Annotated in this window: 51 protein-coding genes (2 of these 51 running past the window's edge); 16 read left to right on the top strand and 35 right to left on the bottom strand. The window is 67.4% G+C overall.

Features of this window, described 5'->3' with window-relative positions:
• Positions 1-306, top strand: partial view of a PolC-type DNA polymerase III gene (locus H0X90_RS07295; protein ID WP_077190681.1) — the end only. It extends 312 nt beyond the left edge of the window; 306 of the gene's 618 nt are visible here — the last part of the coding sequence; the start codon falls outside the window, past its left edge; the stop codon is at positions 304-306.
• A gap of 208 nt (positions 307-514) precedes the next feature.
• Here the strand turns inward: H0X90_RS07295 and guaA are convergent, their stop codons facing one another.
• The 5 genes from guaA to H0X90_RS07270 all read right to left on the bottom strand — a co-directional run bounded on the left by guaA (position 515) and on the right by H0X90_RS07270 (position 6,197).
• Positions 515-2,134, bottom strand: coding sequence for a glutamine-hydrolyzing GMP synthase (guaA, locus tag H0X90_RS07290; RefSeq protein WP_006495569.1), 1,620 nt, complete (start codon positions 2,132-2,134; stop codon positions 515-517).
• 107 nt (positions 2,135-2,241) lie between these two features.
• Entirely contained in the window at positions 2,242-2,850 is a 609-nt protein-coding gene (locus H0X90_RS07285) for a hypothetical protein (protein ID WP_006495568.1), read from the bottom strand.
• 6 nt (positions 2,851-2,856) lie between these two features.
• Complete coding sequence (gene guaB / locus H0X90_RS07280) at positions 2,857-4,317, bottom strand: IMP dehydrogenase (protein ID WP_006488752.1); 1,461 nt, start codon at positions 4,315-4,317, stop codon at positions 2,857-2,859.
• A gap of 280 nt (positions 4,318-4,597) precedes the next feature.
• Entirely contained in the window at positions 4,598-5,404 is an 807-nt protein-coding gene (locus H0X90_RS07275) for a DUF2182 domain-containing protein (protein WP_077190697.1), read from the bottom strand.
• A gap of 28 nt (positions 5,405-5,432) precedes the next feature.
• Complete coding sequence (locus tag H0X90_RS07270) at positions 5,433-6,197, bottom strand: DUF899 domain-containing protein (RefSeq protein ID WP_060263333.1); 765 nt, start codon at positions 6,195-6,197, stop codon at positions 5,433-5,435.
• A gap of 114 nt (positions 6,198-6,311) precedes the next feature.
• On the opposite strand from H0X90_RS07270, the gene H0X90_RS07265 reads away from it, so the two are divergent.
• From H0X90_RS07265 to H0X90_RS07255, 3 genes are all read left to right on the top strand, one after another.
• Positions 6,312-7,532 carry a helix-turn-helix domain-containing protein gene (locus H0X90_RS07265; protein WP_077190682.1) on the top strand — a complete coding sequence of 407 codons (1,221 nt, stop codon included), beginning with the start codon at positions 6,312-6,314 and terminating at the stop codon, positions 7,530-7,532.
• A 31-nt stretch (positions 7,533-7,563) separates the two neighbouring features.
• Positions 7,564-8,250 (top strand): hypothetical protein, encoded by a 687-nt coding sequence (locus H0X90_RS07260; RefSeq protein ID WP_062911487.1) that lies wholly within the window; start codon positions 7,564-7,566, stop codon positions 8,248-8,250.
• A gap of 121 nt (positions 8,251-8,371) precedes the next feature.
• Positions 8,372-9,337 carry a DMT family transporter gene (locus H0X90_RS07255; RefSeq protein ID WP_077190683.1) on the top strand — a complete coding sequence of 322 codons (966 nt, stop codon included), beginning with the start codon at positions 8,372-8,374 and terminating at the stop codon, positions 9,335-9,337.
• A 42-nt stretch (positions 9,338-9,379) separates the two neighbouring features.
• On the opposite strand, the gene H0X90_RS07250 is transcribed toward H0X90_RS07255, so the two are convergent.
• Positions 9,380-9,703 (bottom strand): RnfH family protein, encoded by a 324-nt coding sequence (locus H0X90_RS07250; protein ID WP_006478513.1) that lies wholly within the window; start codon positions 9,701-9,703, stop codon positions 9,380-9,382.
• Between the two features lie 4 nt (positions 9,704-9,707).
• A complete protein-coding gene (locus H0X90_RS07245) occupies positions 9,708-10,145 on the bottom strand; it encodes a type II toxin-antitoxin system RatA family toxin (protein ID WP_006483809.1) in 438 nt (145 codons plus the stop codon).
• Between the two features lie 99 nt (positions 10,146-10,244).
• On the opposite strand from H0X90_RS07245, the gene smpB reads away from it, so the two are divergent.
• On the top strand, positions 10,245-10,691 hold the full coding sequence (gene smpB / locus H0X90_RS07240) for an SsrA-binding protein SmpB (RefSeq protein ID WP_006478511.1): 447 nt from the start codon (positions 10,245-10,247) through the stop codon (positions 10,689-10,691).
• Positions 10,692-10,843: 152 nt separating this feature from the next.
• Here the strand turns inward: smpB and H0X90_RS07235 are convergent, their stop codons facing one another.
• From H0X90_RS07235 to ppsA, 3 genes are all read right to left on the bottom strand, one after another.
• Complete coding sequence (locus H0X90_RS07235) at positions 10,844-11,779, bottom strand: SPFH domain-containing protein (RefSeq protein WP_006483815.1); 936 nt, start codon at positions 11,777-11,779, stop codon at positions 10,844-10,846.
• 33 nt (positions 11,780-11,812) lie between these two features.
• Positions 11,813-12,247, bottom strand: coding sequence for an NfeD family protein (locus tag H0X90_RS07230; RefSeq protein WP_034201587.1), 435 nt, complete (start codon positions 12,245-12,247; stop codon positions 11,813-11,815).
• Between the two features lie 210 nt (positions 12,248-12,457).
• Positions 12,458-14,860 (bottom strand): phosphoenolpyruvate synthase, encoded by a 2,403-nt coding sequence (ppsA, locus tag H0X90_RS07225; protein ID WP_006483823.1) that lies wholly within the window; start codon positions 14,858-14,860, stop codon positions 12,458-12,460.
• Positions 14,861-15,235: 375 nt separating this feature from the next.
• On the opposite strand from ppsA, the gene H0X90_RS07220 reads away from it, so the two are divergent.
• Positions 15,236-16,051: a pyruvate, water dikinase regulatory protein gene (locus tag H0X90_RS07220; protein WP_006483812.1), complete on the top strand. Its 816-nt coding sequence runs from the start codon at positions 15,236-15,238 to the stop codon at positions 16,049-16,051.
• Between the two features lie 99 nt (positions 16,052-16,150).
• Here H0X90_RS07220 and H0X90_RS07215 read toward each other — a convergent pair whose 3' ends face one another.
• The 16 genes from H0X90_RS07215 to rpsB all read right to left on the bottom strand — a co-directional run bounded on the left by H0X90_RS07215 (position 16,151) and on the right by rpsB (position 31,786).
• A complete protein-coding gene (locus H0X90_RS07215) occupies positions 16,151-16,933 on the bottom strand; it encodes an RNA methyltransferase (RefSeq protein ID WP_034201586.1) in 783 nt (260 codons plus the stop codon).
• Positions 16,930-17,574, bottom strand: coding sequence for a ribonuclease HII (gene rnhB / locus H0X90_RS07210; RefSeq protein WP_006483830.1), 645 nt, complete (start codon positions 17,572-17,574; stop codon positions 16,930-16,932). The genes H0X90_RS07215 and rnhB overlap by 4 nt, the downstream gene beginning before the upstream one ends.
• A complete protein-coding gene (lpxB, locus tag H0X90_RS07205) occupies positions 17,571-18,740 on the bottom strand; it encodes a lipid-A-disaccharide synthase (RefSeq protein ID WP_060211371.1) in 1,170 nt (389 codons plus the stop codon). The genes rnhB and lpxB overlap by 4 nt, the downstream gene beginning before the upstream one ends.
• A 3-nt stretch (positions 18,741-18,743) precedes the next feature.
• Positions 18,744-19,532: an acyl-ACP--UDP-N-acetylglucosamine O-acyltransferase gene (gene lpxA / locus H0X90_RS07200; protein WP_006483825.1), complete on the bottom strand. Its 789-nt coding sequence runs from the start codon at positions 19,530-19,532 to the stop codon at positions 18,744-18,746.
• A gap of 67 nt (positions 19,533-19,599) precedes the next feature.
• Positions 19,600-20,067, bottom strand: coding sequence for a 3-hydroxyacyl-ACP dehydratase FabZ (gene fabZ / locus H0X90_RS07195; RefSeq protein WP_006495559.1), 468 nt, complete (start codon positions 20,065-20,067; stop codon positions 19,600-19,602).
• A gap of 129 nt (positions 20,068-20,196) precedes the next feature.
• Entirely contained in the window at positions 20,197-21,276 is a 1,080-nt protein-coding gene (lpxD, locus tag H0X90_RS07190; RefSeq protein ID WP_060211373.1) for a UDP-3-O-(3-hydroxymyristoyl)glucosamine N-acyltransferase, read from the bottom strand.
• A gap of 16 nt (positions 21,277-21,292) precedes the next feature.
• On the bottom strand, positions 21,293-21,790 hold the full coding sequence (locus H0X90_RS07185; protein WP_006495557.1) for an OmpH family outer membrane protein: 498 nt from the start codon (positions 21,788-21,790) through the stop codon (positions 21,293-21,295).
• 64 nt (positions 21,791-21,854) lie between these two features.
• The gene (gene bamA / locus H0X90_RS07180; RefSeq protein WP_006493237.1) at positions 21,855-24,164 is read right to left on the bottom strand and encodes an outer membrane protein assembly factor BamA; all 2,310 of its coding nucleotides are present in this window, start codon (positions 24,162-24,164) and stop codon (positions 21,855-21,857) included.
• Between the two features lie 61 nt (positions 24,165-24,225).
• A complete protein-coding gene (gene rseP / locus H0X90_RS07175; protein ID WP_006483829.1) occupies positions 24,226-25,596 on the bottom strand; it encodes an RIP metalloprotease RseP in 1,371 nt (456 codons plus the stop codon).
• Between the two features lie 11 nt (positions 25,597-25,607).
• Positions 25,608-26,804, bottom strand: a complete 1,197-nt coding sequence (locus H0X90_RS07170; RefSeq protein WP_006483824.1) for a 1-deoxy-D-xylulose-5-phosphate reductoisomerase — start codon at positions 26,802-26,804, stop codon at positions 25,608-25,610.
• A gap of 15 nt (positions 26,805-26,819) precedes the next feature.
• The gene (locus H0X90_RS07165; protein WP_006483814.1) at positions 26,820-27,641 is read right to left on the bottom strand and encodes a phosphatidate cytidylyltransferase; all 822 of its coding nucleotides are present in this window, start codon (positions 27,639-27,641) and stop codon (positions 26,820-26,822) included.
• Positions 27,635-28,417: a polyprenyl diphosphate synthase gene (gene uppS, locus H0X90_RS07160; RefSeq protein WP_034201584.1), complete on the bottom strand. Its 783-nt coding sequence runs from the start codon at positions 28,415-28,417 to the stop codon at positions 27,635-27,637. The genes H0X90_RS07165 and uppS overlap by 7 nt, the downstream gene beginning before the upstream one ends.
• 49 nt (positions 28,418-28,466) lie before the next feature.
• On the bottom strand, positions 28,467-29,027 hold the full coding sequence (gene frr, locus H0X90_RS07155; protein WP_006483822.1) for a ribosome recycling factor: 561 nt from the start codon (positions 29,025-29,027) through the stop codon (positions 28,467-28,469).
• Positions 29,028-29,131: 104 nt separating this feature from the next.
• Positions 29,132-29,845, bottom strand: coding sequence for a UMP kinase (pyrH, locus tag H0X90_RS07150; protein WP_006402648.1), 714 nt, complete (start codon positions 29,843-29,845; stop codon positions 29,132-29,134).
• Between the two features lie 156 nt (positions 29,846-30,001).
• Positions 30,002-30,883 carry a translation elongation factor Ts gene (tsf, locus tag H0X90_RS07145; RefSeq protein WP_006483826.1) on the bottom strand — a complete coding sequence of 294 codons (882 nt, stop codon included), beginning with the start codon at positions 30,881-30,883 and terminating at the stop codon, positions 30,002-30,004.
• A gap of 162 nt (positions 30,884-31,045) precedes the next feature.
• Positions 31,046-31,786 (bottom strand): 30S ribosomal protein S2, encoded by a 741-nt coding sequence (gene rpsB, locus H0X90_RS07140; protein ID WP_006483818.1) that lies wholly within the window; start codon positions 31,784-31,786, stop codon positions 31,046-31,048.
• Positions 31,787-32,163: 377 nt separating this feature from the next.
• Between rpsB and map the strand changes: the two genes are divergently transcribed.
• The 3 genes from map to H0X90_RS07125 are packed head-to-tail and all read left to right on the top strand — an operon-like array spanning position 32,164 to position 37,501.
• The gene (gene map, locus H0X90_RS07135; RefSeq protein ID WP_006483813.1) at positions 32,164-32,979 is read left to right on the top strand and encodes a type I methionyl aminopeptidase; all 816 of its coding nucleotides are present in this window, start codon (positions 32,164-32,166) and stop codon (positions 32,977-32,979) included.
• A gap of 48 nt (positions 32,980-33,027) precedes the next feature.
• Positions 33,028-35,604, top strand: a complete 2,577-nt coding sequence (locus H0X90_RS07130) for a [protein-PII] uridylyltransferase (RefSeq protein WP_006483828.1) — start codon at positions 33,028-33,030, stop codon at positions 35,602-35,604.
• Positions 35,605-35,620: 16 nt separating this feature from the next.
• A complete protein-coding gene (locus H0X90_RS07125) occupies positions 35,621-37,501 on the top strand; it encodes a pseudouridine synthase (RefSeq protein WP_077190685.1) in 1,881 nt (626 codons plus the stop codon).
• Positions 37,502-37,579: 78 nt separating this feature from the next.
• Here H0X90_RS07125 and def read toward each other — a convergent pair whose 3' ends face one another.
• The 5 genes from def to H0X90_RS07100 all read right to left on the bottom strand — a co-directional run bounded on the left by def (position 37,580) and on the right by H0X90_RS07100 (position 46,295).
• Positions 37,580-38,113: a peptide deformylase gene (gene def / locus H0X90_RS07120; RefSeq protein ID WP_069353284.1), complete on the bottom strand. Its 534-nt coding sequence runs from the start codon at positions 38,111-38,113 to the stop codon at positions 37,580-37,582.
• Positions 38,110-40,185: an NAD-dependent DNA ligase LigA gene (gene ligA, locus H0X90_RS07115; RefSeq protein WP_059720680.1), complete on the bottom strand. Its 2,076-nt coding sequence runs from the start codon at positions 40,183-40,185 to the stop codon at positions 38,110-38,112. Before ligA ends, def begins: the two co-directional genes overlap by 4 nt.
• Positions 40,186-40,351: 166 nt before the next feature.
• The gene (locus tag H0X90_RS07110) at positions 40,352-41,617 is read right to left on the bottom strand and encodes a cell division protein ZipA C-terminal FtsZ-binding domain-containing protein (RefSeq protein ID WP_077190686.1); all 1,266 of its coding nucleotides are present in this window, start codon (positions 41,615-41,617) and stop codon (positions 40,352-40,354) included.
• A gap of 85 nt (positions 41,618-41,702) precedes the next feature.
• The gene (smc, locus tag H0X90_RS07105) at positions 41,703-45,215 is read right to left on the bottom strand and encodes a chromosome segregation protein SMC (RefSeq protein WP_077190687.1); all 3,513 of its coding nucleotides are present in this window, start codon (positions 45,213-45,215) and stop codon (positions 41,703-41,705) included.
• A 138-nt stretch (positions 45,216-45,353) separates the two neighbouring features.
• On the bottom strand, positions 45,354-46,295 hold the full coding sequence (locus H0X90_RS07100; protein WP_006488241.1) for a DMT family transporter: 942 nt from the start codon (positions 46,293-46,295) through the stop codon (positions 45,354-45,356).
• A gap of 159 nt (positions 46,296-46,454) precedes the next feature.
• Here H0X90_RS07100 and dapC point away from each other — a divergent pair, with 159 nt between their 5' ends.
• The 6 genes from dapC to cls all read left to right on the top strand — a co-directional run bounded on the left by dapC (position 46,455) and on the right by cls (position 52,639).
• Entirely contained in the window at positions 46,455-47,687 is a 1,233-nt protein-coding gene (gene dapC, locus H0X90_RS07095) for a succinyldiaminopimelate transaminase (RefSeq protein WP_077190688.1), read from the top strand.
• Between the two features lie 45 nt (positions 47,688-47,732).
• Positions 47,733-48,560, top strand: a complete 828-nt coding sequence (gene dapD / locus H0X90_RS07090) for a 2,3,4,5-tetrahydropyridine-2,6-dicarboxylate N-succinyltransferase (RefSeq protein ID WP_006478479.1) — start codon at positions 47,733-47,735, stop codon at positions 48,558-48,560.
• Complete coding sequence (locus tag H0X90_RS07085; protein ID WP_006478478.1) at positions 48,560-48,928, top strand: ArsC family reductase; 369 nt, start codon at positions 48,560-48,562, stop codon at positions 48,926-48,928. Before dapD ends, H0X90_RS07085 begins: the two co-directional genes overlap by 1 nt.
• Positions 48,929-49,011: 83 nt before the next feature.
• Positions 49,012-50,151: a succinyl-diaminopimelate desuccinylase gene (dapE, locus tag H0X90_RS07080; protein WP_006493370.1), complete on the top strand. Its 1,140-nt coding sequence runs from the start codon at positions 49,012-49,014 to the stop codon at positions 50,149-50,151.
• An 11-nt stretch (positions 50,152-50,162) separates the two neighbouring features.
• Complete coding sequence (gene prmB / locus H0X90_RS07075) at positions 50,163-51,071, top strand: 50S ribosomal protein L3 N(5)-glutamine methyltransferase (protein WP_006488226.1); 909 nt, start codon at positions 50,163-50,165, stop codon at positions 51,069-51,071.
• Positions 51,072-51,199: 128 nt separating this feature from the next.
• The gene (cls, locus tag H0X90_RS07070; protein WP_006498674.1) at positions 51,200-52,639 is read left to right on the top strand and encodes a cardiolipin synthase; all 1,440 of its coding nucleotides are present in this window, start codon (positions 51,200-51,202) and stop codon (positions 52,637-52,639) included.
• 61 nt (positions 52,640-52,700) lie between these two features.
• Here the strand turns inward: cls and H0X90_RS07065 are convergent, their stop codons facing one another.
• Positions 52,701-53,180 (bottom strand): glutathione peroxidase, encoded by a 480-nt coding sequence (locus H0X90_RS07065; protein ID WP_006498673.1) that lies wholly within the window; start codon positions 53,178-53,180, stop codon positions 52,701-52,703.
• Positions 53,181-53,316: 136 nt separating this feature from the next.
• Between H0X90_RS07065 and H0X90_RS07060 the strand changes: the two genes are divergently transcribed.
• A complete protein-coding gene (locus H0X90_RS07060) occupies positions 53,317-55,248 on the top strand; it encodes an ATP-binding cassette domain-containing protein (RefSeq protein ID WP_048989265.1) in 1,932 nt (643 codons plus the stop codon).
• A 190-nt stretch (positions 55,249-55,438) separates the two neighbouring features.
• On the opposite strand, the gene H0X90_RS07055 is transcribed toward H0X90_RS07060, so the two are convergent.
• The 3 genes from H0X90_RS07055 to alr form a co-directional block, all read right to left on the bottom strand.
• A complete protein-coding gene (locus H0X90_RS07055; protein WP_077190689.1) occupies positions 55,439-55,705 on the bottom strand; it encodes a DUF2866 domain-containing protein in 267 nt (88 codons plus the stop codon).
• Positions 55,706-55,854: 149 nt separating this feature from the next.
• Positions 55,855-57,231: a DNA repair protein RadA gene (gene radA / locus H0X90_RS07050; protein ID WP_006488230.1), complete on the bottom strand. Its 1,377-nt coding sequence runs from the start codon at positions 57,229-57,231 to the stop codon at positions 55,855-55,857.
• A gap of 11 nt (positions 57,232-57,242) precedes the next feature.
• Positions 57,243-57,421, bottom strand: partial view of an alanine racemase gene (gene alr / locus H0X90_RS07045; protein ID WP_006488243.1) — the end only. It continues 892 nt past the right edge of the window; 179 of the gene's 1,071 nt are visible here — the last part of the coding sequence; the start codon falls outside the window, past its right edge — the gene reads right to left on this strand; the stop codon is at positions 57,243-57,245.

The following is a 57,421-nucleotide window of genomic DNA, read 5'->3' as shown; positions in this document are numbered from 1 at the left end:
CTCGGCATGGCGGCCGACCATGCGTTTGCGTGCACGATGCTGGTGGCGAGACGGATCTATCCGGACGCCCGGAGTCACCGCCTGTCGAGCCTGGTCGAGATGCTGCGGCTGCCGCAATCGGGCCGTGCGCACCGCGCGATGGTCGATGCGGAGATGGCCGGCCATCTGTGGTGCCGGTTGCAGCAGGATATTTCGCGGACCTATGGGCTGGATCGGATCGATCACGCGTTGATGTCGCGGGTTCAGGTGACGAACAAGGCGAAGGTGCCGATGTATTTGCGGTCGCTCGGGCGGGCGTGTGCGTGATGAATCCGGTCCGGGACTGCGAACACGGCGCTTCTTGACCGACTTCGCGCGTTAACGCAAAACGGCCTGGCAATCGCCAGGCCGCTTCTTGCCCACGCGTGAACCGGGGCAGCACGCCAACCGAACCGGCAGCCCGCTTGCGAATTATCGCGACATCAAACGATGCGCAACAACGCAGGCGAGACCGATGCCGCTTCGGCCGGAAAGCTTATTCCCACTCGATCGTCGCCGGCGGCTTCCCCGAGATGTCGTACACGACCCGATTGATCCCGCGCACTTCGTTGATGATCCGGTTCGACGCGCGGCCGAGCAGCGCGTACGGCAGATGCGCCCAGTGTGCGGTCATGAAGTCGGTCGTCTGCACCGCGCGCAGCGACGTCACATAGTCGTACGTCCGGCCATCGCCCATCACGCCGACCGACTTGACCGGCAGAAACACCGCGAACGCCTGGCTCGTCAGGTCGTACCAGCTCTTACCGACGTCGGCCTCGCCGCACAGGCCGGCAGCCGCATCCTGCGCGGTTGCCGTCGTGCCGCGCAGTTCCTCGATGAAGATCGCGTCCGCGCGGCGCAGCAGGTCCGCGTACTCGCGCTTCACTTCGCCGAGAATCCGCACGCCGAGGCCCGGGCCCGGGAACGGATGGCGGTATACCATCTCCGGCGGCAGGCCGAGCGCGACACCCAGCTCGCGCACTTCGTCCTTGAACAGGTCGCGCAGCGGCTCGAGCAGCTTCAGGCCGAGCGTTTCCGGCAGGCCGCCGACGTTGTGGTGGCTCTTGATCGTCGTCGCCTTCTTCGTCTTGGTGCCGCCCGATTCGACCACGTCCGGGTAGATCGTGCCCTGCGCGAGCCACTTCGCCTTCGACAGCTTCTTCGCCTCGGCCTGGAACACCTCGACGAACTCGCGGCCGATGATCTTGCGCTTCGCTTCCGGATCGGTCACGCCGGCCAGATGGCCGAGGAACTGGTCGGATGCATCGACGTGCACGACCTTCGCATGCAGGCGGCCCTCGAACATGTCGAGCACCATCTTGCCTTCGTTCAGGCGCAGCAGGCCGTGGTCGACGAACACGCAGGTCAGCTGATCGCCGATCGCGCGATGGATCAGCGCGGCCGCGACGCTCGAATCGACGCCGCCCGACAGGCCGAGAATCACTTCCTCGTCACCGACCTGCTCGCGAATCTTCGCGACGGCTTCCTCGATGTGGTTCTTCATGATCCAGTCGGGCTTCGCGCCGGCGATCTGCAGCACGAAGCGTTCGATGATCTGGCGGCCCTTCACGGTGTGCGTGACTTCCGGGTGGAACTGCACCGCGTAGTAGCCGCGCGCCTCGTCGGCCATGCCGGCGATCGGGCAGCTCGGCGTCGACGCCATCAGCGCGAAGCCCGGCGGCAGCTCGGCAACCTTGTCGCCGTGGCTCATCCAGACTTTCAGCATCCCGTGGCCTTCGGCCGTCGTGAAATCCTCGATGCCGTCGAGCAGGCGCGTATGGCCGTGCGCACGCATTTCCGCATAGCCGAATTCGCGATGGTCGCTCCACTCGACCTTGCCGCCGAGCTGCACGGCCATCGTCTGCATGCCGTAGCAGATGCCGAGCACCGGCACGCCGAGATCCCATACGGCCTGCGGCGCGCGCAGTTGGTGGTCTTCGTACGTGCTCGCGTGGCTGCCCGACAGGATCACCGCCTTCGGCGCGAACTCGCGGACGAAGTCGTCGGACACGTCGTTCGGATGGATTTCGCAGTAGACGTGCGCTTCACGCACGCGCCGTGCAATCAGTTGGGTGACTTGCGAACCGAAGTCGAGAATCAGGATTTTGTCGTGCATGGCTGCGGACGGGATGAAGAGAATAAGAAAAGCAGCGCATCGAGCGCTGCGTCAAAAGCATGGACAGCGGCGTCGGGCGGCAGGCGGCACGCGCGACGCATCGCCGGTCAATCCTGCATCGGCGGGCGTTCGTCGAGGGCGACGCCGCCGCCCGACGATGCGCGGGAACCGGACGAGGCCGGCGACGATCCGGCCGGCGCCACGGGGCGGCCGACGACCGGCTCGACACGCTGCGCGGCAGGCGCCGACGCCGGCGCCATCGCCGGTTCGGCCGGCCGCTGCGCCGGTGCGCGCGCCTCGAGCGCCTGCGCTTTCTCGCGCCGGCGCACGGCCGATGCGAGCCGCACGCCGCCGAGGCCCAGCACGATCAGCGCGACCCCGGCCACGGCCGACAGCACCCGGCCGGCGGCCGCGAGCGCGGGCCCGCTGCCGGTGCCGATCGACCACACGACCGTCAGCACGCCGGTCAACCAGTACACATGGCCGACCGAGCGCGCGACGGGTGCCGTGAGGTCACCGTTGAACGCCGCATGAAACGCGAGCCACGCGAGCCCGAGCAGCGCGATGCCGAACGCCTGGCCGAGCATCGCCGGCTGGATGTTCGCCAGTTGCAGCGCATTGAACAGCGCCTGCCAGGGCGTCAGCACGAACAGCACGCCGAACGCCAGCAGCAGCACGGCGTCGACGATCAGCACGGCTCGCAGCAGCGGTTTCATCGGCGCTCAGTCCACGTGGTAGTTCGGCGCTTCCTTCGTGATCTGCACGTCGTGCACGTGCGACTCGCGCATGCCCGCCGCGGTGATCTGGACGAATTCGGCCTTCTCGTGCAGCTCGTCGATCGTCTTGCAACCGCAGTAGCCCATGCTCGCGCGCACGCCGCCGACCAGCTGGAACAGGATCGCGTTGACCGAACCCTTGTACGCGACGCGGCCTTCGATGCCTTCCGGCACGAGCTTGTCGATGTTCGCCGAATTGTCCTGGAAGTAGCGGTCAGCCGCGCCGTCCTTCATCGCACCGACCGAACCCATGCCGCGGTACGACTTGTACTGGCGGCCCTGGTACAGGAACACGTCGCCCGGCGCCTCTTCGGTGCCCGCGAACATGCTGCCCATCATCACCGCATTCGCGCCGGCCGCGAGGGCCTTCGACACGTCGCCCGAGAAGCGCACGCCGCCGTCGGCGATGCACGGCACGCCGGTACCCTTCAGCGCTTCCGCGACGTTCGCGATCGCGCTGATCTGCGGCACGCCGACACCCGCGACGATCCGCGTCGTGCAGATCGAACCCGGGCCGATACCGACCTTGACCGCGTCCGCGCCGTATTCGACCAGCGCCTTCGCGGCGGCGGCCGTCGCGATGTTGCCGCCGATCACCTCGACGTGCGGGAAGTTCTGCTTGACCCAGCGCACGCGCTCGAGCACGCCCTTGCTGTGGCCGTGCGCGGTATCGACGACGATCACGTCGACACCGGCCTGCACCAGCAGCTCGACACGCTCTTCGTTGTCCGGACCGACGCCGACCGCCGCGCCTGCGCGCAGCTTGCCGTGTTCGTCCTTGCACGCGTCCGGGTGTTCGGTCTGCTTCGTGATGTCCTTGACGGTCATCAGGCCGCGCAGTTCGAACGCGTCGTTGACGACCAGCACGCGCTCGAGGCGGTGGCTGTGCATCAGCGCCTTCGCTTCGGCGAGCGGCGTGCCTTCCTTGACCGTGACGAGGCGCTCGCGCGGCGTCATGATCGACTTGACCGGCTCGTCGAGGCGCGTTTCGAAACGCAGGTCGCGGTTCGTGACGATGCCGACCAGTTGCGGGCCTTCGACGACCGGGAAGCCCGAGATGCCATGCTGGCGCGACAGCGCGATCACGTCGCGCACCTTCATTTGCGGCGGCACCGTGATCGGGTCGCGGACGACGCCCGACTCGAAACGCTTGACCTTCGCGACTTCGCGGGCCTGTTCGGCCGGCGTGAGATTCTTGTGGACGATACCGACGCCACCCTGCTGCGCCATCGCGATCGCGAGGCGACCTTCGGTGACCGTGTCCATCGCGGCGGACACGAGCGGCATGTTCAGGGAGATGTTGCGGGTCAGCTTGGTCTTGAGGCTGGTGTCGCGCGGGAGAACGTCGGAGAAGGCGGGAACGAGGAGCACGTCATCGAAAGTGAGTGCTTTTTGGATCAGACGCATGGCAAATCCTATGGGCGCAAAAGCGAATTATACGCGAAGCGCCGCGAATTTTCACAACACGAACAACGGCTTAGCCGGTTTCGGCCGTTCGGGGGCCGAATCGTTCGGATCGCCGTTCGGTTCGTTTTCGATCGCCTTTCGTTTCACCGCCGCATCGCGCCATTCGCGCAACCGGCCGCCGGGCGGCGAGTGTCCGTGTCGCGGCGGGGCCACACGGCCGCGACGGCGGCGGCCGCGCGCACGGCCCGGCGCCCCGCCGAAGCGGCTTGCCCGCCCTGCCTCACGCCAGCCCGGCCGCACGGGCGATCATCGCCATGCCGCCCGCCACCACCCCGCAACCGACGATCCGCGCGACGCGCCCGCCGATCGACGCAGCGCGTTCGGCGGCGATTGCGACCGTCACGACGGCCATCACGCGCAGATCCATCATGCCGGCCGCCAGCGCGACGGCCATCAGGTTCCCGCAACACGCGCCGCACCGGATCGCGGCGCGCACGCCGTACCGCCACGCCGTGACGACCGCCACCCGCGACGGGTGCACGCCATGTGCCGCCGCGTGCCGGCAACCCGCCAGCCGGCGCGCCTTCCACGCGGAGAATTGCAACGCGCCCGCGGCCAGCACGACGACGCCCGCCGCGACCGGCATCGCACGGGCAAGCGCCGGCAGCCGGGCGGCGGCCGTCGTCAGCACCGCGCCGGCCGGAAACACGAGTGCCCCGAGCGCCATCCAGACCGAGAAGTACCCTGCGCCCGCGACGACGACGAGCCAGGCCGACCGCGCCGCCGCCGGACCGATGCGCTGGCGGTAGCACCAGAGCATCGGCGCGAGCACGGGCAGCATCATCGTCACCGTCATCGCGCCCCACATTCCGGCGAACGCCGCGAATGCGCGCCCGGTGCTCTGGCCGCACGGCCGCAGCCAGGCGGCCGAGGCCATCCAGCCGCCGGTCATCGGCTCGCCGCCCATCGCCGCCATCGACGTGTGCTGGGCCAGCGTCGCCAACGCGGCGACCGCGAACACGGCCGCGACCGCCGCGCCGAATGCGCGCGGATCGGCGGCCGCCTCACCGGTGGTCGTTCGTATCATCGCGCGCGCCCGTCCGTGGCCGGCCCGCTCAGCCGCGCGCGTACTCATCGTGACGGCGCCACCACGGGCCGGCCTCGTTGCGTCCGCGCGGCGCGCGGTCGAGCCACTGGTACATCCCCCACAGCCCGTCGAGGCCGCGCGCGTAGGTCGAATACGTGTGATAGATCGCGCCATCCTCGCGCACGAACGCGCTCATCCCCGGCCGGTCGAGCGAATACGTGGCCGCGTCGGTGCCGCACGTGGCCGCGAACTGCACGACGGGCGCCGGCGGCGGATCCATGTCCATCGCGTGACCGGCCCGCGCGTAGTTGTATTCGACGTCGCCCGCGCGCTGCTGCGTTTCGGTGAACGACACGTTGAAGTCGAAGTTGAAATCGCTGCCGACCGACGACGCCCACGGGAACGTCCACCCCATCCGCTGCCGGTACGCGAGCAGTTTCGCGAGCGGCGCGCGCGACACGGCCGCGAGCGTCACGTCGTGGTGCGCCAGATGCACGGCGAAGCCGTCGAAGCCGTCGGCGAGCGCCGAGCACGACGGGCAGCCGGCCTTGTAGTCGGGGCCGAACATGAAGTGATAGACCAGCAGTTGCGAACGGCCGCGAAACAGGTCGTCGAGCGTCGCCTGCCCTGCCTCGGTATCGAACCGGTAAGTCTTGTCGACGCGCACCCACGGCAGCGCCTGGCGCCGCCGCGCGAGTTCGTCGCTTTGCCGCGTCAGCGCCTTTTCCGCGTCGAGCAGCGCGCGGCGTTCGACCAGCCATTCGTCGCGGGTTCCGGTGAGATGGGTCGTCATTGCGGGTTCCTCCTTCCGATGGGTATCCGGGCACGGCGTACGGGGCCGTGTGCGTGGTGCTAGATTAGTGCCGGGCATCGGACCGGAGGGAGTGACAACTGTGTCGGGATTCGGATGGATTCGCTGATCACGGCGGCCGCGCGCGCGCTCGCGGCCGGTGACGCGCTCGGTGCGCTGAACCGCGTCGCGCTGCGCGACGATGCGCCGGCGCTCGCGCTGCGCGGGATCGCGCTCGCGCAGCTCGGCGATTTCGAACGCGCGCGCTCGCTCGTCCGCGGCGCCGCGCGTGCGTTCGGTGCGAAGGAAGCGGTTGCACGGGCGCGCTGCGTCGTCGCGGAAGCCGACATCGCGCTCGCGTCGCGCGACCTGCGCTGGCCGACGCGTGCGCTCGAGGCGGCCTGCGCGACGCTCGACGCACACGGCGACCGCCCGAACGCCGCGCATGCCCGCTATCTCGGGGTACGCCGGTTGCTGCTGATCGGCCATCTGGACGAAGCCGAGCGGCTGCTGGCGCATCTCGATCCCGCACCGCTGCCGCCCGCGTCGCGCGCCGCCCATGAATTGATCGCGGCCGGCATCGCGATGCGCCGCCTCCGCACGCACGCGGCCCGTGCGGCGCTCGCCCGTGCCCGCGCGGCCGCCCGCGCCGCCGGCATTGCCGCGCTGACGGCCGAGGTCGACACCGCGGCGCGCGTGCTCGACGCACCGGCCGCCCGGCTCATCGCACGCGGCACGTCGCGGCTCGTGCCGCTCGACGAAGTGGAGACGCTGTTCGAATCGAATGCGCTCGTCGTCGACGCGTGCCGCCACACGGTGCGCGATGCGCGCACGACCGTGTCGCTCGCGCGCCGCCCGGTGCTGTTCGTGCTCGCCCGTGCGCTCGGCGAGGCGTGGCCGGCCGACGTGTCGAGAAACGCGCTCGTCGCCGCCGCGTTCCGCGCGAAACAGGCGGACGAATCGCATCGCGCGCGGCTGCGCGTCGAGATCGGCCGGCTGCGGGCGGTGCTGCGCCCGCTCGCGAACGTCGTCGCGACGCCGCGCGGCTTCGCGCTCGAACCGCTCGGCGTGCGCGAAACCGTCGTCCTCGCGCGCCCGGTCGACGATCGCCATGCGGCCGTGCTCGCGCTCCTCGCCGACGGCGAAGCGTGGTCGAGTTCCGCGCTGGCGCTTGCGCTCGGCGCCAGCCAGCGCACGGTGCAGCGGGCGCTCGATTCGCTCGCGGAAACCGGCAAGGTCCAGGCGCTCGGCCGCGCACGCGCGCGCCGCTGGCTGACGCCGCCGCTGCCCGGATTCGCGACGACCTTGTTACTCCCGGTTGCGCTGCCGGGAGATTAGGATGGCCGCATCGAACGACGAGGTGACGAACATGAAACGCTCCACTGCAGACATCCTTCACGAGTACGGTCCGTTTCCGGGCGTCGACGGCGTGCACGGCGTCACGTTCGACGGGCAGCACGTGTGGTACGCGTCCGGCGACAAGCTGAACGCGCTCGACCCCGAGCGCGGCACGACGGTCCGTTCGCTCGACGTCGCCGCGCACGCGGGCACCGCGTTCGACGGTCGCCACCTGTTCCAGATCGTCGAGGACCGCATCGAGAAGATCGACCCCGAATCGGGTCGCGTGCTCGCGACGATCCCGGCGCCCGGCGGCGGCGCCGATTCGGGGCTCGCGTGGGCCGAAGGCACGCTGTGGGTCGGTCAGTACCGCGAACGCAAGATTCATCAGGTGGATCCGCAATCGGGCGCCGTGCTGCGCACGATCGAATCGAACCGCTTCGTCACCGGCGTGACGTGGGTCGACGGCGAGCTGTGGCATGGCACGTGGGAAGGCGACCAGAGCGACCTGCGGCGCATCGACCCGCGCACGGGCCAGGTGCTCGAGCAGATCGACATGCCGGCCGGCGTCGGCGTCTCGGGGCTCGAATCCGACGGTCACGACCGCTTCTACTGCGGCGGCGGCAACAGCGGCAAGCTGCGCGCCGTGCGCCGCCCGACGCGCACGCATGCCGACAGCGACGGCACGGCGGCGACACCCGATCCGGCAGACGGCTGATCCACCGCGCGCCCACGCTGCCAGGACGCGCCGCCCCGCGCCGAGTGCAGGAATGAACAAGACGCCGCCGCGACGGCATCGCTAAGATGCGCGCACGTCAATCATTTGTTCGGAGCGGTCGATGCAGCGCGGCGTGGTGTACGGTGTCCTGGCAGGCGCCCTGTGGGGCATGGTGTTTCTCGTGCCGCGGCTGCTGACCGATTTCTCGCCGCTGCTGCTGAGCGCCGGCCGCTATACGATGTACGGACTCGTGTCGCTCGCGGCCGCGTTGCCGGCCGCCCGCTCGCTGCTCGCGCGGCTGACCCGCGAGGATCTCGTCGCACTGGTGAAGCTCGCCGTCGTCGGCAACGTCGCGTATTACATGCTGCTGTCCGGCGCCGTGCACCTGATCGGCATCGCGCCCAGCTCCCTGATCGTCGGCGTACTGCCCGTGACCGTCACGCTCGCGGGCCTCGGCGACCACGGCGCCGTGCCGCTGCGGCGGCTCGCCGCCCCGCTCGCGCTGGTGATCGCGGGCATCGTCTGCATCAACGTCGACCTGTTCACGTCCGAAACCGCGCACGCCACGACGCTCGCCCAGAAGCTCGCGGGCATCGCCTGCGCGGCGGGCGCGCTCGCGAGCTGGACCTGGTATGCGGTGGCGAACGCGCGCTACCTGCAGCGCCATCATCGCTTCGGCGGCAACGAATGGTCGGTGCTGTGGGGTGTCGTGACGGGTTTGATCGGCGGGCTCTGCTGGCTCGCGATCCTCGCAGTGCCCGCCGGCACGGTGCAGGCGGCCGTCCCGGCATCGCGCTGGCAATTGTTCTGGCTGCTGAATCTCGTGCTCGCGATCGGCGCGTCGTGGCTCGGCAACGGGCTGTGGAATGCCGCGTCGAAGCGGCTGCCGCTCACGCTGTCGGGCCAGTTGATCGTGTTCGAAACCGTGTTCGCGATGCTGTACGCGTTCGTGTACGACCAGCGGATGCCGCACGCGCTCGAGATCGCCGCGCTCGTACTGCTGCTCGCCGGCGTGTACGGCTCGGTGCGACGGCACGGCGACACGCCGGGCAGCGCATCGACAAATGCAAACGCCGCGGCGCACTGAGCGCCGCGGCGTTTGATCAGACCAATCCGAGCGAACCGCGCGTCAGCGCGCGTCCTTGTGCATCCACTTGCGGCCCTCGATCGAGCCGGCGCGGCGGGATTTGTCGACGCGCCGCTGGCGCGCGAGCTTCGGATCGACGATCAGCGGGCGGTAGATCTCGACGCGATCGTGATCGACGAGCGGCGCATCGAGCGGCGCGAGCTTGCCGTAGACACCCGTCTTCGCGTGCGCGAGATCGATCTCCGGGTGCAGCGCGAGCACGCCGCTCGCATCGATGGCCGAACGCACGGTCGCGCCTTCGGGCAGCGACAGCGGAATCAGCGTCTGGCGGTCCGGCAGTGCGTAGCAGACTTCGATCGACAGCATCGCGTCACCCCTTCCCGTAGCGCTGATCGGCGCGCTTCACGAACGAATCGACGAACGTGTTCGCGATGTGGCTGAACACCGGCCCGATGATCTTCTCGAGCAGGATGCTCGAAAACTCGTAGTGCAGCGCGAATTCGATCTTGCACGCGTCGGCGCGCAGCGGGATGAAGCGCCATGAGCCCGTGAACTTCTTGAACGGCCCGTCCGCGAACTCCATGTCGATCCGGGTCGGACGCTGCTGCGTGTTGCGCGTCGCGAAATGCTGCTTGATGCCCTTGAAGTTGATGTCGATGCGCGCTTCCATCCCGCTCTCGTCCTGACGGCGAATCTCGACACCGCCGCACCAGGGCAGGAAATTGGGGTAGTCGGCCACGTCGGTGACGAGGTCGAACATCTGTTCCGCCGAGTGGCGGATCAATACGGTTTTCTGGACATCTGCCATAAATCGCGCGGCATCGCTTAAAGTGGGAACGCCAAGCCGGGCGATTCCCGCCCTGCTTTGCTAAAATCGTGATTTTAAACGAGTTGGCCCGATCCTTTCATGAGCATCATCGACAACAGGAAAGCGCACTTCGATTATCACATCGAGGAACGCTACGAGGCGGGGCTCGTGCTGGAGGGCTGGGAAGTCAAGGCGCTGCGCGCCGGGCGCGGCCAGATCAAGGAAGGCTACGTCGTGGTGAAGAACGCCGAGATCTTCCTGATCGGTACCCATATCAGCCCGCTGCCCGAAGCCTCCACGCACATCAAGCCCGACCCGGTGCGCACGCGCAAGCTGCTGCTGCACCGCGAGGAAATCAAGAAGCTGATCGGCAAGGTCGAGCAGCGCGGCTACACGCTCGTGCCGCTGAACTTCCACTACAAGGGCGGCCGCGTGAAGTGCGACATCGCGCTCGCGAAGGGCAAGAAGCTGCACGACAAGCGTGAAACCGAGAAGAAACGCGACTGGGAACGCGAGAAGGCACGCATCATGCGCGCCGGCACCTGACGCACCCTGCGCGCATCGCAAACGACACGGCCCGCTCGAAGCGGGCCGTGTTGCTTTGAACTGCCTGAATCGCGCGGCGGGTCGCCCGGCTGCGCGACGATTCGCCGCACGACGATGCGTGCGCGGCAACCGCGCGCGCATCGATTTCGGGCTCAGCCCTTCGCGACCGACGCCGCGCCCGCGCTCTTGACGATCGTCAGCGCCGACGAAATTGCGGTGCCGAGATCCGACAGGTTCGACGGCACGATCAGCGTGTTGCCCTGCTTCGCGAGATTCGAGAACGCGCCGACATACTGCTCGGCGACCTTCAGGTTCACCGCGTCCATCCCGCCTTGCGACTGGATCGCGCTCGCGATCTTCTGGATCGCCTGCGCGTTCGCCTCGGCCACCGCCAGAATCGCGGCGGCTTCGCCCTGCGCCTGATTGATCGCGGCCTGCCGCTCGCCTTCCGACTTCTGGATCGCGGCTTCGCGCGCACCCGACGCGAGGTTGATCTGCTCCTGCTTGCGACCTTCGGATGCGGCGATCAGCGCACGCTTTTCGCGCTCCGCGGTGATCTGCGCCTGCATCGCGTGCAGGATCTCCTTCGGCGGCGTCAGGTCCTTGATCTCGTAGCGCAGCACTTTCACGCCCCAGTTCGCCGCGGCCTGGTCGAGCGCCGACACGATGTTGTGGTTGATGAAATCGCGTTCCTCGAACGTCTTGTCGAGTTCGAGCTTGCCGACCACCGAGCGCAACGTCGTTTGCGCGAGCTGCGTGATCGCCAGCACGAAGTTGCTCGATCCATACGATGCCTTCATCGGATCGGTCACCTGGAAGTACAGCACGCCGTCCACCTGCAACTGCGTGTTGTCGCGCGTGATGCAGACCTGGCTCGGCACGTCGAGCGGAATTTCCTTCAGCACGTGCCGGTACGCGATGCGATCGACGAACGGCAGCACGATATTGAGGCCGGGCGACAACGTCGCGTGGTAGCGCCCGAAGCGCTCGAGCACCCATGCATGCTGCTGCGGCACGATCTTCACCGTCTTCGACACGATCACGATCGCGATGACGAGCAGGACAACCCAGATGATCAGCGAATCCATGAAATATTCCCTCCTTGTTGTATCAGCGGACGATCAGCCCGCGGGTTTCGCCACGACCACGAGGCAATTGCCGCGCACGGCGCTCACCTGGTACACGTGCGCATCGTCGCGCTCGCCGGCCGCGAGTTCGACGTCCCAGTCGGCGCCGCGATACTGCACGCGTGCGCGGCCGTCACGCCACGCGTCGACCGTGACGGTCGAGCCGATATCGAGATTGACGTCGGGATTCGTCGACGTGTCGCGCTTCTGCTTGCGACCGAGCCCCGAGCGGCGCAGCACGATCATCGCGACGATCGCGACCGCGGCCGCCGCGCCGAACTGCACGTGCGGCGCGAAACCGGCCAGTTGCAACAGCCCGCCGGCGAGAAAGCCGAGCGCGATCATCAGCAGATAGAACGTACCAGTCAGCAATTCGGCCACGACCAGCACGCCGCCCCCGACCCACCAGAACAGATGCCCCGACATCATTGTGGTCTCCAGAAAAACGTCCCCGATGCTCACTATATTCGTTGCGCTCGCAGCTGTGCGAAGCGGTCGGCACGCTTCGGACAGCCCGGCGAGTACCGACGAAAAAAAACACCCCGGTGCTTACCGGGGTGTTTATAGCACGAACCTTGCATTTTGCCTTCAACGAAAGTGCGGCGGACCGCCCTTTCGCCGAAGTTGCATCACGAATCGTTACTTGCGGTTGGCGGCGAGCGCCTGCCACGTATCGATGATCGTGTCGGGGTTCAGCGAGATCGACACGATGCCTTCGTCCGTCAGCCATTGCGCGAAGTCCGGGTGATCGGACGGGCCCTGGCCGCAGATCCCGACGTACTTGCCCATCTTGCGGCAGGTATCGATCGCCCGCTTCAGCAGGAACTTGACGGCCGGGTCGCGTTCGTCGAAGTCGACGGCCAGCAGCTCCATGCCCGAATCGCGGTCGAGGCCGAGCGTGAGCTGCGTAAGGTCGTTCGAGCCGATCGAGAAACCGTCGAAGTGTTGCAGGAACTCCTCGGCGAGGATCGCGTTGGTCGGGACTTCGCACATCATCACGAGGCGCAGGCCGTTTTCGCCGCGCTTCAGGCCGAACTTCTCGAGCAGGCCGACGACGCGCTCCGCCTGCTTCACGGTCCGCACGAACGGCACCATGATCTCGACGTTGGTCAGGCCCATCTCGTCACGCACGCGCTTCAGTGCACGGCATTCCATCTCGAACGCCTGCGCGAAGTCCTCGGCGATGTAGCGCGACGCGCCGCGGAAGCCCAGCATCGGGTTTTCCTCGTCCGGCTCGTAACGCGAACCGCCGATCAGCTTCTTGTACTCGTTCGACTTGAAGTCGGACAGACGCACGATCACGGGCTTCGGATAGAACGCCGCCGCGATCGTCGCGACGCCTTCCGTCAGCTTGTCGACGTAGAACTGGCGCGGCGACGCGTGACCGCGCGCAACGCTCTCGACCGCCTTCTTCAGGTCCTGGTCGATGTTCGGGTACTCGAGGATCGCCTTCGGGTGCACGCCGATGTTGTTGTTGATGATGAACTCGAGACGCGCGAGGCCAACACCGCCGTTCGGCAGTTGCGAGAAGTCGAACGCGAGCTGCGGGTTGCCGACGTTCATCATGATCTTGACCGGGATTTCCGGCAGTTCGCCGCGCTGCACTTCCGTGACTTCCGTCTCGAGCAGCCCGTCGTAGATCTTGCCTTCGTCGCCTTCCGCGCACGACACGGTGACGAGCGCGCCGTCCTTCAGGATGTCGGTCGCATCGCCGCAGCCGACGACGGCCGGCACGCCGAGTTCACGCGCGATGATCGCCGCGTGGCAGGTGCGGCCGCCACGGTTCGTGACGATCGCCGCCGCACGCTTCATCACCGGCTCCCAGTTCGGGTCGGTCATGTCGGCCACCAGCACGTCGCCCGGCTGCACGCGTTCCATTTCCGACGGGTCCTGGATCACGCGCACGGGGCCCGCGCCGATCTTCTGGCCGATCGCGCGACCCGTCGCGAGCACCTGCGACTGGCCCTTCAGCTTGAAGCGCTGCTCGGCCTTGCCGGTTGCCTGGCTCTTCACCGTTTCCGGACGCGCCTGCAGGATGAAGATCTTGCCGTCGCGGCCGTCCTTGCCCCACTCGATGTCCATCGGACGCTGGTAGTGCTTCTCGATGATGACCGCGTACTTCGCCAGCTCGATCACGTCTTCATCCGTGATCGAGTAGCGGTTGCGCTGCTCGTGCGGCACGTCGACCGTCTTCACGCGGCCCGGTTCGCCCGGCTGCGTGAATTCCATCTTGATCAGCTTCGAGCCGATCGAGCGGCGGATGATCGGGTACTTGTCCTGCGCGAGCGTCGTCTTGAACACGTAGAACTCGTCCGGGTTCACCGCGCCCTGCACGACGGTTTCGCCCAGGCCGTAGCTCGACGTGATGAACACGGCGTCCTTGAAGCCCGATTCGGTATCGATCGTGAACATCACGCCGGCGGCGCCGACGTCCGAGCGGACCATGCGCTGCACGCCGGCCGACAGCGCGACTTCGGCGTGCGTGAAGCCCTTGTGCACGCGATACGAGATCGCGCGGTCGTTGTACAGCGACGCGAACACGTGCTTCATGCGGTCGAGCACGTCCTCGATGCCGACGACGTTCAGGTACGACTCCTGCTGGCCGGCGAACGATGCGTCGGGCAGGTCTTCCGCGGTTGCGGACGAGCGCACGGCGAACGACAGCTCGCTCGGCGAGCCGTTCTTCAGCACTTCGAACTGCGCGCGGATTTCCTGCTCGAGGCGCGGCTGCAGCGGTGCGTCGACGATCCACTTGCGGATTTCGGCGCCGGCTTCGGCGAGCGCCTTCACGTCGTCGATGTCGAGCGACTCGAGACGCTTGGCGATGCGATCGGTGAGGTCGTTGTGCTTGAGGAAATCGCGGAACGCGAGCGCGGTCGTGGCGAAACCGGTGGGTACGCGAACGCCTGCTTCGGAAAGCTGGCTGATCATCTCGCCGAGCGACGCATTCTTGCCGCCCACGATCTCCACATCGGTCATCCGCAACTGCTCGAACGGAATTACATACGCCTGGTCCTTTGCGACGTTTGCTGCGTTAGTCATACAAGCCCCTAAGTGTGAAAAAAATGCTCGATCGCGCAAGTGGGCTCGAACGCGGGCGCTTGCAAAAAGGCGCGGCGCGTCTTGCGCAACCTGTTAGATAAACACTCGCAGCGGCGAAAATCTTCCGACCCGATTTGCAAAAATCCCGGCAGAAGGGCGATATTTGCAGACAAATCGCCAGACTTGCCGGGAATTCTGGAATCGCGCGGCCCAGCCACGGGCGCCGTTCGCGCCCCGCCCCCGCAATTGCTTATCCAACAGGTTGCCGCTATTCTACCGTGCCGGCTGCCGGATGTGGCGCGACCTTGTCACTGGGTCTGGAGGCGAACCTCCAGCCGCCCGCGCAACCGCCCTTCACGCTCGACGCCCAGATTCATGCTGCCTACCGTATTCATCGTCTCCGACGGCACCGGGATCACTGCCGAAACCTTCGCGCATTCGATCCTCTCCCAGTTCGACCAGAAATTCCGCCTCGTGCGCGTGCCGTTCGTCGACTCGCTCGACAAGGCCTATGCGACCGTCGAGAAGATCAACGAGGCCGCCGTGCACGACGGCCGTCGCGCGATCGTGTTCACGACGCTCGTCGACAGCGAGTCGAACGACATCGTCAAACGCTCGAACGCGCTCGTGCTCGACATGTTCCAGCGCTTCGTCGAACCGCTCGAGCAGGAACTGGAGCTCAAGTCGAGCCATGCGATGGGCCGCGGCCACCAGAACGCGGACACCGAGGAATACAAGACGCGGATCGAGGCGATCAATTTCTCGCTCGCGCACGACGACGGCCAGTCGAACCGCAACCTGTCGGAAGCCGACGTGATCCTCGTCGGCGTGTCGCGCAGCGGCAAGACGCCGACGAGCCTGTACCTCGCGATGCAGTACGGCGTGAAGGCGGCCAACTATCCGCTGATTCCGGAAGATTTCGAGCGCGGCAAGCTGCCGTCGGCGCTGTCGCCGTACAGCGAGAAGCTGTTCGGGCTGTCGATCGACCCGCAGCGCCTGTCGGAGATCCGCAACGAGCGCCGGCCGGGCAGCAAGTACGCGGCGCCCGAGAACTGCCGCTACGAGATCAACGAGGCCGAAGCGATGATGCGTCGCGAAGGGATCAAGTGGCTGTCGTCCACGCACAAGTCGATCGAGGAAATCGCGACGACGATCCTGCAGGAAATCCGTCTCGACCGGCAGTCGTACTGAGCGTCGGTGCGCTGGCGGCCGTCTGGCCGCCGCCCAAAGCAAAAAGGCCGCGTCGAACGCGGCCTTTTTCGTATTACGGCACCTGCCGCGCATGCGGCGTCACGCCGGCCGCTGCTGCCGCACCTGCTCGAACAGACACACCGCTGCTGCCGCGGCAACGTTCAGCGACTCCATTCCGCCCGGCTGCGGAATCGTCACGCGATGCGTGGCCGCATCGCGCCAGAAGGCCGACACGCCTGCGCCTTCGTTGCCGAACACCCATGCGACGGGCGCCGACAGGTCGCAGTCGTAGACGGCCTGCGCGCCGTGCGAGTCGGTCAGCGCGACCGGTACGGCGAGGCGTCCGGAGAGCTCGCCGGCATCGACGTCCTCATGGATCGACAGCAGGAAATGCGCACCCATGCCCGAGCGCAGCACCTTCGACGACCACGCGTAGGCCGTCCCCGGCGCGCAGAACACATGACGCACGCCGGCCGCCGCCGCGCTGCGCAGGATCGAGCCGACATTGCCGGCGTCCTGCACGCCGTCGAGCACGACCGACGTCTCCGTCACGCGCGCGGGCAGCGGGTGCGCCGGCCGATCGACCAGCAGCAGGAAGCCGACGCCGTTGACGACGTTCGACAACTGTCCGAACAACGCGTCCGGCAGCGTGACGATCCGCTGCGCGTCGATACGCGCGACGATCGCCTGCGCCTCGGCATGGCCAAGCGCACCTTCGGTCGTGACGCACAGCTCGGGCGTCGCACCCGTGTCGAGATACGCGCTCGCGAGATGGAAACCTTCGAGCAGCGCCTGGCCGCTGCGGCGCTGCTGGGGCGTCGAACCCGCGAGCGCCTTCAGGCGCTTGTACAGCGGGTTGTCGCGGGAAGTGATGCTTTTCATCGAATCAGATCAAGCGCCGCACGAACCGGCGCGAACGAGCGCCGGTGCGCTTCGCACGGGCCATGTTCGCGCAATGCGGCGAGGTGTTTCGCGGTGCCGTAGCCCGCATGCACGTTGAAGCCGTACACCGGGAAGCGTTCGTGCAGGTCGACCAGCATGCGGTCGCGCGTGACTTTCGCGAGGATCGAGGCGGCCGAGATGCTCGGCACGAGCGCGTCGCCGCTGACGATCGCCTCGGCACGCACGCTCAGCGTCGGGCAGCGGTTGCCGTCGATCTGCGCGAGCGTCGGCAGCACCGACAGCCCTTCCACGGCTCGCTTCATCGCGAGCATCGTCGCGTGCAGGATGTTCAGCGTATCGATCTCGTCGACGCTCGCCGACGCGACGCAATACGCGTGCGAACGCGCGACGATCAGGTCGTACAGCAGGTCGCGCTTCTTCGCGGAGAGCACCTTCGAATCGTCGAGCCCGTCGATCGGCCGCGCCGGATCGAGGATCACCGCGGCGGCCACCACCGGCCCCGCGAGCGGGCCGCGGCCCGCTTCGTCGACGCCGCACACGATCTCGTCCGGGCGGCTGAAATCGAAACCGCCCTGCCCGTCGCTCGGCGCGCGGCGGCGCGGTGCACGGACGGCGGTCATGCGCGCCCCTTGCGTTGCTCGAGCACGCGCACGACGGCCTCGGCCGCCTTCGCGGCCGTGTTCTGCCGCAGCGAAAGATGCATTTCGGTAAACACTTCGGTCAGCGTACGGCGATTCGCGTCGTCGCGCAGCTGCGTGAGCGTCGCATCGGCGAGCGCCTCGGGCGTCGCGAAATGCTGCAGCAGCTCGGGCACGACGAAGCGTCCCGCCAGGATGTTCGGCAAGCCGACATACGGCAGGTAGCCCTGCCGGCGCATGATCTGCCCGGTCAGCCAGGGCACCTTGTACGAGATCACCATCGGCTTCTTCAGCAGCGCGGCTTCCAGCGTGACGGTGCCACTCTTCACGAGGATCGCGTCGGCGGCCGTCATCGCGACCTGCGAGCGGCCGTCGGTGATCGTCAATGCGAGTTGCGGATGGGCGTCGACGAGCGGCTGCAGCAGTTCGCGCAGCGCGGGCGTCGCCGCCGGCATCACGAACCGCACGCCGGGCTCACGCTGCTGCATCAGCGCCATCGCCGCGAAGAACGTCGGACCGATCAGTGCGATCTCCGAGCGCCGGCTGCCCGGCAGCACCGCGATCACGGGGCCGTCGGCCGGCAGACCCAGCGCGATACGCGCGCCGTGCGTGTCGGGTTCGAGCGGGATGTCGTCGGCCAGCGGGTGGCCGACGTAGGTCGAGGCGACGCCGGCCTTGTCGAGAATCGCCGGTTCGAACGGAAACAGGCACAGCATGTGATCGACGGACTTCGCGATCTTCTTGATCCGGCCGCCGCGCCACGCCCAGATCGACGGGCACACGAAGTGGATCGACGGGATGCCCGCGTCGCGCGCGGCCTGTTCGACGCTGAAGTTGAAATCGGGGGCGTCGACGCCGATGAACGCGTCCGGCCGCTCGGCGAGCAGCTGGCGCTTGAGTTCGCCGCGAATCCGCAGGATCTCGGGAATCTGGCCCAGCGCCTCGACATAGCCGCGCACGGTCAGCTTGTCCATCTGCCAGTGCGAGTCGAAGCCCTGCGCGATCATGCGCTGCCCGCCGATCCCGTAATACTGGGCCGATTCGGGCAGCCGCTCGTGCAGCCCGCCGAGCAGCGACGCCGCGAGCAGGTCGCCCGACGGCTCGCCAGCCACCATCGCGAGCCGGAGCTGATTGGTCGGGAGCGGCATCGCTTAGCGGATGATGCCGCGTTGCGACGCGTCGATGAACTCGACGAGCGCCTTCACCGGTGCATCGCCGTCGCCGCCCGCTCCCGCGAGCTCGCGCAGTTGCACCTTCGCCTCCTCGAGCGACAGGCCGTTCTTGTACAGCACGCGGTACGCGCTGCGCAGCGCCGAGATCGCATCGGCCGAGAAGCCGCGCCGGCGCAGCCCTTCGACGTTGATCCCGTGCGGCTCGGCCTTGTTACCCGCCGCGATCACGAATGGCGGGATGTCCTGCACGAGCGCCGACGCGCCGCCCAGCATCGAATGCGCGCCAATGCGCACGAACTGGTGCACGCCCGACATCCCGCCGATGATCGCGAAGTCGCCGATCTCGACGTGACCGGCCATCTGCGCGTTGCTCGACAGGATCACGTTGTTGCCGACGCGGCAGTCATGGCCGATGTGCACGTAGGCCATGATCCAGTTGTCGTCGCCGAGCGTCGTCACGCCGACGTCCTGCACGGTGCCCGTGTGGATCGTCGTGAATTCGCGGATCGTGTTGCGGTTGCCGATCACGAGCTTCGTCGGCTCGTCCTTGTACTTCATGTCCTGCGGACGGCCGCCGACCGACGCGTAGTGGCCGATGCGGTTGTCCTCGCCGAGCGTCGTATGGCCTTCGATCACGCTGTGCGAGCCGATCGTCGTGCGCGCGCCGATCGTGACGTGCGGGCCGACGATCGCGTACGGGCCGATCTCGACCGATTCGTCGATCTGCGCGCCCGGCTCGACGATCGCGGTAGGATGAATCCTGGTCATGCGCCGTTGCCTCTCGATATGATGTGTCGCGTTGCTCGCGTTACGTTATCCATGCGTGCCGCGTCGCTCAGGGCGCCGCGTCGGCCGTCTTGACCGTGCACATCAGTTCGGCTTCCGCCGCCACCTTGCCGTCCACTTCCGCCACCGCCTTGAACTTCCAGATGCCGCGGATGTAGCGCTCGAACGTCACGTTCAGAATCAGCTGGTCGCCCGGTTCGACCACGCGCTTGAAGCGCGCGCCGTCGATCCCGACGAAGTAATACAGCGTGTTCTCCGGATCCTTCGGCTGCTCTTCCGCGAACGTCAGCAGCGCCGCGGCCTGCGCGAGCGCCTCGAGGATCAGCACGCCCGGCATCACCGGCCGCTTCGGGAAATGCCCCTGGAAGAACGGCTCGTTGATCGACACGTTCTTCAGCGCTTTGATCCCTTTGTGCGGTTCGAGTTCGAGCACGCGATCGACGAGCAGAATCGGGTAGCGATGCGGCAGCAGCGTGAGGATCTTGTGGATGTCGAGGTTGATTTTTTCAGTGCTCATGATGGTTCGTCTCACGCAGAGGCTGCGCGGTGGTGATGCAAAGGCTGAAGCGGGCCGCCGCGCGGCCCAGTCTGGCAAACCGGGCCGGTTGCGCTGGCCGTGCCCGGTTCGTGGTCTCGCATGATGCGCTCAGGCGTGGGTGCCGCCCTGGGCGGCGAGCGCGGCTTCGAGCGCCTTGATGCGCTCGCGCAGCTTGTCGAGGTTGCGCACGAGCGCGGCGCTCTTGTTCCATTCGCCGTGGTCGACGGCCGGGAACGCGCTGGTGTAGATGCCGGCTTTCGGCAGCGACTTCGATACGCCCGACTTCGCGGTGATGATCACGTAGTCGCCGAGCGTCACGTGGCCGGCGATCCCGGCCGCGCCACCGATCATGCAGTGGCGGCCGATCGTCGTGCTGCCCGCGATGCCGGCGCTGCCGGCGATCACGGTGTACGCGCCGATCCGGCAGTTGTGGCCGATCTGGACCTGGTTGTCGATCTTCACGCATTCCTCGATGACGGTATCCGCCATCGCGCCGCGATCGATCGTCGTGTTCGCGCCGATTTCGACGTCCGGGCCGATCGTCACGCCACCGACCTGCGGGATCTTGACCCAGCTGCCGGTGCGCGCGTCGCCGTCGCCGACGAAATCCGGTGCGAAGCCGAAGCCGTCGGAGCCGATCACGGCGCCCGCATGGACGATCGCGCGCGGGCCGATCTTGCAGCCGTGGTACACCGATGCATTCGGATAGAAATGAGAGCCGGCGCCGATCGTCGTGCCGCGGCCGACGAATACGTTCGCGTCGAGCTGCACGCCGTCTTCGATCACCGCGCCGGCCTCGATCGTCACGTGCGGGCCGATCACCGCGGTCGCGGCGACCATCGCGGCCGGATCGATCGTCGCGCTCGGATGCACGCCGGCCGCGCGCGGCGGCGTGGCCAGATCGATGAACATCTGCGCGACGCGCGCGAAGTACGCGTACGGATTCGGCGTCACGATGAAATTGCGACCGGCGGCGGCCGCACCCAGCTTTTCCAGATCCTTCGGTGCGATCAGGACCGCACCGGCACGGGTCGATTCGACCTGCGACAGGTACTTCGGGTTCGCGAGGAACGCGAGCTGTTGAGGGCCCGCCTGGTCGAGCGGTGCGAGCCCGCCCACCTTGCACTGTGCGTCGCCGGCGATCTCGCCGCCGAACCGTTTTACGAGTTCCTCAAGCGTCAATGCCATTCGTCGTCTGCTCCGTTCAGTTCGTCGAGCCGGACGCGAGCGCCTTGAGCACCTTGTCGGTGATGTCGATGCGCGGGCTGACGTACACGGCTTCCTGCACGATCAGGTCGTAATTCTGCTGCTCGGCGATCTGCTTGATGACCTTGTTCGCCTTGTCCAGCACGGCCGCCAATTCTTCGTTGCGACGCTGGTTCAGGTCTTCGCGAAATTCGCGCTGCTTGCGCTGGAAGTCGGTATCGAGCTGCGCCAGATCACGCTGCTTCTGCGCGCGATCGGCCGCCGACAGCGACGTGCCGTTCTTGTCCAGCGAATCGGACATCGACTTCAGGCGTGCCGCCAGGTCCTGCAGATCCTTGTCACGCTTCGCGAACTCGGCTTCGAGCTTCGTCTGCGCCGCCTTCGCGGGTGCCGACTCGCGCAGGATCCGATCCGAATTGACCGCCGCGATGCGGGCGACGTCCTGTGCGTGCACCGTTGCCGCGCCCAGGGCCAGCGCAACGGTCAGCGCGCACATCACTCGTTTCGAAAACTTACCGGTTAGCAAAATTACCCTCTCGTTGCTGTTGTCATGCGTTCGTTCAGAACGCCGTCCCGATCTGGAACTGGAATTTCTGGTACTGGTCGCCTTCGTGCTTCTGCAGCGGGAAGCCGAGGCTCAGCTTCAGCGGGCCGATCGGCGAGATCCACGCGAGACCCACACCGTAGCCGTAGCGCAGGCCGTTGGCGCCCGTACTCGTGCCGCCCGGCGCGTTGCCCCACACGTTACCGCCGTCGAGGAACGTGAACACGCGCAGCGTGCGGTCGTAACCGGTGCCCGGCAGCGGGAACGTCAGCTCGATGTTGCCGACCAGCATCTTCGAACCGCCGATCGGGTCGTTCGTCTTCGTGTCGCGCGGGCCCAGCGAGCTCGGCTCGTAACCCCGCACGGAGCCGATACCACCCGCGTAGTAGTTCTTGAAGATCGGGTACGGGTTGCCGATACCGTTACCGTAGCCGCCTTGCAGGTTCAGGCCCAGGATGAAGCCGCGCGAGAACGAATAGTAGTACTGCGCCTGCAGGTCGGCCTTGTAGTACTGGATCTTGCCGACCGGCACGCCGTATTCGATGTTCGCCTGCGTGAAGTAGCCGCGGCTCGGAATCAGCGCGCTGTCACGCGCGTCGCGCGACCATGCCACCGTCAGCGGCACCGTGTTCGACACGCGGCCGAACTCGTTCACGTAGTCCTGGTAGCTCTGCGGCGTGTTCGAATCGACGTCGAGGCGGTTCTGCTCGAAGCCCGCACCGAAGTACACGGTGTCGACTTCCGAGAACGGAATGCCGAACTTCAGGTTGCCGCCCGCGCTGATGATCCGGAAGCTCGAGCTCGTCGAGTAGTAAAGCGGCTGGTACGTGCGGTAGTAGACGTCCGTGATCCGCTTGATGCCGTCGACCGTGAAGTACGGGTCGACCTGCGTGACGGTCAGCGTGCGGTAGCTCTTCGCGGTGTTGACGTTCACCGACAGGCTCGTGCCCGAACCGAACACGTTGTCCTGCGACACGCCGGCCGACAGCACGACCTTGTCCGTCGACGAGAAACCGGCACCCAGCGTGATCGCGCCGGTCGGCTTTTCGTCGACCTTCACGTTCACGTCGACCTGGTCGTTCGTGCCGTCGACCGGCACCGTCGTCACGTCGACGTTGGTGAAGTAGCCGAGGCGGTTCACGCGGTCCTTCGACAGCGCGAGGCGGTTCGAGTCGAACCACGAGCTTTCGAGCTGGCGCATTTCGCGGCGCACCACTTCGTCGCGCGTGCGCGTGTTGCCGACCACGTTGATGCGGCGCACGTACACGCGGCGGCTCGGATCGACGACGAGGTTCAGGTTGACCTTGTGGTTCGCCTGGTCGATGTCCGGCTGCGCGTTGACGGTCGCGAATGCGTAGCCGTATTCACCGAGCTTGTCGACGATCGACTTGGTGGTCTGCTGCAGCTTTTCGGCCGAGAAACGGTCGCCCGGCTTGATCTTGATCAGCTTGTTGAGTTCGGCCTCGCGATCGAGCAGATTGCCCGACAGCTTGATGCCCGACACCGTGTACGGCTCGCCTTCGTGCAGCGTGACCGTCAGGTACATGTCCTTCTTGTCCGGCGAGATCGACACCTGGGTCGACTCGATGTTGAACTCGAGGTAACCGCGGTTCAGGTAGTACGAGCGCACCGCTTCGAGGTCGCCCGTGAGCTTTTCCTTCGAGTACAGGTCGTTCTTCGTGTACCAGGAGAACCAGTTCGGCGTCGACAGCTGCATCTCGTCGCGCAGCGTGCTGGTGCTGAACGCCTTGTTGCCGATGAAGTTGATCTGGCGGATCTTCGCGCTCGGGCCTTCGGCCACCGCGAACAGGATCGACACGCGGTTCGCGTCGACCGGCGTGATCGTCGTCTTGACCTCGGCCGCATAGAAGCCGCGCGTCAGGTACTGGCGCTTGAGCTCCTGCTCCGCCTTGTCGACGAGCGCCTTGTCGTAGTAGCGGCCATCGGCGAGGCCGACCGCGCGCAGCGCCTTCGTCAGGTTGTCCTTGTCGAATTCCTTCGTGCCGGTGAAGTCGATCGACGCGATGGCCGGACGCTCCTGCACCTGCACGATCACGACGTTGCCCTGCGTGGCGATGCGCACGTCGTTGAAAAAGCCCGTCGCGTACAACGCGCGGATTGCTTCGGATGCCTTGTCGTCCGTGAAGGTATCGCCCTGCTTGATCGGCAGATAGGCGAACACCGAACCCGCTTCGACGCGCTGCAGCCCCTCGATCTTGATGTCTTGCACCACGAACGGTGCCGCTGCATGCGCCGCGAGGCCGTGCGCGGCGAGCGCGGCCGCTGCAACTGTCTTAGGTACAAAGCGATGAGGTTTGAACAACATGCATCCCCAATATTTAGCTGCATCAAATCGGGCGGCTGGCCAGCGGCCGCCGCCTGACGCTTCAGAAATGGATTAACCGAGCCAGATCGTTGAACAGCGCGATCGCCGACAATGCGACGATGCAGATCAACCCGGCTCTTTGCAGAATCAGCTGCCAGCGCTCCGAGACGGCTTTCCCGGTCGCGGCTTCAACCGCATAATATAACAGATGCCCCCCGTCCAAAACGGGAATCGGCAACAAGTTCAGGACGCCAAGGCTAATGCTGACAAGGGCGAGGAACGACAGGAACGCCGACGGACCGAGCCGCGCGCTCTTGCCTGCGTAGTCGGCGATCGTCACCGGGCCGGACAGGTTCTTCAGCGACGCGTTGCCCGTGATCATCCGCCCGAACATCTTCAGCGAATACACGGAAATGTCCCACGTGCGGTGCGCGCCGAGCCGCAGGCTCTCGATCGGCCCGTAGCGCACGTCCACCGACGGCGCGTGCATCGACAGCGCCGCGCCGATGCGGCCGACCTGCTGCCCCGATTCGTCGTCGCGCTGCATCTGCGGCACGATCGCGACCGTCTGCGCGGCGCCGTTGCGTTCGATCTGCAGGTCGAGCGGCTTGCCCGCATGGTGCTTCACCGTGTCGATGAAGCGCGACGCGCCGCCGATCGGCTTGCCGTCGAGCGCGACCAGCTTGTCGCCGACCTTCAGGCCGGCCTGTTCCGCCGCGCTGCCCGGCTGCACCGACGCGACCGACAACGTGCCGCCGCCGGCCTCGAAGCCCAGATGGGCCATGAAGTCGTCGTCGAGCTGGCTGTCGGGTACGTTGCGGAGATCGACGCGGAAATCGAACGTCGCATTGCCGTCGCGCGCGCCGAGCACGACCTCGCGATGGTCGAACGCGGCCGACAGCAGCTTCCAGCGCAGGTCCGACCACGATCGCACCGGTTCGGACTCGCCGCCCTGCGCATTGCGGATCGACACGATCGTCTCGCTGCCGTCGAAGCCCGCGCGGGCCGCCGCGGTGCCGGCGGCCGGCGGCGCGACGATCGCGGTCGGTTCGGTCACGCCGGTGGCGAATACGAGGGAGAACAGCGCGATTGCCAGCAGGAAGTTCGCAATCGGCCCGGCCGCGACGATCGCGATGCGCTTGTAGACCGACTGGCGGTTGAATGCCTGGCCGAGCACCTCGGGCGGAATGCCGGGGCCCGGATCGCGCTCGTCGAGCATTTTCACGTAGCCGCCGAGCGGCAGCGCGGACAGCGTCCACTCGGTGCCCGTCCGGCGGCTGACCCAGCGCGCGACGGGCTGGCCGAAGCCGATCGAGAAACGCAGCACCTTCACGCCGCACCAGCGCGCGACGCGATAATGTCCGTACTCATGCACGACGACCAGTACCCCGATCGCCACCGCAAACGCGACCAGTTCGACCAGCACGTTCATGAGCACCCCATTCAGACAGTACGCTCCACGCGTGGCGCAGGCGCTTTCGCAATGATCGCGGCGGCGAGGCGGCGAGCCTCGGCATCCGCCGCGAGGACGTCGTCGAGCCCGTCGGGCGCGCGGTTCGGCAGCGTGTTGAGCACGGCGTCGACCGTCGCCGCGATCGCCATGAAGCCGATCCGGCGCTCGAGAAATGCTTCGACCGCGACTTCGTTCGCCGCGTTCAATGCGGCGCTCGCGATACCGCCTTCCTCGAGCGCCTTCAGCGCGAGCGCGAGGCACGGGAAGCGCGCGTAATCGGGCTTCTCGAACGACAGCTGGGCGATCTGCGCGAGGTCGAGCTGGTCGACGCCCGCGTCGACGCGCTCGGGAAACGCGAGCGCGTGCGCGATCGGCGTGCGCATGTCGGGGTTGCCGAGCTGCGCGAGCACCGAGCCGTCGCGGTACGACACGAGCGAATGGATCACGCTCTGCGGGTGGATCAGCACGTCGATCCGGTCGCCGGGCAACCCGAAGATCCAGTGCGCCTCGATCACCTCGAGGCCCTTGTTCATCATCGTCGCGGAATCGACCGAGATCTTGCGGCCCATCACCCAGTTCGGGTGCTTGCACGCTTCGTCCGGCGTGACGTCGACCAGCGTGGCCGGTTCGCGCGTACGGAACGGGCCGCCCGACGCGGTCAGGATGATCTTCGAGATCCCGCCGTGCTCGGCCGCGTCGCGCGGCATGCACTGGAAGATCGCGTTGTGTTCGCTGTCGACCGGCAGCAGGATCGCGCCATGGTCGCGTACGGCGTCCATGAAGATCGCGCCCGACATCACGAGCGCTTCCTTGTTCGCGAGCAGGATCCGCTTGCCGGCGCGTGCGGCCGCCAGGCTCGGCGCGAGGCCGGCCGCGCCGACGATCGCCGCGACCACCGTGTCGCAGCCGTCGCTCTTCGACACGTCGACGAGCGCCTGCGGCCCGTGTAGCACGACCGTCTTGCTGCCGGCCGCGCGCAGTTTGGCGTCGACGTGCGCGGCCGTCGCGGCATCGCCGACCACCGCCACTTCAGGCGCGAAGCGCAGACACTGCTCGACGAGCTTGTCGCCGTTGCGGTGCGCGGTCAGCGCATAGACCGAGAAGCGCTCGGGATGGCGCGCGACCACGTCGAGCGTGCTGTCTCCGATCGAGCCCGTGGAACCGAGCAATGTCAGACGTTTTTGCATAACAGGAATAATGGTTTAACCAAGCAGCAGCATCGCGAGCGGCAGCACCGGCAGCAGCGCGTCGACACGATCGAGCACGCCGCCGTGGCCCGGCAGCAGTCCGCTAGAATCCTTCACGCCCGCCTGCCGCTTCAGCAGCGACTCGAACAGGTCGCCGATCACGCTGTACGCGACCAGCAGCGTCAGCGCGGCCCACGCGCCGGGCATCCCGTAGCGCATGGCGAATGCAGAAAACAGGGTCGGTTCGAACGCATGCACGGCCATCGCGACACCGGCGACGACCATCACCGCGAACCAGCCGCCGATCGCACCCTCCCAGCTCTTGCCGGGGCTGATCGTGATGGCCAGTTTACGCTTTCCGAAGGCCTTGCCCGCGAAGTATGCGCCGATATCGGCCAGCCAGACGACCAGAAGCAGCGACAGCACGAACGGCACGCCCTGCGCGCGGGCTGCCACGAGCGCATGCCAGCAGGCGGCGAACACGACGAGGCCGGCGGCCAGCAGGAACGGCCGCCACACGCCGCCCGCGAGTTCGGGCTTGCGCCGCAGCGCGAACGGGCCGACCAGCAGCCAGAACACGCCGGCCGCCATGAAAAGGGGACGGGACGATGCCGCATCGACGCCGAGCGGCGCGGTGGCCGCGAGCGCGAGCGCCGCGACGAGCGCATAGACGACCGGGCCGGCGCCGCCGAGCTTGAGCAGGCGCGCCCACTCCCACGCGGCGAACACGAGCACGACGCCGATCAGCGCACCGAACCCGGCGAGCGGCGCGAACAGCGTCACCGGCAGCAGCACTGCCAGCATCACGATCGCCGTGATCACACGGGTTTTCAGCATGAAAGGGAGTCGGCGTTCTGCGATTGCGGTTCGAGCTGCGCACTCGTGCGCCCGAAACGGCGCTCGCGCTCGGTATACGACGCCATCGCGTCGGCCAGTGCCGCGCCGTCGAAATCCGGCCAGTACTTGTCGGTGAAATAGAATTCGGCGTACGCGAGCTGCCACAGCAGGAAGTTGCTGACGCGCTGCTCGCCACCGGTGCGGATGAAGAGATCGGGCTCCGGCGCATAGGCCATCGCCAGGTGCGGCGCGAATGCATCCTCGGTCACTTCGATCTCGCGCCCTTCGCGCACGGCCTGCTCGACGAGCTTCTTCGTCGCCTGCAGGATGTCCCACCGGCCGCCGTAGTTGGCCGCGATGGTGAGCGTCAAACGGGTATTGCGCGCCGTCTTGGTTTCGGCGCGGCGAATCAGTTCGCGGATGCGCGGCTCGAAACGGTCGAGATCGCCGACGACACGCAGGCGGATCCCGTTCGCATGCAGCTTGCCCACTTCGCGCTCGAGCGCGGTGATGAACAGCCGCATCAGGAACGACACTTCGTCGTTCGGCCGGCGCCAGTTTTCCGAACTGAACGCGAACAGCGTCAGGTACTCGACGCCGGCGCGCGCGCAGCCTTCGACCACCGCCCGCACGGCATCGACGCCGCGGGTGTGCCCCGCGACGCGCGGCAAGCGGCGTTCGGTCGCCCAACGGCCGTTGCCGTCCATGATGATCGCGATGTGACGCGGCACGACGCCGACGTCAGGCACGCGAACGGTAGAGCTGGTATAGGTCATGGCCGTTGAGACAGTAATGCGGGAAGAAGGCGGCGCGCGAGGACGGTCGTCAGACCGTCATGATCTCGGCTTCCTTGGTCTGCACGAGCTTGTCGACTTCGGCAACGTGCTTGTCGGTCAGCTTCTGCACGTCGTCGCTCGCACGGCGCTCGTCGTCTTCCGAGATTTCCTTGTCCTTCACGAGCTTCTTCAGCGCTTCGTTCGCGTCGCGGCGCAGGTTGCGGATCGCGACCTTGGCCGTTTCGCCTTCGCTCTTCACGACCTTGGTCAGCTCGCGGCGGCGCTCTTCCGTCAGCGCGGGCATCGGCACGCGGATCAGGTCGCCGGCCGTTGCCGGGTTCAGGCCCAGATCGGCTTCGCGGATGGCCTTCTCGACCTTCGCGACCATGTTCTTTTCCCACGGCTGCACGCCGATCGTGCGCGCGTCGACGAGCGTCAGGTTCGCGACCTGCGAGATCGGCACCATCGAGCCGTAGTAGTCGACCTGCACGTGATCGAGCAGACCGGTGTGCGCACGGCCCGTACGGATCTTGGCCAGATCGTTCTTGAACGCTTCGATCGAGCGCTGCATCTTTTGCTCGACGCCCTTCTTCACATCAGCGACACTCATTTCAACCTCCGAACCTTCAAACCTTCAAAGAACGCGGGCCCCGCCCGGCGCATGTCGCGCGCCGCGGCCGGCAACCCGCGCCGGTCGCCCGCATCCGCGGGAGTTTACACGTGGACGAGCGTACCTTCGTCCTCGCCCAGCACGATGCGCTTGAGCGCGCCCGGCTTGTTGATCGAAAACACGCGAATCGGCAGCTTCTGGTCGCGGCACAGCGCAAACGCCGTCGCGTCCATCACCTGCAGGTTGCGGCTGATCGCCTCGTCGAAGCTGATCGTCGTGTAGCGCGTGGCCGACGGATCCTTCTTCGGATCGGCAGAATATACGCCATCGACCTTGGTCGCCTTCAGCACGACTTCGGCGCCCACTTCCGAGCCGCGCAGCGCGGCGGCGGTATCCGTCGTGAAGAACGGGTTGCCGGTGCCGGCCGCGAAGATCACGACGCGGCCTTCCTCGAGCTGACGGATCGCGCGGGGCCGGATGTACGGCTCGACGACCTGGTCCATGCGCAGCGCGGACTGCACGCGCGCCTCGATGCCCGCGTGGCGCATCGCGTCCTGCAGCGCCAATGCGTTCATCATCGTCGCCAGCATCCCCATGTAGTCGGCCGTCGCGCGGTCCATGCCGGCCGCGCCGCCCGCGACACCGCGGAAAATATTACCGCCACCGATCACGACCGCGAGCTGCGTGCCGAGACGCACGACTTCGGCGATATCGGCCACCATCCGTTCGATCGTCGCGCGATTGATGCCGAAGGCATCGTCGCCCATCAGCGCTTCGCCGGAGAGTTTGAGGAGGACGCGTTTATAGGCATTGGACATAGGGGCTTCCGAGCGACGAGAGGATGACAACCACGAACTGTAGGGGCGAAATACTGATTCGGGCAAGCGCCGCCGACCGGACCGGGGTTCCCGGCCGGCCGGCGACGCCGCCGGCCGCGGCGGAGCGGACGCCCGCCGCGGATACTGCCTGACTGCTTACTGCTGCTTTGCTGCTGCGACTTGCGCGGCCACTTCGGCGGCGAAGTCGTCCTGGCGCTTCTCGATGCCTTCGCCGACGACGAACAGCGCGAACTTCTGCACCGCCGCATTCGCTGCCTTCAGCATCTGCTCGATCGTCTGCTTGTCGTTCTTCACGAACGTCTGGTTCAGCAGCGACACTTCCTTCAGGTACTTCTGGACGCTACCGTCGACCATCTTCGCGACGATTTCGGCAGGCTTGCCCGATTCCGCGGCCTTCTGCTCGGCCACGCGGCGTTCCGTCTCGATCAGTTCCGCCGGCACGTCGGCCGACGACAGCGCGACCGGCTTCATCGCCGCGATGTGCATCGCGACGTCCTTGCCGACCTGCTCGTCAGCGCCCGTGTACTCGACGATCACGCCGATACGCGCGCCGTGCAGGTACGTCGCGATCTTGTTCGCGGTTTCGAAACGGACGAAACGACGGATCGACACGTTCTCGCCGATCTTGCCGATCAGCGCGAGGCGGACTGCGTCGACCGTCGAGCCGTCGAGCGGCAGCGCCGACAGCGCGGCCACGTCGGCCGGGTTCTGCGTCGCGACGAGTTCCGCGACCGTCTTCGAGAATGCGAGGAAGTCGTCGTTCTTCGCGACGAAGTCGGTTTCGCAGTTCAGCTCGACCAGCGCGCCCGCGTTGCCGCCGACGAACGAGGCGACGACGCCTTCAGCCGTCACGCGCGATGCGGCCTTGCTCGCCTTGTTGCCGAGCTTGACGCGCAGCAGTTCTTCAGCCTTGGCCAGATCGCCGTCGGCTTCCGTCAGCGCCTTCTTGCACTCCATCATCGGTGCGTCGGTCTTCGCGCGCAGTTCTGCCACCATGCTTGCGGTAATTGCCGCCATCATTCGCTCCTTGAGTCTGTATTCACAACGCCGCCCGCTTGGACGCGAACGGCCGAGATTCGTTTCCGGACCCGCGCCGATTCGGCGCGATCAGGTCCGGCGCACAAGCTTAAAAAAAGGGGGCCTGTTGAGAGCCCCCTTTTTGCGCCGGCTCGGGGCCAGTTACGCGTTTTCCTCGACGTACTCGTCGTCGCCGCGTGCGGCCTGGACCACTTCGTTGACCGCGTTCGCACGGCCTTCGAGGATCGCGTCGGCCACGCCTTCGGCGTACAGCGCGACTGCCTTGCTCGAGTCGTCGTTACCCGGGATCACGTAATCCACACCTTCCGGCGAGTGGTTCGTATCGACCACGGCGATGACCGGCACGCCCAGCTTGTTCGCTTCCGTGACGGCGATCTTGTGGTAGCCGACGTCGACGACGAAGATCGCGTCCGGAATGCCGCCCATGTCCTTCACGCCGCCGATCGACTTCTGCAGCTTGGCGATTTCGCGTTCGAACAGCAGCGCTTCCTTCTTGCTCATCTTCTCGAGCTCGCCCGCCTCGACTGCCGCTTCCATGTCCTTCAGGCGCTTGATCGACACCTTCAGCGTCTTGAAGTTGGTCATCATGCCGCCGAGCCAGCGTGCGTTGACGTACGGCATGCCCGCACGTTGCGCTTCCTGGGCGATCGTGTCACGCGACTGGCGCTTCGTGCCGACGAACAGGATCGTGCCGCGGTTCGCTGCCAGCTGGCGCACGTACTTCTGTGCGTCCGTGAACATCGGCAGCGTCTTTTCGAGGTTGATGATGTGAATCTTGTTGCGGTGACCGAAAATGAACGGAGCCATCTTCGGGTTCCAGAAGCGCGTCTGGTGACCGAAGTGGACACCCGCTTCCAGCATTTGGCGCATCGTAACTGCCATGTAAATTCTCCACGAGGGTTGGGTCTTAAGCCGGCTGCCGTACCGCCGCGCGAACCCGCCACGAAGGCGTGAATTCCGCACGGACGGCACCCTGGTTGCGCCGGCTTGCGATTCGGCACGCGCAAAACGCCCGTGCCGTAAGCCTTTCACCGCGATGCCGCCCCAACTTGGGGCAAATTCGGCATTTGGATATCGACTTAGCCAAAGAGTATAGCACGCGGATTTGTCCGCTCTCAAGTCGCTCGGCACTTTCGCTTGCCGCGCGGCAGCGGGCCGGGCAATCCGCGAAAACCCGCATCCGCGCGGCCCGCAGGGGCTGCGAGGCCCGCCATAAGGTGCGATAATCCGTCAATTCACCGCATTCCAGGCATACCTCGATGGCTATTACGCTCAAAAACGAACACGATATCGCGGAGATGCGCGTCGCCTGCCGTCTCGCGAGCGAAGTGCTCGACTTCATCACGCCGCACGTCGTCGCGGGCGTCACGACCGCCGAACTCGACCGCCTCTGCCACGAGTTCATGCTCAACGAGCAAGGCACGATCCCCGCGCCGCTGAACTACCAGCCGCCCGGCTATCCGCCGTACCCGAAGGCCACCTGCATTTCGGTCAACGACGTGATCTGCCACGGCATTCCCGGCGAGAAGGTGCTCAAGAACGGCGACGCGCTGAACATCGACATCACCGTGATCAAGAACGGCTATTTCGGCGACACCAGCCGGATGTTCATCGTCGGCGAGGGCTCGATCCTCGCGAAGCGCCTCGTGCAGACCACCTACGAATGCATGTGGCTCGGCATCGACCAGGTCAAGCCCGGCGCGCATCTCGGCGACATCGGCCATGCGATCCAGAAGCACGCGGAGGCGCAGGGCTACAGCGTCGTGCGCGAATATTGCGGCCACGGCATCGGCACGGTGTTCCACGAGGATCCGCAGGTCGTCCACTACGGCCGTCCGGGCACCGGCATCGAACTGAAGGCCGGGATGATCTTCACGATCGAGCCGATGATCAACGCCGGCAAGCGCGACATCCGCACGATGCCCGACCAGTGGACGGTCAAGACCCGCGACCGCAGCCTGTCCGCGCAGTGGGAGCACACGGTGCTCGTCACCGAAACCGGCTACGAAGTGCTGACCGTGTCTGCCGGCACGCCGGCGCGCCCGGTGTTCGCACAGCCGGCCGCCGCCGTCTGAGCGCCGTCGCGCCCCGCCCGCCCCACTTTCGCACCTGAACGGCCGCCCATGAGCGCTCACGCTGCCCCCTCGCCCGAAGCGCTGTCGCGGCGCGCCGAATTCAAGGCCGCCAAGACGGAGATGCTCGAGCGCTTTCGCCGCGCGGCGAACGTCGCGTCGCTGATGCACGCGCTGTCGAAACTCACCGACGATGCATTGAAACGCGTGTGGGACGACTGCGGACTGCCCGCGACGCTCGCGCTCGTCGCCGTCGGCGGGTACGGGCGCGGCGAGCTCGCACCCTATTCCGACGTCGACATCCTCGTGCTGCTGCCGGATGCGCACGACGCGGCGCTCGACGCGCGCATCGAGCGCTTCATCGGCATGGCGTGGGATCTCGGCCTCGAGATCGGCAGCAGCGTGCGCACGGTCGCGCAGTGCATCGAGGAGGCGTCGCAGGACGTCACGGTGCAGACCTCGCTGCTGGAAGCGCGCCGCATCGTCGGCAGCACCGCGCTGTTCGAGCGCTTCACCGTGCGCTACCACGAAGCGCTCGACGCCCGCGCGTTCTTCACCGCGAAGGTGCTGGAGATGCGCCAGCGCCACGCGAAGTTCCAGGACACGCCGTACAGCCTCGAACCGAACGTGAAGGAAAGCCCGGGCGGGCTGCGCGACCTGCAGACGATCCTGTGGATCGCGCGCGCGGCCGGCTTCGGCAGCAGCTGGCGCGAACTCGACACGCGCGGCCTGATCACCGACCGCGAAGCGCGCGAGCTGCGCCGCAACGAAGGGTTCCTGAAGACGCTGCGTGCGCGGCTGCACGTGATCGCCGGGCGTCGCCAGGACATGCTCGTGTTCGACCTCCAGACGCAGGCCGCCGAAAGCTTCGGCTACCAGCCGACGCAGGCCAAGCGGGCGAGCGAGCAGCTGATGCGTCGCTACTACTGGGCCGCGAAAGCGGTCACGCAGCTCGCGACGATCCTGATCCAGAACATCGAGGCGCAGTTGTTCCCCGCGACGAGCGGCATCACGCGCGTGCTGTCGGCCGATCGCTTCGTCGAGAAACAGGGGATGCTCGAGATCGTCGACGACGGCGTGTTCGAGCGCCATCCCGACGCGATCCTCGAAGCCTTCCTGCTGTACGAAACGACGCGCGGCGTGAAAGGCCTGTCCGCCCGCACGCTGCGCGCGCTGTACAACTCGCGCGAGATCATGAACAACGCGTGGCGCCGCGATCCGCGCAACCGCGACACGTTCATGCGGATCCTGCAGCAGCCCGAAGGCATCACGCACGCGTTCCGGCTGATGAACCAGACGAGCGTGCTCGGCCGCTACCTGCTGAATTTCCGCCGCATCGTCGGGCAGATGCAGCACGACCTGTACCACGTGTACACGGTCGACCAGCACATCCTGATGGTGCTGCGCAACATCCGCCGCTTCGCGGTAGCCGAGCATGCGCACGAATACCCGTTCTGCAGCCAGCTGATCGGCAACTTCGAGCGCCCGTGGGTGCTGTATGTCGCGGCACTGTTCCACGACATCGCGAAGGGCCGCGGCGGCGACCACTCGACGCTCGGGATGGCCGACGCGCGGCGCTTCTGCCGCGAGCACGGCATCGCCGGCGACGACGCGGCGCTGATCGTGTGGCTCGTCCAGCATCACCTGACGATGAGCCAGGTCGCGCAGAAACAGGACACGAGCGACCCCGAAGTCATCAAGCGCTTCGCCGAGGTCGTCGGCAACGAGCGGTATCTCACCGCGCTCTACCTGCTGACCGTCGCCGATATCCGCGGCACGAGCCCGAAGGTGTGGAACACGTGGAAGGGCAAGCTGCTCGAGGATCTGTACCGCATCACGCTCGCGGTGCTCGGCGGCGCGAACCCCGACGCGCATTCGGAGCTGAAGTCGAGACAGGAGCAGGCGCTCGCGCTGCTGCGCCTGGAAACCGTGCCCGACGATGCGCACCGCGCGTTGTGGGATCAGCTCGACGTCGGCTTCTTCCTGCGTCACGACGCGGCCGACATCGCATGGCAGACGCGTGTGCTGTACCGGCACGTGAACGCCGAAACCGCGATCGTCCGCGCGCGACCGTCGCCGATCGGCGACGCGCTGCAGGTGCTCGTGTACGTGAAGGACCGCCCCGACCTGTTCGCGGGCATCTGCGCGTATTTCGACCGCAACGGGCTGTCGGTGCTCGATGCGCGCGTCAGCACGACGCGGCACGGGTATGCGCTCGACAACTTCATCGTCACGCAGACCGAGCGCGACGTGCGCTACCGCGACATCGCGAACCTCGTCGAGCAGCAGCTCGCGGCGCGGCTCGCCGAAACCGCCCCGCTGCCGGAACCGTCGAAGGGCCGCCTGTCGAGGCTGTCCCGGACGTTTCCGATCACGCCGCGCGTCGACCTGCGGGCCGACGAGCGCGGTCAGTACTACATCCTGTCCGTGTCGGCCAACGACCGGCCGGGCCTTCTCTATTCGATCGCGCGCGTCCTCGCCGAACATCGGATCGGCGTCCATGCGGCGCGGATCAATACGCTCGGCGAGCGCGTCGAAGACATCTTCCTGCTCGCGGGTGCCGGCCTGTCCGATAACCGCCTGCAGATCCAGCTCGAAACCGAATTGCTGCGTGCGATCGCAGTCTGAATGAATCCCAGCGTTTATGCGCACCAAATTAACCGTCAAGAATCCGAAGCCGGCGTCGCCGACTCGCGCCCCTGTCCGCTCCGGCAGCCTCGTCGCCCGCAAGGCGGTGCGTCCCGCCGCGCCGCCCGCAGGCGACAAGCCGGCCCGCCCGAAGAAGGCGCCCGCGGCCGCCGCCACCGGCGAGCGCTCGTTCAAGCCGCGCGGCGCCGCCGGCGCCGAACGCCCGGGCGCGGATCGCGCGCCGGCCAAGCGCGCGCCGCGTGACGGCGGTGCCGAGCGCGGCACGCGCGCGCCGTACCGCGACAATGCAGCCGGTGAAGGCGCGAAGCGCAGTTTCGGCGACCGTCGCACGTCGTCGGATCGCCCGCCGCGCCACGATGACGATGCGCGTCCGCGTCGCGCGGGTGGCGACGAAGGCAAGCGCCCGTCCTATCGCGACAACGCATCCGGTGAAGGCGCGAAGCGCGGCTTCGGCGAGCGTCGCACGTCTTCCGATCGACCGCCGCGCCGTGATGACGACGCACGTCCGCGCCGCGCAGCGGGCGCCGACGACAGCAAGCGTCCGTCCTACCGCGACAAGGCCGCCAGCGAAGGCGCGAAGCGCAGCTATGGCGACCGCCGTACGTCGTCGGATCGCCCGCCGCGCCGTGATGACGACGCACGTCCGCGCCGCGCAGCAGGCGGTGACGACAGCAAGCGCCCGTCGTACCGCGACAAAGCCACCGGCGAAGGCGCGAAGCGCAGCTATGGCGACCGCCGTACGTCGTCCGATCGCCCGCCGCGCCGCAGCGACGACGATACGCGTCCGCGCCGTGCAGCGGGTGGTGACGACAGCAAGCGCCCGTCGTACCGCGACAAGGCCGCCGGCGAAGGCGCGAAGCGCGGCTTCGGCGACCGCCGCACGTCGTCCGATCGCCCGCCGCGCCGTGATGACGACGCACGTCCGCGCCGCGCAGCAGGCGCCGACGACAGCAAGCGTCCGTCCTACCGCGACAAGGCCGCCAGCGAAGGCGCGAAGCGCAGCTTCGGCGACCGCCCCGCCCGCCCGGCGCGCGACGGCGACCGCCGTTCGTTCGGCGCGGTGAAGACCGCGCAACCCGTCAAGCGCGCGACGGCCGACGTCGACTACGGCGACGAAACGGGCCTGATGCGCCTGTCGAAGCGGATGTCCGAGCTCGGCATGTGCTCGCGCCGCGAAGCCGACGAATGGATCGAAAAGGGCTGGGTGCTCGTCGACGGCGAACGCATCGACACGCTCGGCACCAAGGTCCGCGCCGACCAGAAGATCGAGATCGACGAGCGTGCGAGCGCCGCGCAGGCCGCGCAAGTGACGATCCTGCTGCACAAGCCGGTCGGCTACGTGTCGGGCCAGGCGGAAGACGGCTACGAGCCGGCGGCCGTGCTGATCACGCGCGCGAACCGCTGGAGCGGCGATCATTCGCCGGTGCGCTTCTCGCCGCAACACCTGCATGCGCTTGCGCCGGCCGGCCGTCTCGACATCGACTCCACCGGCCTGCTGGTGCTGACGCAGAACGGCGTGATCGCGAAGCAACTGATCGGCGAGCAGTCGGACATCGACAAGGAATACCTGGTGCGCGTGCGCTTCGGCGAACGACTGATCGACATCGACCAGCACTTTCCGGCGGAATCGCTCGCGAAGCTGCGCCACGGCCTCGAACTCGACGGCGTCGCGCTGAAGCCCGCGATGGTGAGCTGGCAGAACGGCGAGCAGCTGCGCTTCGTACTGCGCGAAGGCAAGAAGCGCCAGATCCGCCGCATGTGCGAACTGGTCGGCCTCGACGTGATCGGCCTCAAGCGCGTGCGGATGGGCCGCGTGATGCTCGGCGCGCTGCCGCAGGGCCAATGGCGCTACCTGTCGGCCGACGAGACGTTCTGACCGCAGGCACCCGGTACGCCATCCAATGAAAAAGCCCGCTCGAGCGGGCTTTTTTCTTGTCTGCCGGAAACGGGCCGATCAGTCGTCGTCGGCCGGATCGAGCCCCGGGAACAGCACCTCGGTGAAGCCGAAGCGCGTGAAATCGGTGATCCGCATCGGATACAGCTTGCCGATCAGGTGATCGTATTCGTGCTGGACCACGCGCGCGTGGAACCCCTCGGCGACACGATCGATCTTCTGGCCGAACTGGTCGAAGCCGCTGTAGCGCACCTTCGCGTAGCGGCTGACGACGCCGCGCATCCCCGGCACCGACAGGCAACCTTCCCAGCCCTCTTCCATGTCCGGCGGCATGTACTCGATCTTCGGGTTGATCAGCACGGTTTCGGGCACCGGCGGCGCATCCGGGTAGCGGTTGTTGTTGCCGAAGCCGAAGATGATGATCTGCACCCCGATGCCGATCTGCGGCGCGGCCAGCCCGGCGCCGTTCGCGTGGTGCATCGTCTCGAACATGTCCGCGACGATCTCGTGCAGCTCGGGTGTATCGAACCGCTCGACCGGTTGGGCGACTTCGAGCAGGCGCGGATCGCCCATCTTCAGGATCTCGCGAATCATGGCGTATTACCCTCCAGGAGTTGGTGCAGACCGTCTTCGTCCAGCACGGGGATGCCGAGTTCCTCGGCCTTCGCGAGCTTGCTGCCGGCTTCGGCGCCCGCGACCACGTAATCCGTCTTCTTCGATACCGAGCCGGCCACCTTGGCGCCCGCCGCTTCGAGCATTTCCTTCGCCGCATCGCGCGTCAGATTCGGCAGCGTGCCGGTCAGCACGACCGTCTTGCCGGCGAGCACGCCCTGCGGCGCTTTCGGCGCGGGCGGCCCTTCCGGCCACGTGACCTTGCCCGGCGCGCGCAACTGCTCGATCACCGTCCGGTTGTGCTCTTCCGCGAAGAACTGGTGAATCGACTCGGCGACGATCGGTCCGACGTCGTTCACTTCGAGCAGTTCCTCGATCGACGCGTCCATGATCGGCGTCAGAGAGCCGAAATGCTTCGCGAGATCCTTCGCGGTCGATTCGCCGACATGGCGGATGCCGAGCCCGTAGATGAAGCGCGCGAGCGTCGTGTGCTTCGCCTTCTCGAGCGAATCGAGCAGATTCTGCGCGGACTTCTCCGCGAACCGGTCGAGTTCGGCCAGCGTCGCGAACCCGAGATTGAACAGGTCGGCCGGCGTGCGCACCAGATTCAGTTCGACGAGCTGATCGATGATCTTCTCGCCGAGACCGTCGATGTCGAGCGCGCGGCGTTGCGCGAAATGCCACAGCGCCTGCTTGCGCTGCGCCGGGCAGAACAGCCCGCCGGTGCAGCGCGCGATCGCCTCGTCCGGCAGGCGCTCGATCTTCGAGCCGCACACCGGGCATTCGGTCGGCATCACGAATTCGGCCGCGTCTGCCGGGCGCCGGTCGAGCAGCGCGCCGACCACTTCCGGAATCACGTCGCCCGCGCGGCGCACGATCACGGTGTCGCCGATCCGGATGTCCTTGCGGCGCACTTCGTCCTCGTTGTGCAGCGTCGCGTTGGTCACGGTCGCCCCGCCGACGAACACCGGCTCGAGGCGCGCGACCGGCGTGATCGCGCCGGTGCGGCCGACCTGCACGTCGATCGCGACGAGCTTCGTCAGCGCTTCCTGCGCGGGGAACTTGTGCGCGAGCGCGAAGCGCGGCGCACGCGACACGAAGCCGAGCCGCTCCTGCTCGTCGCGCCGGTTGACCTTGTAGACGACGCCGTCGATGTCGTATGGCAGCGACTCGCGCTTCTCGCCGACCTTGCGGAAGAAGTCGAGCAAACCTTCGGCGCCGTGCACGACCGCGCGCTCGCGGTTCACCGGCAGGCCGAACGCCTCGTACCAGTCGAGCAGCGCGCTGTGCGTGTCGGGCATCGGCATCCCGTCGAGCACGCCGATCCCGTACGCGAAGAACGACAGCGGCCGCTGCGCGGTGATCTTCGAGTCGAGCTGGCGCAGGCTGCCGGCCGCCGCGTTGCGCGGGTTCGCGAATTCGCGCTGCTCGGCCGCGCGCTGGCGTTCGTTCAGGCGTGCGAAATCGCGCTTGAACATCAGCACCTCGCCGCGCACGTCGAGCACGGCCGGCACGTGCTTGCCCTTCAGTTTCAGCGGAATCGAGCGGATCGTGCGCACGTTCTCGGTCACGTCCTCGCCCGTCGTCCCGTCGCCGCGCGTCGCGGCCTGCACGAACACGCCGTGCTCGTAGCGCAGCGAAATCGCCAGGCCGTCGAACTTCAGTTCGCACGCGTATTCCACGGGGTCGGTCACCGAGCCGGCGAGATCGGTCGCCTTGGCGAGCGCATCGGCGACGCGCTTGTCGAACGCGACGATGTCCTCGTCGGCGAAGCCGTTGTTCAGCGACAGCATCGGCGCATCGTGGACGACCGGCGTGAAGCCGCCGGCCGCTTCGCCGCCGACGCGCTGCGTCGGCGAATCGGGCGTCACGAGTTCGGGATGGTCGGTTTCGAGCTGCTGCAGCTCACGGAACAGCCGGTCGTATTCGGCGTCGGGCAGATCCGGCTGGTCGAGCACGTAATAGGCGTAGTTCGCCCGCTCGAGTTGGTCGCGCAGCCACGCGGCGCGCGCGTCGGGCTGGCTGGCTGGCGGTTCGGCTTGGGTTCGGGCCATGCTGGCGGCAGAGTCGTTCTGAAAAAAATCGGATGCCCGATTATCTCAGTTTGACGCCGCAGCGGGGCACGCAATGCGGGCCGGATGACGTGCTGCAGCGCACATGAAACGTGCTCGCCGCAGCGACGAACGACGGTGTCGAATACCGCCGTCCGCGCCCGGCGCGTTACTGGCTGAAGAGGCGGCGCGTGACCGGCGAACCGGCCGGGATGCCCGCTTCCTCGAGCTTCGCGTACAGCTTCATCAGTTGCTGCTCGATCGCGAGCAGCGTCGACTCCGGCAGCGGCCGGCGCGAGTCGTCGACGACGCGTGCGCCGATCCGCTCGGACAGCGACTTCGCGTAATCGCACATCAGCCGGAACGGCAGGATGTCCTCTTCGGCCACCGGCACGTCGAGCACCAGCGTGATCATGTTGCCGCCCTTGTACGTCAGGTCGTCGCGCAGGAAGTTCGTATCGCCGAACTGCAGCATGAACACCGGGTTCTGCTTCGCGTCGAGCTTCACGAAGCGCGTGCCGTCGCGCGACAGCAGCAGCCCGTCCTGCGACGCGACCGCCTGCACGTAGTTCGCGGACCACGGCGCACCGTCCGACATCACGTTGATCGACAGTTGCGCGTCGCACTGCGCGGCAAACGCGTCGAGCTCGCGCGCCATCGCGACCGTTTCCATCATGTCCGGGAATTCCGGCGCGCCGTCGATCGCGTCGGCGAACTGCTGGACGCCCGTCACGAATTCGGAGAATTCGAGCTCGTTCAGTGCGCCGCTGCGGTTCGCAAGCTGCGCGGCCGCGCGCAGCTCTTCGTAGCGCACGCCGTTCTGCAGCAGCTCCCACTGGCCGCCTTCCGGCTTGCCTTCGATGTGCACGGGCTTGCTGCCCGCGCGGCGCAGCCGCTGCGCGACCGGCAGGATCTTGTCGCCCGGCAGCGGGCCGGTGAGGCGGATCGGCACGATGCAGTCGATCCGGCGATCGACGATCGCGGGCGGCGCCGACGAGACCGTCGTCGCGGCCGGCATCACCGGTTCGGTCGGCTCGGCCGCCGCGTCATGCGTGGCGGCGGGCACGGCCTCTTCGCCGGCAGCCGGTTCGCTCGATTCGGCCGACGTGTCGACGCCCGTCGCCTCGGCCTGCAGGTCGGCCGGCGTATCGGCCGGCGCGGCCCCGCCGAACGTCGGCTCGACGCGCGCGGTTTCGGCCGCCGCCGTCGCCGCCGCGACCGGCGCCGCGGGCTCGCGGCGCACCGGCTGACGCACCGGCTCGATGAACGGCAACTCTTCGTCGCGCTCGGGGCGGTTCATCGCCTCGGCCGCTTCTTCCGGCATCGGGCGCGGCATCCTGCGCCGCACTTTCGCGCCCTGCCATGCGTTGTAGACCACGACGCCGCCCACCACGACGGCGCCCGCGCCGATCAAACCGAGTGTCAACTCGTCCATGCACGCTCCATCAGCAATTCTTTTTCGTCGGGACCGCGAACGGGCGCCCATGCGCCGCGCGAACGCGGTCCGGTTTCGTCAAACGTCAATTCTGGGCAAAACCCGCGGCGGTTTCCATGTCCACCGCAACGATCCGCGACACGCCCTGTTCCTGCATCGTCACGCCGATCAGTTGCTGCGCCATTTCCATCGCGATCTTGTTGTGCGAGATGAACAGGAACTGCGTCTTGTCGGACATCGCGCGCACGAGATTCGCGAACCGCTCGGTGTTCGCGTCGTCGAGCGGCGCGTCGACCTCGTCGAGCAGACAGAACGGCGCCGGGTTCAGCTGGAACATCGCGAACACCAGCGCGGTCGCGGTCAGCGCCTTTTCGCCGCCCGACAGCAGGTGAATCGTCGCGTTCTTCTTGCCGGGCGGCTGCGCCATCACCTGCACGCCGGCATCGAGAATCTCGTCGCCCGTCATGATCAGCTTCGCCTGGCCGCCGCCGAACAGGCGCGGGAACAGGTCGCTGAAATGACGATTGACCTCGTCGAAGGTACCCTGCAGCAGCGTGCGGGTTTCCTGGTCGATCTTGTGGATCGCATCCTCAAGCGTCGTGATCGCGTCGATCAGGTCGGCCGATTGCGCGTCGAGGAACACCTTGCGCTCGCTCGCGGCCTTCAGCTCGTCGAGCGCGGCCATGTTCACCGGGCCGAGCGCGTTGATCGCGTTGTTCAGGCGCGTGACTTCGCCCTGCAGGTACGACGGCTTCAGATCCGGCGTGAGCTTCGCGGCCAGCGCGGCCTCGTCGACCTCGGCGGTCGCGAGCTGCTCGGCGAACTGCTCGACGGACAGACGCGCGGCCTGCTCCTTCAGTTGCAGCTCGGTGATGCGGTCGCGCAGCGGCTGCAGCGAACGCTCGGCGACGAGCCGTTGCTCGTCCGACGCGCGCAGCTTCGCGGTCAGGTCGTCGAGCTCGATCCGCGCGGCCTGCAGCGCCTCTTCCTTCACCGCGCGAATCTCGAGCGCGTCCTGCAGGCCGGTGTGCGCGGTCTGCTCGTTGATCGTCTCGAGTTCGGCGCGCGCGTCTTCCAGCGACGCGGCGACGCGCTCGCTCTGTTCGTGCGCCACCTGGATCGTGCGCTTGAGCTCGTCGATCCGGGTCACCGCATTGCGGGCGGCGAAGCGCGCGTCGTTCGCGCCGCGCTCCAGGTCGCGCGCTTCCTGACGCGCCTGCGTCAGCGATTCGTCGAGCGACTCGAACGCGAGCTGGTTGTCCTCGAAACGCGCCTGCAGTTCGGCGAGCTCGCCGTCGAAGCGCTCGAAATTCGCTTCCGACTCCGCGCGCAGCGCACGCTGCTCTTCGATCTGCGCGCCGATTTCCTCGAGCTCCTCGCGGATCTGCGTGCTGCGCTGCGTATAGCGTTCATGCGCCTGCGCGAGCTTCAGCACGTCCATCTGCAGCGCATGCACGCGCTGCGTCGCCCGTTCGGCCTGGGCCCGGACGTCGCCGAGCGCCTGCGTGGCCTGCGTGTGCGCGGCTTCCGCCCGCACGGCGGCCGTGCGCGCCTCGTCGGCGAGCAGCGCCTGCGCCCGCACCTGGCGCGCCAGGTTCTCGATTTCCTGCTGGCGGGCCAGCATCCCGGCCTGCTCCGAATCGGCGGCGTACAGCTGCACGCCGACACGCGTGACGATATGGCCGGCCTTGACGACGAACGCGCCGCCTGCCGGCAGCTGCGTGCGCGTCGCGAGCGCCTGCGCGACGTCGTCGGCGACATAGACGTTGCCGAGCCAGTCGTTCAGCACCGCGCGGATGCCCGCGTCGTCGATGCGCACGAGCGACAGCACCGGCCGCAGCCCGGCCACCGCGGCAGGCGGCTCACCGGCCGCGGGCGGCGCGTAGAACGCGAGCTTCGCGGGCGGCGCATCGCTCTCGAAGGCCTTCACCCAGTCGAGATTCGATACTTCGAGCGCGGCGAGACGCTCGCGCAGCACGGCCTCGAGCGCCGCTTCCCAGCCGGCCTCGACGTGCAGCTTCTTCCACAGACGCGGCAGCGCGCCGAGCTCGTGCTTGTCGAGCCACGGCTGCACCTTGCCTTCGGTCTGCACGTTCTCCTGCAGTTGCTTCAGCGCGGCGAGGCGCGCTTCGAGCTGGTGGATCTGCGCGGCTTCAGCCTGCACGCGCTCCTGCGCGGCGCGGCGTTCACCGTCGAGACGCGGCACCGTTTCCTGCGCGTCCGCCAGGCGCGCCTGGGCTTCCGCGAGGATCTCTTCCTGTTCGGCCAGCTGCATGCGCAGCTCTTCGAGTTGCGTCTCGTCCGGCGCGTCGAGCCCGCCCGCTTCGCTCTTCAGGCGCTCGTGGCGCTGCTGAAGCTGCTGGAGCTGCTGGTCGGCGTTGCGCTGATGCGCGGCTTCGAGCTTCAGCGACTGCTCGGTCTGCGCGATCCGCGCGCGCTCGTCGTTGAGCTGCGCCTGCGCGTCGCGCCACTTCGCTTCGAGCGCCGGCAGCGCATCGTGCTTCGCGGCCGCGTTGTCCTCGGCGAGCGCGGCCTTTTCGTCGGCCATCGCGCGCGCCTCTTCGGCTTCCTCGAGCTCGTCCTGCGACTTCTCGGCCTGCGCGCGCCACTGCTCGCGCTGCGCGTTGAGGGCGGCGATCTGCGCCTGCACGCGGTTGCGCGATTCGACGATGAACTTGATCTCGGCTTCGAGGCGGCTCACCTCGGCATTCGCCTCGTAGAGCGCACCCTGCGCGCCCTGCATCGCGTCGCTCGCCGAGTAATGCGCGACGCGCAGCGTCTCGAGCTGCGCCTCGACTTCGCGCAGCTTCGCCGTCTGCGCCTCGAGGTCGATCTGCGCCTGTTCGATCGCGCGCTGCTGCTTCTGCTGCTCGCCGGCCGCCTCGTTCTTGCGCAGCAGCCACAAGAGGCGCTGCTTCTCCTCGCCGTCGGCGACGAGTTCCTTGTACTTGGTCGCGACCACCGCCTGCGCCTCGAGCTTCTCGAGGTTCGCGCCGAGTTCGCGCACGATGTCCTCGACGCGCGTCAGGTTCTCGCGCGTGTCGTGCAGGCGGTTCTCGGTTTCGCGGCGGCGTTCCTTGTACTTCGACACGCCGGCGGCCTCCTCGAGGAACACGCGCAGCTCTTCGGGCTTCGCCTCGATGATCCGCGCGATCATGCCCTGCCCGATGATCGCGTACGCACGCGGGCCGAGGCCGGTGCCGAGGAAGATGTCCTGGATGTCGCGGCGGCGCGCCGGCAGGTTGTTGATGTAGTAGCTCGACGTGCCGTCGCGCGTCAGCACGCGCTTGACGGCGATCTCGCCGTACTGGCCCCACTGCCCGGCCGCGCGGCCGTCGGAGTTGTCGAAGATCAGTTCGACGCTGGCCCGGCTGCCGGGCTTGCGGGCGGTCGAACCGTTGAAGATCACGTCCTGCATCGATTCGCCGCGCAGCTCGGACGCGCGCGACTCGCCGAGCACCCAGCGCACGGCATCGATGATGTTGGACTTGCCGCATCCGTTCGGGCCGACCACGCCGACGAGCTGGCCCGGAACCTGGAAATGCGTGGGATCGACGAAGGATTTGAAGCCAGCGAGTTTGATCGAGCTCAGACGCACGGCGGTATCGGATGTGAAGAAGGTGTGAAACGGACGGGGCCGCACGGCGCGGGGCCGGAGAGCCCCTGCGCGCCACGCGCCCCGGAATTCAAAAACGGGGCCGCGCGCATCCCGCGTTGGCCCCGCAAACGGCTTCCATCATACCATCGCGCGTGCGCCGTCCCGACCGTCGCCGGGTTTGCCCGGTGCCGGCGCGGCACGATGGACCCGGCTCGACAGCAGCGTCGCCAGCACGATGCACGCGCCGCCCGCCCACTCGCGCGCGGTCGGCAACTCGTTCGCGAACACCCACGCCGACAGCGCGGTGATCACGATCTCGAACAGCATGATGATCGACGCGCGGTTCGCCGGCACGCGCGCGAGGCCGTACTGGACGAGCAGGTTGTTCGACGCCATCGTCACGCCGATCGCGGCGATGATCAGCGCGGCCACGCCGAGCTGGCCGCTCGCCGGCACGGCCGGCAGCCCTTCGAACAGCGACGCGATCGCGCCGAACACCGCCGCGCCGCCGAACAGCGTCGCGGTGCGCATTTCCGCGCGCATCTCGGGCAGCTCGCGGCTCGCCTTGATCACGAGCACGTTGCTCATCGCGAAGCTCAGCCCGGCGGCGAGACCGGCCCATTCGGCCGGGTTGGCCGGCAGCGGCAAGCCGAGCTTCGGCGACCACAGCATCAGCATCGCGCCGCCGATCGACAGCGCCGCCAGCCCCGCGCCGGCCCAGGTCAGCCGTTCGCGCAGCAGGAAGTGCGCGTAGATCGCGGTCCAGGCCGGGGTCAGGTAGAACAGCAGCATCACCCGCAGCACCTCGCCGTGGATCGTGCCCCATACGAACCCGAGGTTCGTCACGCCGGCCGTCACCGCGATGCCCGGCAGCACCCAGTGCCAGCGCAGCGTCGCGATCGTGCGGTGGCGCGCGACGATCACGAACAGGAACGCGACGAGGCTCGTCAGCGCGCTCGCCAGCGTGCCCGTCACGCCGAGCGACGCGAGGATCCGCAGCGGATACCAGATCAGGCCCCATACCGACGCGCCGATCAGGATGGCCAGCGTCGGCAGACTGCCGCGTACCGCGTTGTTCATTTGGTTCGATACCCTTTATTCGACCGGCCCGGCCGCCGTTCCGGCAGGCCGTGACCGCATTCCGTCACGCTATAATCGTCCGCTGCGACCCGCGCGCCCGACGCGCCCGTTCGCAGCCGCGCGGCGCGCCCGCCGCTTCTTTCGCTCCAACCGGCCGCGATGGCCGCTTCGCCCGTGAACCCTCGACTCGACTCGCTCCAGCCCTATCCCTTCGAAAAGCTGCGCGCCCTGTTCAAGGACGTGACGCCTTCCGGCGACCTCAAACCGATCAGCTTCGGCATCGGCGAGCCCAAACACGCGACGCCGGCGCTGATCCGCGACGCCGTGGTGGCCGCGCTCGACGGCCTCGCGTCGTACCCGGCCACCGCCGGCTCGGACGCGCTGCGCACGTCGATCGCGCACTGGCTCGAGCGCCGCTACGGGCTGCCGGCGGTCGATCCGGCCACGCAGGTGCTGCCGGTGTCGGGCTCCCGAGAGGCGCTGTTCTCGCTCGCGCAGACGGTGATCGACACGCGCCCGGCCGCGGACGGCAAGAAGGCGATCGTACTCTGTCCGAATCCTTTCTATCAAATTTACGAAGGCGCGGCGCTGCTGGCCGGCGCCGAACCCTATTTCGCGAACAGCGACCCGGCCCGCAACTTCGCGTGCGACTACGCGGCCGTGCCCGATGAAGTCTGGGCGCGCACGCAGCTGCTGTACGTGTGCTCGCCCGGCAACCCGACGGGCGCCGTGCTGACGCTCGACGACTGGCGCGAGCTGTTCGCGCTGTCCGACCGCCACGGTTTCGTGATCGCGTCCGACGAGTGCTATTCGGAAATCTATTTCGATGAAGCGGCGCCGCCGCTTGGCGGCCTCGAGGCCGCGCACCGCCTCGGCCGCGGCTTCGAGCGGCTCGTGATGCTGTCGAGCCTGTCGAAGCGCTCGAACGTGCCGGGCATGCGTTCGGGCTTCGTCGCCGGCGACGCCGCGCTGCTGAAGCAATTCCTGCTGTACCGCACGTACCACGGCGCCGCGCTGTCGCCCGTCTGGCAGCACGCGAGCATCGCCGCGTGGAACGACGAGGCGCACGTGCGCGAGAACCGCGCGCTGTACCTGCAGAAATTCAATACGGTCACACCGATGCTCGCCGACGTGATCGACGTGAAGCTGCCCGACGCCGCGTTCTACCTGTGGGCCAACGTGTCGCGCACCGGCCTGTCGGACACCGAGTTCGCCCGCCGCCTGTACGCCGACTATAATGTGACGGTTCTGCCCGGCTCGTACCTGGCGCGCGATGCGCACGGCACGAACCCGGGCCGCGATTTCATCCGGATCGCGCTCGTCGCGGGCACCCCCGAATGCGTCGAGGGCGCGCAACGCATCGTCGATTTCTGCCGCGCTCTCGCGCGGTAAGACGTCCATCCCGATCAATTCCATCCATCTCCTGCGAAAACGAACATGTCGCAACAACTTCAGCAAATCATCGATACCGCCTGGGAAAACCGCGCCGAGCTGTCGCCGAAGGCCGCGCCCGCCGACGTCCGCGAAGCCGTCGCTCACGCGATCGAGCAACTCGACAAGGGTGCACTGCGCGTCGCCGAGAAAATCGACGGCAACTGGACGGTCCACCAGTGGCTGAAGAAGGCCGTGCTGCTGTCGTTCCGCCTGGAGGACAACGCGCCGATGCCGGCCGGCGGCTACTCGCAGTTCTACGACAAGGTGCCGTCGAAGTTCGCGAACTACACGGCCGAAGACTTCGCCGCGGGCGGCTTCCGCGTCGTCCCGCCGGCCATCGCGCGCCGCGGCTCGTTCATCGCGAAGAACGTCGTGCTGATGCCGTCGTACACCAACATCGGCGCGTACGTCGACGAGGGCACGATGGTCGACACGTGGGCCACGGTCGGTTCGTGCGCGCAGATCGGCAAGAACGTGCACCTGTCGGGCGGCGTCGGCATCGGCGGCGTGCTCGAGCCGCTGCAGGCGAACCCGGTCATCATCGAGGACAACTGCTTCATCGGCGCGCGCTCGGAAGTCGTCGAAGGCGTGATCGTCGAGGAAAACTCGGTGATCTCGATGGGCGTGTACCTCGGCCAGAGCACGAAGATCTACGATCGCGAGACGGGCGAAGTCAGCTACGGCCGCATCCCGGCCGGCTCGGTCGTCGTCGCCGGCAACCTGCCGTCGAAGGACGGCTCGCACAGCCTGTACTGCGCGGTGATCGTCAAGAAGGTCGACGCGAAGACGCGTGCGAAGGTCGGCCTGAACGAGCTGCTGCGAGGCGACTGATGGCGAAGCCGCACACCGTGGTCGTCTACGGCATTCCGAACTGCGACACCGTGAAGAAGGCCCGCGTGTGGCTCGACGATCACGGCGTCGAATTCGAGTTCCACGATTTCAAGAAGCTCGGCGTCAGCGCGCCACTGATCGAAGACTGGCTGAAGGACGTGTCGCTCGACGCGCTCGTGAACAAGCGCGGCACCACGTGGCGCGGCCTGGACGACGCGATGAAGGCGGCTGCCGAAACGAAGACCGGCGCGGTCGCACTGATGATCCACAAGCCGTCGGTCATCAAGCGCCCCGTGCTCGTCGTCAACGGCCGCGTGAAATCGCTCGGCTTCGTGGCCGATCAATACGCGGCGCTGTTTGCCGCATAGGGTTGCCCGCGCTGCGCCCACGGGCGCCGCCCTGTCGCTGCCGGCCACCGCGCCGGCATTTTTTATCGAAAGTGGTCCGAACCATGTCCGCCACCCTAGCCCTTACCGAACAGCTGATCGCCCGCGCGTCCGTGACGCCCGACGACCAGCACTGCCAGCAGATCATGACCGAGCGCCTCGCCGCGCTCGGCTTCGAATGCGAGACCATCGCGTCGCACGGCGTGACCAACCTGTGGGCCGTCAAGCGCGGCACCGATGGCCGCGACGGCAAGCTGCTCGCGTTCGCGGGCCACACCGACGTCGTGCCGACCGGCCCGCTCGAACAGTGGACCTCGCCGCCGTTCATCCCCGCCCATCGCGACGGCAAGCTGTACGGCCGCGGCGCGGCCGACATGAAGACGTCGCTCGCGGCGTTCGTCGTCGCGTCCGAGGAATTCGTCGCGGCCCATCCCGACCATCGCGGCGCGATCGCGTTCCTGATCACGAGCGACGAGGAAGGCCCGGCCACCGACGGCACCGTGAAGGTCGTCGAACTGCTGCAGGCACGCGGCGAACGCCTCGACTACTGCATCGTCGGCGAGCCGACGTCGACCACCGAGCTTGGCGACGTCGTCAAGAACGGCCGCCGCGGGTCGATGTCCGGCGAACTGGTCGTCAAGGGCGTGCAGGGCCACATCGCGTATCCGCACCTCGCGAAGAACCCGATCCACCTGCTCGCGCCGGCGCTCGCCGAGCTCGCCGCCGAGCAATGGGACGCCGGCAACGAATACTTCCCGCCGACCACCTGGCAGGTGTCGAACCTGCACGCCGGCACCGGCGCGACCAACGTGATCCCCGGCCACGCCGACCTGCTGTTCAACTTCCGCTTCTCGACCGCGAGCACCGTCGAAGGCCTGCAGGCCCGCGTGCACGCGATCCTCGACAAGCACGGCCTCGAATACACGCTGAAGTGGTCGGTGAGCGGCCTGCCGTTCCTCACGCCGCGCGGCGAACTGTCGGGCGCGCTGGAACACGCGATCCGCACCGAAACCGGCATCACGACCGAGCTGTCGACGACGGGCGGCACGTCGGACGGCCGCTTCATCGCGCGCATCTGCCCGCAGGTGATCGAATTCGGCCCGCCGAACGGCAGCATCCACAAGATCGACGAGCACATCGAGGTGCGCTTCGTCGACCCGCTGAAGAACGTGTACCGACGCGTGCTCGAACAACTGATCGCCTGACGGAGCCTCGCATGACGACACCTTTTGCCACAGTCCGCGACCTGCTGCGCTACGCGGTCACGCGCTTCTCGAAAGCGAAGCTCGCGTTCGGCCACGGTTCCGACAACGCGTACGACGAAGCGGCCTACCTCGTGCTGCATACGCTCGATTTGCCGCTCGACACGCTCGAGCCGTTCCTCGACGCGCGCCTGTTGCCCGACGAAATCGCGGCCGTGCTCGCGGTGATCGAACGACGCGCGACCGACCGCGTGCCGGCCGCGTACCTCACGCATGAAGCGTGGATGCACGGCCACCGCTTCTATGTCGACGAACGCGTGATCGTGCCGCGCTCGTTCATCGGTGAACTGCTCGACGACGGACTGCAACCGTATGTCGCCGACCCCGAGCAGGTCGGCGCGGTGCTCGAACTGTGCACCGGCTCCGGCTGCCTCGCGATCCTCGCGGCGAGCGCGTTCCCGAACGCCGAGATCGACGCGGTCGACCTGTCGGACAAGGCGCTCGAAGTCGCGGCAATCAACGTGCGCGACTACGGCCTCGAAGACCGCATCGGGCTGCATCGCGGCGACCTGTACGCACCGTTGCCCGCGTTCCGCACCGACCCCGACTCGCGCTACGACGTGATCCTGACGAACCCGCCGTACGTGAACGCCGCGTCGATGGCCGCGCTGCCGCCCGAATACCGGCACGAGCCGGAGATGGCGCTCGCCGGCGGCGACGACGGGATGGACATCGTGCGACGTATCGTCGCCGAAGCGCACCGCTGGCTGCATGACGACGGCGTGCTCGTCGTCGAGATCGGCAACGAGCGCGAGCACGTCGAAGCGGCATTCGGCGGTCTCGAGCTCACGTGGCTGCCCACCAGCGCGGGCGACGACGCCGTGTTCCTGATCCAGGCGTCGGACCTGCCGCGCAAGGCCTGAGCGTTCCCCGCCCGCCGTGCGGCGCACCACTGCGTTGCACGGTTGGGTAAGATGCGCGTAGGCGGCCGCCCGGCCGCACGACCTGCGGAATCCCCTCGGGAGTCCGCTCGGGAGTCCTTTACGCGCCCATGACCCTCGACTGGCTACATCTCGGCACCCTGATCCTGACCGTCCACGTGCTCGGGATCGTCGCGGCGTGCCACGCAATCATGAACACGCGTACGTCGCAAGGCGCGATCGCGTGGGCCGTCTCGCTCACGGCCATGCCGTACCTGACGCTCGTCCCGTACCTGTTCCTCGGCCGCAGCAAATTCTCCGGCTACGTCGACGCCCGGCGCCACGAGCTGGAAATGTTGCGCACGCACACACCGCGCTCGCCGTGGCGCACCAGCGACGCGACCGACGGGCCCGCCGCCGACGCACTCGGCCAGGCTGCCGTACTCGCGCTCACGCGGCTCGGCGGCATGCCGTTCCTCGGGGGCAATTCGGTGCGCACGCTCGTGAACGGCGACGCGACGTTCTCCGCCATCCTGTCGGCGATCGACGCCGCGCGCGACTACGTGCTCGTCCAGTTCTTCATCGTGCGCGACGATGCGCTCGGCCGGATGATGCGCGATGCGCTGCTTGCTCGCGCGGCGGCCGGCGTGCGCTGCTGCCTGCTGTACGACAGCATCGGCAGCTTCGACCTGCCGCACAGCTACGTCGACGCATTGCGCCGGGGCGGCGTCGAGGTCCATCCGTTCGCGACCAACCGGAAATTCGTCAACCGCTTCCAGCTGAACTTCCGCAACCATCGCAAGATCGTCGTCGTCGACGGCAATCGCGCGTTCGTCGGCGGCCACAACGTCGGTGTCGAATATCTCGGCGCGAAGCCGCGCCTGTCGCCATGGCGCGACACCCACATCGAGATACGCGGCCCCGTGGTGGCGAGCATCCAGTACGTGTTCGCCGAAGACTGGCACTGGGCGACGCAGAAGCTGCCGCCGATCGCGCTACCGCCGCCCGCGCAGCCCGGCGACGGCATGCACTGCCTCGCGGTGCCGATGGGGCCGGCCGACAAGCAGGAAACCGGCTCGCTGTTCTTCGTCGAATCGATCAATGCCGCCCGCGAGCGGGTCTGGATCACCACGCCGTACCTGGTTCCGGACGAAGCCGTGGTTTCCGCGCTGAAGCTCGCCGTGATGCGCGGCGTCGACGTGCGCATCCTGATCCCGAGCCGGCGCGATCACTACGTCGTGTTCGAGGCGTCGAAGCTTTACGCGCGCGATCTCGTCGATGCCGGCGTGAAGGTGTTCCGCTACCGGCCCGGCTTCCTGCACCAGAAAGTCGTGCTGATCGACCGCATCGCGGCGGCGATCGGCAGCGCGAATCTCGACAACCGCTCGTTCCGCCTCAATTTCGAGGTCATGGTCATGACCGTCGACCGCGCGTTCGCCCACGAAGTGGAGGCGATGCTCGATGCCGACTTCGCGCAGGCCTACGAGGTCGATGCGGACGAATACCGGCAGTCGCCCGCCTGGCGGCGCATCGCGATGCACGTCGCGCGGCTGTTCGCGCCGATCCTTTGACGGCCAGCGCGAGCCGCCCCCGCACGATCCGCACCGGCGCGGCGCACGCCGCCCTGCGCCGTCACAGCAGCTTGTCGATGTCCGCGGCGATTTCGTCGGGCTTGGTGGACGGCGCGTAGCGCTTGACGATCCGCCCTTCGCGGTCGATCAGGAATTTCGTGAAATTCCACTTGATCGCCTTGAGGCCGAGAATGCCGGGCGCCGCGTCGGTCAGATAACGATACAGCGGATGCGCATGGTCGCCCTTCACGTCGATCTTCGCGAACATCGGAAACGTGACGCCGTAGTTGCGTTCGCAGAACGCGCCGATCTGCGCGGCGTCCCCCGGCTCCTGCTTGCCGAACTGGTTGCACGGAAAGCCGAGCACGAAGAAACCGCGCGCCGCGTATTGGTCGTACAGCTTCTGCAGACCCGCGTACTGCGGCGTGAAACCGCACTCGCTCGCGGTATTGACGATCAGCAGCACCTTGCCGCGATACGCGTCGAGCGATACCGGCGCACCGGCGAGCGTCTCTGCGCTGAACGAATACAGGGTGGACATCGGGCACTCCTTTTACGAAACCGGATCGACGTGGAGTCTAGGCGAAATTGCGCCGTTGCGGCATCCGCCGGACGGCCGATGCCCGGCGCGACCGGCGCGCGGTCTAGAATAGCGGTTTTGGCCAGCCATTTCCGCCGTGATCCGTTTCAATCAGTTCAGCCTTGCGCGCGGCACGAAGCCGCTGTTCGAGTCGACCTCGTTCGTGCTCAATCCCGGCGAGAAAGCCGGCCTGATCGGCGCGAACGGCGCCGGCAAGTCGACGCTGTTTTCCGTCCTGCGCGGCGAGCTGCACTCGGACGCCGGCGATTTCTCGATGCCGCCGTCGTGGCGGATCGCCCACGTGTCGCAGGAAACGCCCGCGGTCGACCGCTCGGCGCTCGACTACACGCTCGACGGCGATACCGCGCTGCGCGAGATCGAGGCCCGCATCGCCGCCGCATCGGCCGCGCATGACGGCGCCGCCGAAGCCGACGCGCACGCGGCGTTCGCCGATGCCGACGGCTACACCGCGCCGGCCCGCGCCGAAGCGCTGCTGCTCGGCCTCGGCTTCACGCTCGCGCAGACGCGCGAATCCGTCGCGAGCTTCTCCGGCGGCTGGCGCATGCGGCTGAACCTCGCGCAGGCGCTGATGTGCCGCTCCGACCTGCTGCTGCTCGACGAACCGACGAACCACCTCGACCTCGACGCGATCGTCTGGCTCGAAGACTGGCTGCATCGCTACCCCGGCACGCTCGTCGTGATTTCACACGACCGCGAATTCCTCGATTCGATCTGCAACGTCACGCTGCATCTGGAAAACCGCCAGGTGAAGCGCTACGGCGGCAACTACTCGCAGTTCGAAGTGCTGCGCGCGCAGCAACTGGCGCTGCAGCAAAGCGCGTACGAAAAGCAGCAGAAGACGATCGAGCACCTGCAGAGCTTCGTCGACCGCTTCAAGGCCAAGGCGACCAAGGCCAAGCAGGCGCAAAGCCGGATGAAGGCGCTCGAGAAGATGGAGCTGATCGCGCCCGCGCACATCGCGTCGCCGTTCACGTTCGAATTCCGCACGCCCGATGCCGCGCCGAACCCGATGATGGTGATGGAAGACGTCCGCTGCGGCTACCATGCCGACGACGGAACGGACATCCCGATCGTCGAGCGCGTCGCGCTGTCGATCCAGAACGGCCAGCGCATCGGCCTGTTGGGCGCGAACGGCCAGGGCAAGTCGACGCTGATCAAGACGCTGGCCGGCACGCTCGCACCGCTGTCGGGGCACGTGCGCGACGGCAAGGGGCTGACGATCGGCTATTTCGCGCAGCACCAGCTCGAAACGCTGCGCGAGGACGACTCGCCGCTCGCGCATCTGGCGCGGCTCGCGCCCGACACGCGCGAGCAGGAATTGCGCGACTTCCTCGGCGGCTTCAATTTCTCGGGCGACATGGCGACGAGCCCGGTCGGGCCGTTCTCGGGCGGCGAAAAAGCCCGCCTCGCGCTGGCGCTGATCATCTGGCAGAAGCCGAACCTGCTGCTGCTCGACGAACCGACGAACCACCTCGACCTCGAAACGCGCCACGCACTGACGATGGCGCTCGCGCAGTTCGAAGGCACGCTGATCCTCGTGTCGCACGATCGCCACCTGCTGCGCGCGACGACCGACCAGTTCATGCTGGTCGCGAAGCACCGGCTGCAGCCGTTCGACGGCGACCTCGACGACTACCGCGACTGGCTGCTGCAGCACGCGGCCGAGCAGCGCGCGGCCGCCAAGGCCGACAGCGCGGCCGCCGCGGGCGCCGATCCGGGCGTCAACCGCAAGGATCAGAAACGCCAGGCGGCCGAGGAACGCCAGCGGCTGTCGCAGCTGAAGAAGCCGCTGCAGAACCGCATCACGAAGCTCGAAAAGGAAATGGAAACGCTGCACGCGGAGAAGGCGCGCCTCGATGCGTTCGTCGCCGATCCGGCCAGCTACGAGGCCGCGCGCAAGACGGAGCTGACCGAGGCGATTCGCAAGCTCGGCGAGGTCAACACCCGGCTCGAGACGGTCGAGGCGGACTGGCTCGCCGTGCAGGAAGAACTCGAGCAGATCGGCTGAGCGCGGCCGCCGGCGCGCCATCAGCCGATGATCGCTTCATCGGCGGTGCAGCGCGTCGGGGCGTCACCGCCCCACGAATCCGCCCGGCCGCGCCGCATCCGGAAACGATGAGGCCGGGCGCGCTGGCCCGGCCTCGTTTTCATTGCGTTTGACGTAGTTGCCCGGCCCGTCGGCCGGCCGCGCGAGCCGCTCAGCGGCGCGGCAGCGTGTCGCGCGGCATCTGCTCGTCGTCGCCCATCAGGTGCCGGCGCCCTTTGATCGGCCGGCGGATCGCCGCGGCGACTTCCGCTTCCGTCACATCCTCGGATACGACCTTGCGCGCCAGGCGCCCTTCTTCGTCGATCCATTCGACGATCCGGCATCCGCCGCCCCACGGCTGGCGAATCGGCTCCGACACGCGGCAGCCGCGCAGGTTGTAAAGGCGTCCGCCAGCCGCTTCCCCGTACGATTTCAACATAGGTTCCCTTCGCATTGCGCGGTTCGACAATCCGGCAAAGGATAGGGAAAAGCGATGTCCAGCGGGTTACAGCAGCCTACATATTCTTTACAGCGAATTACGCGACAGATCGCCGGGCGATGTACGGTCCGCGCGCGGGCCCGCGCCGCTCATTCAAGATCGCGCACGCGGTCGATCGCCTGCTCGAGCCGCTCGACGGCCATCACGTTCAGCCCTTCGATCGGCTGTTTCGGCGCATTCGCCTTCGGAATCAGCGCGGACGTGAAGCCGAGCTTCGCCGCTTCGCGCAGCCGTTCCTGCCCGCGCGGGGACGGCCGGATCTCGCCCGCCAGCCCAACCTCGCCGAACACGATCAGCCCTTTCGGCAGCGCCTTGTTGCGCATCGACGAGTGAATCGCGAGCAGCACCGCGAGGTCGGCGGCCGGCTCGGTGATCTTCACGCCGCCCACCGCATTGAGGAACACGTCCTGATCGAAGGCCGCGATGCCCGCGTGGCGGTGCAGCACCGCGAGCAGCATCGCGAGCCGGTTCTGTTCGAGGCCGACCGCGAGCCGGCGCGGGTTCGGCACGTGCGCGGTATCGACCAGCGCCTGGATTTCGACGAGCAGCGGGCGCGTGCCTTCCTGCGTGACGAGCACGCACGACCCGGGTACGACCTGCTCGTGCTGCGACAGGAACAGCGCGGACGGGTTGGCTACGCCGCGCAGCCCGCGCTCGGTCATCGCGAACACGCCGAGCTCGTTGACCGCGCCGAAGCGGTTCTTGAACGCGCGCACGAGCCGGAACGACGAGTGCGTGTCGCCTTCGAAGTACAGCACCGTGTCGACGATGTGCTCGAGCACGCGCGGGCCGGCCAGGTTGCCCTCCTTCGTCACGTGCCCGACCATGATGATCGCGGTGCCCGACTGTTTCGCGATGCGCGTGAGCTGCGCCGCGCATTCGCGCACCTGCGCGACCGAGCCGGGCGCCGACGTGAGCGCGTCCGAATAGACGGTCTGGATCGAGTCGATGACGGCCACGTCCGGCCGCTCCGTATCGATCGCGGCCTGGATCTTCTCGAGCTGGATCTCGGCGAGCAGCTTCAGTTCGGCAGCCGGCGCGCCGCCGTCGAGCAATGCGAGCCGTTGCGCGCGCAATGCGATCTGCGCGGCCGATTCCTCGCCACTGATATAGAGCGCGCGCCGCTCGCTCGCGATATCCGCGAGCGACTGCAGCAGCAGCGTCGACTTGCCGATGCCCGGATCGCCGCCGATCAGCACGACGCCGCCCGGCACCAGCCCGCCGCCCAGCACGCGGTCGAATTCGCCGATGCCGGTGGAGAAGCGCGGGACGTCGGCGGCCTCGATGTCGGCGAGCCGCTGCACCGGCGCCCGCTTCGCGAGCGACTGGAACCGATGGGCGGCCGGCGACTCGGCGACCGATTCGACGAGGGTGTTCCAGGCCTGGCACGACGGGCACTGCCCCTGCCACTTCGGGGTCTGTCCGCCGCACTCGCTGCAGACGTAAACGGTTTTCTGTTTGGCCACGCGCGACGCCCTTATTCCGCTCGCACCGGCACACGGCCGGCGACCGCGCACATCAGCTCGTAGCCGATCGTCCCGCAATGGCGCGCGACGTCGTCGATCGGCAGCGCGTTGCCCCACAGTTCGACCCGCGCGCCGACGCCGGCCTGCGGGCACGGCGTCAGGTCGACGGTGATCATGTCCATCGACACGC

The sequence above is a fragment of the Burkholderia sp. 9775_39 genome (assembly GCF_015712225.1).
GTDB lineage: Bacteria > Pseudomonadota > Gammaproteobacteria > Burkholderiales > Burkholderiaceae > Burkholderia > Burkholderia cenocepacia.
Note: the sequence above shows the minus strand (reverse complement) of the source record. Positions and strands in the feature narration are given on the sequence as shown.

Bases quoted from the DNA above. Each gene is read 5' to 3' on its own strand.
- H0X90_RS07110 (WP_077190686.1), bottom strand. From the start codon at position 41,617: ATGGACGAGTTGACACTCGGTTTGATCGGCGCGGGCGCCGTCGTGGTG.
- H0X90_RS07185 (WP_006495557.1), bottom strand. From the start codon at position 21,790: ATGTGCGCGCTGACCGTTGCGCTGGCCCTGGGCGCGGCAACGGTGCAC.
- H0X90_RS07055 (WP_077190689.1), bottom strand. From the start codon at position 55,705: ATGTTGAAATCGTACGGGGAAGCGGCTGGCGGACGCCTTTACAACCTG.
- map (WP_006483813.1), top strand. From the start codon at position 32,164: ATGGCTATTACGCTCAAAAACGAACACGATATCGCGGAGATGCGCGTC.
- fabZ (WP_006495559.1), bottom strand. From the start codon at position 20,067: ATGAGCACTGAAAAAATCAACCTCGACATCCACAAGATCCTCACGCTG.
- H0X90_RS07265 (WP_077190682.1), top strand. From the start codon at position 6,312: ATGGATTCGCTGATCACGGCGGCCGCGCGCGCGCTCGCGGCCGGTGAC.
- H0X90_RS07275 (WP_077190697.1), bottom strand. From the start codon at position 5,404: ATGATACGAACGACCACCGGTGAGGCGGCCGCCGATCCGCGCGCATTC.
- H0X90_RS07245 (WP_006483809.1), bottom strand. From the start codon at position 10,145: ATGGCAGATGTCCAGAAAACCGTATTGATCCGCCACTCGGCGGAACAG.
- prmB (WP_006488226.1), top strand. From the start codon at position 50,163: ATGACGACACCTTTTGCCACAGTCCGCGACCTGCTGCGCTACGCGGTC.
- H0X90_RS07165 (WP_006483814.1), bottom strand. From the start codon at position 27,641: ATGCTGAAAACCCGTGTGATCACGGCGATCGTGATGCTGGCAGTGCTG.
- lpxD (WP_060211373.1), bottom strand. From the start codon at position 21,276: ATGGCATTGACGCTTGAGGAACTCGTAAAACGGTTCGGCGGCGAGATC.
- H0X90_RS07285 (WP_006495568.1), bottom strand. From the start codon at position 2,850: ATGAAACCGCTGCTGCGAGCCGTGCTGATCGTCGACGCCGTGCTGCTG.
- H0X90_RS07130 (WP_006483828.1), top strand. From the start codon at position 33,028: ATGAGCGCTCACGCTGCCCCCTCGCCCGAAGCGCTGTCGCGGCGCGCC.
- H0X90_RS07255 (WP_077190683.1), top strand. From the start codon at position 8,372: ATGCAGCGCGGCGTGGTGTACGGTGTCCTGGCAGGCGCCCTGTGGGGC.
- guaA (WP_006495569.1), bottom strand. From the start codon at position 2,134: ATGCACGACAAAATCCTGATTCTCGACTTCGGTTCGCAAGTCACCCAA.
- guaB (WP_006488752.1), bottom strand. From the start codon at position 4,317: ATGCGTCTGATCCAAAAAGCACTCACTTTCGATGACGTGCTCCTCGTT.
- rseP (WP_006483829.1), bottom strand. From the start codon at position 25,596: ATGAACGTGCTGGTCGAACTGGTCGCGTTTGCGGTGGCGATCGGGGTA.
- rpsB (WP_006483818.1), bottom strand. From the start codon at position 31,786: ATGGCAGTTACGATGCGCCAAATGCTGGAAGCGGGTGTCCACTTCGGT.
- smpB (WP_006478511.1), top strand. From the start codon at position 10,245: ATGAGCATCATCGACAACAGGAAAGCGCACTTCGATTATCACATCGAG.
- lpxB (WP_060211371.1), bottom strand. From the start codon at position 18,740: ATGCCGCTCCCGACCAATCAGCTCCGGCTCGCGATGGTGGCTGGCGAG.
- rnhB (WP_006483830.1), bottom strand. From the start codon at position 17,574: ATGACCGCCGTCCGTGCACCGCGCCGCCGCGCGCCGAGCGACGGGCAG.
- tsf (WP_006483826.1), bottom strand. From the start codon at position 30,883: ATGGCGGCAATTACCGCAAGCATGGTGGCAGAACTGCGCGCGAAGACC.
- frr (WP_006483822.1), bottom strand. From the start codon at position 29,027: ATGAGTGTCGCTGATGTGAAGAAGGGCGTCGAGCAAAAGATGCAGCGC.
- H0X90_RS07125 (WP_077190685.1), top strand. From the start codon at position 35,621: ATGCGCACCAAATTAACCGTCAAGAATCCGAAGCCGGCGTCGCCGACT.
- lpxA (WP_006483825.1), bottom strand. From the start codon at position 19,532: ATGACCAGGATTCATCCTACCGCGATCGTCGAGCCGGGCGCGCAGATC.
- pyrH (WP_006402648.1), bottom strand. From the start codon at position 29,845: ATGTCCAATGCCTATAAACGCGTCCTCCTCAAACTCTCCGGCGAAGCG.
- H0X90_RS07085 (WP_006478478.1), top strand. From the start codon at position 48,560: ATGGCGAAGCCGCACACCGTGGTCGTCTACGGCATTCCGAACTGCGAC.
- H0X90_RS07065 (WP_006498673.1), bottom strand. From the start codon at position 53,180: ATGTCCACCCTGTATTCGTTCAGCGCAGAGACGCTCGCCGGTGCGCCG.
- dapC (WP_077190688.1), top strand. From the start codon at position 46,455: ATGGCCGCTTCGCCCGTGAACCCTCGACTCGACTCGCTCCAGCCCTAT.
- H0X90_RS07230 (WP_034201587.1), bottom strand. From the start codon at position 12,247: ATGATGTCGGGGCATCTGTTCTGGTGGGTCGGGGGCGGCGTGCTGGTC.
- dapD (WP_006478479.1), top strand. From the start codon at position 47,733: ATGTCGCAACAACTTCAGCAAATCATCGATACCGCCTGGGAAAACCGC.
- uppS (WP_034201584.1), bottom strand. From the start codon at position 28,417: ATGACCTATACCAGCTCTACCGTTCGCGTGCCTGACGTCGGCGTCGTG.
- H0X90_RS07215 (WP_034201586.1), bottom strand. From the start codon at position 16,933: ATGAAAAGCATCACTTCCCGCGACAACCCGCTGTACAAGCGCCTGAAG.
- H0X90_RS07250 (WP_006478513.1), bottom strand. From the start codon at position 9,703: ATGCTGTCGATCGAAGTCTGCTACGCACTGCCGGACCGCCAGACGCTG.
- H0X90_RS07100 (WP_006488241.1), bottom strand. From the start codon at position 46,295: ATGAACAACGCGGTACGCGGCAGTCTGCCGACGCTGGCCATCCTGATC.
- ppsA (WP_006483823.1), bottom strand. From the start codon at position 14,860: ATGACTAACGCAGCAAACGTCGCAAAGGACCAGGCGTATGTAATTCCG.
- ligA (WP_059720680.1), bottom strand. From the start codon at position 40,185: ATGGCCCGAACCCAAGCCGAACCGCCAGCCAGCCAGCCCGACGCGCGC.
- def (WP_069353284.1), bottom strand. From the start codon at position 38,113: ATGATTCGCGAGATCCTGAAGATGGGCGATCCGCGCCTGCTCGAAGTC.
- dapE (WP_006493370.1), top strand. From the start codon at position 49,012: ATGTCCGCCACCCTAGCCCTTACCGAACAGCTGATCGCCCGCGCGTCC.
- H0X90_RS07170 (WP_006483824.1), bottom strand. From the start codon at position 26,804: ATGCAAAAACGTCTGACATTGCTCGGTTCCACGGGCTCGATCGGAGAC.
- H0X90_RS07270 (WP_060263333.1), bottom strand. From the start codon at position 6,197: ATGACGACCCATCTCACCGGAACCCGCGACGAATGGCTGGTCGAACGC.
- H0X90_RS07235 (WP_006483815.1), bottom strand. From the start codon at position 11,779: ATGGATTCGCTGATCATCTGGGTTGTCCTGCTCGTCATCGCGATCGTG.
- bamA (WP_006493237.1), bottom strand. From the start codon at position 24,164: ATGTTGTTCAAACCTCATCGCTTTGTACCTAAGACAGTTGCAGCGGCC.
- H0X90_RS07260 (WP_062911487.1), top strand. From the start codon at position 7,564: ATGAAACGCTCCACTGCAGACATCCTTCACGAGTACGGTCCGTTTCCG.
- cls (WP_006498674.1), top strand. From the start codon at position 51,200: ATGACCCTCGACTGGCTACATCTCGGCACCCTGATCCTGACCGTCCAC.
- H0X90_RS07220 (WP_006483812.1), top strand. From the start codon at position 15,236: ATGCTGCCTACCGTATTCATCGTCTCCGACGGCACCGGGATCACTGCC.